The sequence below is a fragment of the Streptomyces sp. NPDC058678 genome (genome assembly GCF_042714835.1).
Lineage (GTDB): Bacteria > Actinomycetota > Actinomycetes > Streptomycetales > Streptomycetaceae > Streptomyces.
Window position 1 is genome coordinate 1 of the sequence record NZ_JBHXSG010000017.1, and the last position, 55,465, is coordinate 55,465.

Consider the following 55,465-nt stretch of genomic DNA (forward strand, 5'->3'; position numbering starts at 1 on the left):
TCCTGCACACCTACAACCACCACCGCTGCCACACCGCACTCGGAGGCAAGCCACCCATCAGCCGTGTGAACAACGCTGCGGGTCAATACACCTAGGGCAGGCACACCAGAGAGGAAGGCCGGCTCCGAATGCCAAACGGCCTGAAGATGTTCTGGTACAGCACAAGGGCAAACAGCGGACGACGACAAAGCGCCTACGCCGAGCGCTCAACGAGGTGGGCATAGCCGAAGAGTGTGCCCGGTGCGGCACTGGCCCGGAATGGCTCGGCAAGCCCATGACCCTGGAGATCGATCACATCAACGGGGACTGGAGAGACGACCGGCGCGAGAATCTGCGGTTGCTCTGCCCCAACTGTCACGCGATCACCAGCACCTGGTGCCGAGGAGGCCGACGACGCACCCAGCTACGCCCAGTAGAGTAAGCAGCGCTGCGGGCCCGTACCCCAGCTGGCAAGAGGGCGCCGGTTTAGGTCCGGTGTGTCGTGGGTTCGAATCCCACCGGGCCCACAGGAAAACAAAGCTCCGCACCTTCGATTCAAAGGTGCGGAGCCTTTCTGCAAACTCAGCCCAACAGCTCCCGCACCACCGGCACCAACCCCCTGAACGCCTGCCCCCGATGGCTGATCGCGTTCTTCTCCTCCGCGGTCAGTTCGGCGCACGTCCGGGTCTCGCCCTCCGGCTGGAGGATCGGGTCGTAGCCGAAGCCGTTCGTGCCCACTGGCGTATGCCGCAGCATCCCCCGCAGTCGACCCTCGACCACCCTTTCCGTGCCGTCCGGCAACGCGAGCGCCGCCGCGCAGGCGAAGTGGGCGCCCCGGTGTTCGTCGGCGATGTCGGAGAGCTGGGCCAGGAGGAGGTCCAGGTTGGCCTTGTCGTCGCCGTGCCGGCCGGCCCAGCGGGCGGAGAAGATGCCGGGGGCGCCGTTGAGGACGTCCACGCAGAGGCCGGAGTCGTCGGCCACGGCGGGCAGGCCGGTTGCCTGGGCGAGGGCGTGGGCCTTGAGCAGGGCGTTCTCCGCGAAGGTGACGCCGGTTTCCTTGACGTCGGGGATGTCGGGGTAGGCCTCCGCGCCAACGAGGTCGTGGGGGAGGTCTGCGGCGGCGAGGATCGCGCGGAGTTCGGTGATCTTTCCGGCGTTGCGGGTGGCGAGGATCAGGCGGGTCATGGGGTTCAGTATCCCGGCCCCATGGCCCTCGCTGCTTCCCGGTTTCCCGGCTGACCTACGGGGTGCAGACCTTCGTCAGTTCGCCCGCCGCGTCGGTGATCGGGCTGAGGTCGGGGGTGTTGTCGCCGTTCTTGACGGAGGTGCGGACGTTGGTGACGGCGTCGCCCAGGTTGTCCACGGCCTTGTTGACGTCGGCGTTGTCGGTCTTGTCGCCTATTTCGTCGAGGTTCTTGTCGATGGAGTCGAGGGACTCCTCGAGCTGCGTCGGGTCGTTCGACGCGTTCTCCACGGCCTGCTGGAGGTCGGTGACGCTGTCGGCGATGGCGTCGGCGGTCTGGACGCAGTCCAGTGCCTTGCTGACGGCGTCGCAGCCGGTGGTGAGGCCGGTCGTCAGTCCGACGGCGGCCACCGCGGCGACGATGGCGATTCGGCGACTTGGGCGGCGTCGGCTCGCGGCCATGGATCTGTTCCCTCCGTTGGCAGGGCCCCAGGTCGTGTCCTGGCCGGCCCTCGTGCTGGCCGGGCGTACAGCGGTGAGCCGTACGCCCGTACCCGTAGTGACGCGAGGACGGTCGGCGGGGTTGCGGCCGGCGGTCGTCCTTCTTGGTGCGCCCTTTACTTTTCGAGGACCGTATCAAGTGCCTTGTGCTGCAGGGCGGCCAGGTCGGTGCAGCCGGCGACGGCGAGGTCGAGGAGGGCGTTGAGTTCGTCGCGGGCGAAGGGTTCGGCCTCGGCGGTGCCCTGGACCTCGACGAAGCGTCCGTCGCCGGTGCAGACGACGTTCATGTCGGTCTCGGCGCGGACGTCTTCCTCGTAGCAGAGGTCCAGCAGGGGGACGCCTCCCACGATGCCGACCGAGACCGCGCTGACGGTTCCGGTCAGGGGCTGGCGGCCGGCCTTGATGAGCTTCTTGCCCTGGGCCCAGGTGATGGCGTCGGCGAGGGCGACGTAGGCGCCGGTGATCGCGGCGGTGCGGGTGCCGCCGTCGGCCTGGAGTACGTCGCAGTCGAGGACGATGGTGTTCTCGCCGAGGGCCTTGTAGTCGATGACCGCGCGCAGGGAGCGGCCGATGAGGCGGCTGATCTCGTGGGTGCGGCCGCCGATCTTGCCGCGGACGGATTCGCGGTCGCCGCGGGTGTTGGTGGCGCGGGGGAGCATCGAGTATTCGGCGGTGACCCAGCCTTCGCCGCTGCCCTTGCGCCAGCGGGGGACGCCTTCGGTGACGGAGGCGGTGCAGAAGACCTTGGTGTCGCCGAAGGAGACGAGGACGGAGCCTTCGGCGTGCTTGCTCCAGCCGCGTTCGATGGTGACCGGGCGGAGTTGTTCGGGGGTGCGGCCGTCGATTCGAGACATGGCGTTGAGCCTAGCCGTACATGGGGAAGGGGCCCGTCCCGCGGTGGGAATGGGCCCCTGCCGGGTGAGTGCGCGGCCCTTGGCGGGCGCGCGGGCTCACATGAGGTCTTCGATCTCCGCGGCGATGGGGTCGGCGTCGGTGCCGATGACGACCTGGATGGCGGTGCCCATCTTGACGACGCCGTGGGCGCCGGCGGCCTTCAGGGCGGCTTCGTCGACCTTGCTCGCGTCGACGACTTCGGTGCGGAGGCGGGTGATGCAGCCTTCGACCTCTTCGATGTTGTCGATGCCGCCGAGCCCGGCAACGATCTTCTCAGCCTTGCTGGCCATGTTCTTTCTCCCTGGTCCGAGCTGCTTTGTCGCAGTGACTCACGGTAGCTTTCCCGTAACGGGAATCGCGGGTTCCTTATGCGTCCTTCATCGTGCTACAACAGGTCTACACCACTGAGTGGTGTAGACCACCACCCGATGGAGGAAGTATGAGTTCCGCCACCGCAACGGCGACTCCCGCGAAGAAGCGAGGATCCGGCCTGTTCCAGGGCCTGCAGAAGGTCGGCCGCAGCCTACAGCTCCCGATCGCCGTGCTGCCGGCGGCGGGTCTGCTGCTGCGCCTGGGGCAGGCGGACGTGCAGGAGAAGCTGCACCTGCCCGCCGATGTCGCGAAGGTGTTCGCCGGAGCCGGCGGCGCCATCCTGGACAGCTCGTTCGGGCTGCCCCTGCTGTTCTGCATAGGCGTGGCCATCGGCTTCGCGAAGAAGGCGGACGGCTCGACGGCGCTCGCCGCCGTGGTCGGCTTCCTCACCTATTACGCGGTGATCCACCAGTTCCCGATCAAGGACGGCCACGAGGGCGCCACGTACACGGCGACCGGACTCGGCGGCGGCTTCTGGCAGAAGGGCAACGAGGCCGCGCAGGCCGCGTCCTTCCAGAACCCGGGCGTGCTCGGCGGCATCATCCTCGGCCTGCTGACGGCGGTGCTGTGGCAGCGCTACCACCGCAAGCGGCTCGTCGACTGGCTCGGCTTCTTCAACGGCCGCCGGCTCGTCCCGATCATCACGGCCGCCGTCGGCACCCTCCTGGGTGTCCTGGTCGTCCTGGGCTGGCAGCCCATCGGTGACGTCATCACCAACTTCGGTGAGTGGATGACCGGTCTCGGTTCCTTCGGTGCGGCGCTCTTCGGTCTGATCAACCGCGCGCTGATCCCGATCGGCATGCACCAGTTCGTCAACTCCGTGGCGTGGTTCCAGATCGGCGACTTCACCAACTCCGCCGGCACCGTCTTCCACGGCGATCTGCCCCGCTTCTTCGCCGGTGACCCGAACGCCGGCCTGTTCATGACCGGCTTCTTCCCGATCATGATGTTCGGTCTGCCTGCCGCCGCCCTCGCCATCGCGCACACGGCCCGCCCAGAGCGCCGCAAGGCTGTGATGGGCATGATGATGTCGCTGGCGCTGACCTCGTTCGTCACCGGCGTGACCGAGCCGATCGAGTTCTCGTTCATGTTCATCGCCCCGCTGCTGTACGCGATCCACGCCGTGCTGACCGCGATCTCGATGGCTGTGACCTGGGCGCTGGGCATGCACATGGGCTTCAGCTTCTCGGCCGGTCTGACGGATGTCTTCATCAACTGGGGCATCTCCACCAAGCCCTGGTTGCTGCTCCCCGTCGGCCTGGTCTTCGGCGCGATCTACTACGCGGTCTTCCGCTTCGCCATCACCAAGTTCGATCTCCCCACCCCGGGCCGCGAGCCCGAGGAGGAGGTCGAGGACCTCACCAAGGCGTGAGAGCCCGGCCGGAGACGCCGTACGGCGGCACGAAGGCCCCGGAACCGAGCACAGGTTCCGGGGCCTTCGTGCACGTGCAAAGCTTCAGATCTCGTACGACTTCCTCGGCGCCGCCAGTTCCACCGGGCCGTCGTACGTCGCGCGCGCGTCGGCCAGGTTGGTCTGGGGGTCGGTCCACGGGGGGATGTGGGTGAGGACCAGGCGGCGGGCTCCTGCCCTGCTCGCGGTCTCGCCCGCCTCGCGGCCGTTGAGGTGGAGGTCGGGGATGCTCTCCTTGCCGTGCGTGAAGGCGGCCTCGCACAGGAACAGGTCGGTGTCGCGGGCGAGTTCGTCCAGGGCCGGGCTGATACCGGTGTCGCCGGAGTAGGTGAGGGACTTCCCGGCGTGCTCGACGCGGATGCCGTACGCCTCCACGGGGTGGGCCACGCGTTCGGTGTGGACCGTGAACGGGCCGATGTCGAAGGTGGACGGCTTGACCGTGTGGAAGTCGAAGACCTCGCTCATGGAGGAGGCGGTGGGGGTGTCGGCGTAGGCCGTGGTGAGGCGGTGTTCGGTGCCTTCGGGGCCGTAGACCGGGAGCGGGTCGCAGCGGCCGCCGTCGTGGCGGTAGTAGCGCGCGACGAAGTAGGCGCACATGTCGATGCAGTGGTCGGCGTGCAGGTGGCTGAGGAAGATCGCGTCGAGGTCGTAGAGACCGCAGTGGCGCTGCAGCTCGCCAAGGGCACCGTTGCCCATGTCGAGAAGCAGCCGGAAGCCGTCGGCCTCGACGAGGTAGCTCGAGCAGGCCGATTCCGCGGACGGGAACGACCCCGAGCAGCCGACGACGGTGAGCTTCATAAAGCAGAAACCTCCGCTGGCGGGAACTTTTCTGGGAAGGAGACGGGGGTCGTGCGGTGCGTCGAGCGTAAGGCGCAAAACTCATGGTCGCTCCTCCACCAGGGGCTGTTGTGGGCGAACTCACCTGTGGTGTCACCGGTTCGGCTGGACCCGGGGGGCGTGCAAAGTGAGGAAGGGCGCGCAGGGATGATCGTGCGCCGGTAACGTCGTGCGCATGGATACGTCCTGGTGGCTGGCGCTCGCGGCGGTGGTACTGCTCGCGATGGTCGCCACGCTCGTCGACGGCTGGGGGCGCGGCCGACGGCCCGCGGGGCGGCGGACGCGGCCGCCGGGGCGTCCTACGGGGCCGCGGGGGCGGGGAAGGGCGCGGCCGCGGCCTGCGGAGATCTGGTGGGCGAACGTGCCGTACGAGGACGGGCCCGGGGGTAAGGACCGGCCTTGTCTGGTGCTGGTGGTGCACGGTGAGCGGGCGACCGTCGCGAAGATCACCAGCAAGAACCACGAGGAGCGGGCCGGGGTGATCCCGTTGCCGCCGGGGGCGGTGGGCGACGCTCGCGGGCGCGCGAGCTACCTGGAGACGGACGAGCTGCGCGAGGTGCCGGTGTCGGAGTTCCGGCGGAGGGCGGGGGTGGTGGACCCGGTCCTGTGGGACCAGGTCCGTCACCTGGCTGCATAAGGGCCGCTCACAAGGGGCTCACGCCCAGAGCTGGCCCTGGAGGGTCTCGATGGCCTCTTCCGTGGTGGCGGCCGTGTAGACACCCGTGGACAGGTACTTCCAGCCGCCGTCGGCGACGACGAACACGATGTCCGCGCTCTCGCCCGCCTTGACGGCCTTGTTGCCGACGCCGATCGCCGCGTGCAGGGCGGCGCCGGTGGAGACGCCCGCGAAGATGCCCTCCTGCTGGAGGAGCTCGCGGGTGCGGGTGACCGCGTCGGCGGAGCCGACGGAGAAGCGGGTGGTCAGGACGGAGGCGTCGTACAGCTCGGGTACGAAGCCCTCGTCGAGGTTGCGCAGGCCGTAGACCAGGTCGTCGTAGCGCGGCTCGGCGGCGACGATCTTGACGTCCGGCTTGTGCTCCCGCAGGTAGCGGCCGACGCCCATCAGGGTGCCGGTGGTGCCGAGGCCGGCGACGAAGTGGGTGACCGAGGGGAGGTCCGCCAGGATCTCCGGGCCGGTCGTCGCGTAGTGGGCGCCCGCGTTGTCGGGGTTGCCGTACTGGTAGAGCATCACCCAGTCGGGGTGCTCGGCGGAGAGCTCCTTGGCGACCCGTACGGCGGTGTTGGAGCCGCCGGCGGCGGGCGACGGGATGATCTCGGCGCCCCACATGCCGAGCAGTTCGCGGCGTTCCTGCGAGGTGTTCTCGGGCATCACGCAGACCATGCGGTAGCCCTTGAGCTTGGCGGCCATGGCGAGGGAGATGCCGGTGTTGCCCGAGGTGGGCTCGAGGATGGTGCAGCCGGGGGTCAGGCGGCCGTCCTTCTCCGCCTGCTCGATCATGTGCAGGGCGGGGCGGTCCTTGACGGAGCCGGTCGGGTTGCGGTCCTCCAGCTTCGCCCAGATACGGACGTCGGCGGACGGCGAGAGCCGCGGCAGGCGCACCAGGGGGGTGTTGCCCACCGCGGCCAGCGGGGAGTCGTAGCGCATGGGGGCAGCGGGCCTTAGACCATGCCGCCGGCCACGGCCGGCAGGATCGTGATGCTGTCGCCGTCGGTGAGCTTGGTGGTGATGCCGTCGAGGAAGCGGACGTCCTCGTCGTTCAGGTAGACGTTGACGAAGCGGCGCAGTTCCCCGCCGTCCACGATGCGGGCCTGGATGCCCGTATGCCGGGTCTCGAGGTCGTTGAAGAGCTCGGCGAGGGTGTCCCCGGTGCCCTCCACGGCCTTCTGGCCGTCGGTGTACGTGCGGAGGATGGTCGGGATGCGGACCTCGATGGCCATGGCTCAGGGCTCCTGTCGGAAGGTGTCTGGTCGGTGGGCGCGCGGCAGCGCAGTACAGCAAGGGGTGGTGCGTCAGGCGCCGCGGCTCACGGCCGTACGGCGGCAGGGCAGCGTCAACAGATGGCGCTGGCGAGCCTGCACAGGTCGACGTGCAGCCGCGCCACGAGCAGCGTGCCCGGCGTCTTTTCGCTCACGTCGTGGGAAACCATGGGCTCATCGTATCGATTCCCGGTCGGGGTCCCGGAATGTGATCCCACATTTCGGACGGATTGCGGCCGGAGAGTGAGACCGCACTGTTCAGGCGGCACTGTTCAGGCGGACCCGCGCAGGACCAGGCGGGTCGGTACGACGACGGTGGAGGGCGCCTCGATCCGCTCGGTGCGGTCGGACAGCAGCCGGGCCATCAGGCGGCCCATGCCGTCGACGTCCTGGTGGACCGTGGTCAGAGGCGGGTCGGTGGACTCGGCGATGTCGGTCAGGTCGTCGAAGCCGACGACGGCCACGTCCTCGGGAACCCGGCGCCCGTGTGCCCGCAGGGTCTGCAGGGCGCCGGAGGCCATCAGGTCCGAGGCGACGAACACGGCGTCCAGGTCGGGTCGCCGGTCGAGGAGGGCGGCCATGGCGTCGACGCCGCCCTGACGGGTGTAGTCGGCCCGTTCGGTCAGGTCGGGCGGGGCGCCCGGGAGGACGTCTCGGTAGCCGGCGAGCCGGTCGGCGGCGGAGGTCTCCTGGTCGTAGGGGCCGGTGACGGTCGCGATGCGTGTCCTGCCGAGCGAGACCAGGTGCTGGACGGCCTGCCGGGCTCCCCCGCGGTTGTCGCCGTCGACGTACGCGTGGCGGTGCACGGTGTCGCCGTCGCGCAGCAGCGGCCGGCCGCCGAACACGGCGGGCAGGCCGATCCGGTCGATCATCTCGGGCAGCCGGTCGCCGGGGCGCAGTGAGAAGAGGATGGCGCCGTCGACGTGGCCGCCGCCGAGGTAGTCGGCCACGCGCGGGTAGTCGTCCGGTTCGTCCAGGAAGAGCAGGACGGCCTGGGCGCCGTGCTCGGCGAGTTCTCTGCGGATGCCGCGCAGGAGGCGGTCGAAGAAGGGGTCGATGAAGAGCCGGTTGTCGGGCTCGGTCGCCACGACCGCGATGGCGTGGGTGCGGTGGGTGACCAGCTGTCGGGCGGCCTGGTTCGGGACGTAGCCGAGCTCGGTGATCACTTCCCGGACGCGGTCGACGACCTCGGCGCGCACCTTGGGTTCGTCGTTGATGACTCGTGACACCGTGGACTTGGAAACGCCCGACCGGCGGGCGACGTCCTGCAGGGTGGGGCGCCGTAAGTTCGGCCGCTGCGTCAACACCATCTCCGATACGGCGAGTTGTTCGCGGGCATACGGCGGTCAGTATGCCTCGACGACCTTGATGTCCTCCTCGGTCACCTCGCCCTCCACGATGCGGAACGAGCGGAACTGGAAGGGGCCCGCCTCGTCGGTGTCCGCCGTGGAGACCAGGACGTAGTGCGCGCCCGGCTCGTTGGCGTAGGAGATGTCGGTGCGGGAGGGGTAGGCCTCGGTCGCGGTGTGGGAGTGGTAGATGACCACCGGCTCCTCGTCGCGGTCGTCCATCTCGCGGTAGAGCTTGAGCAGGTCCTGCGAGTCGAACTCGTAGAAGGTGGGCGAGCGGGCGGCGTTCAGCATCGGGATGAAGCGCTCGGGGCGGCCCGTGCCCTCCGGTCCCGCGACCACGCCGCACGCCTCGTCGGGGTGGTCCGCGCGCGCGTGGGCGACGATCTGGTCGAACAGGGCCTGGGTGATGGTCAGCATGCTGGTCAGGATAGACAGAAGGGCCGCCCCGTACCGGAGGGTGGTACGGGGCGGTCCACATCGTGGGCGGAGGGGTCAGCCGACCTTCTCGAACTCCGGCTCAGCCGACCTTCTCGAACTCCGGCTCGCCGCCGCGTTCGCCGCCGCGCTCCGCGATCCGCGGGTCACGGCTCTTCAGGATCCGCCAGCCGATGGCCAGGGCGGTGAACCAGCCGGCCATGACGTAGAGGCAGACGCGGGCGTCGGCGTCGTACGCGATCAGGCCGGTGACGAAGAGCAGGAAGGCGATCGCGACGTAACTGCACTTGGAGCCGCCCGGCGCCGGGAAGGGCGAGGCGGGCAGGCGGCCGGCCACGACCGCGCGGCGGTACAGGACGTGGCTGATCAGGATCATGAGCCAGGTCCAGATGCCTGCCGCGGTGGCGACGGAGACGACGTAGCCGAAGGCCTTCTCCGGGACGATGTAGTTCAGGATCACGCCGATGCCCATGAAGAGCACGGAGACGGTGATGCCGAAGGCCGGGGTCTTCGTTGAGGACAGCTTCTTGAAGGCCGCGGGGGCCTCTCCGCTCTCGGCCAGGTTCCTCAGCATGCGGCCCGTGGAGTACATGCCGGAGTTGCAGGACGACAGGGCCGCGGTGAGCACGACGAAGTTCACGATGCCGGCGCCCGCCGGGATGCCGATCTTCGCGAAGGCCTCGACGAAGGGGCTCACGCCCGGTGCGAACTCGGTCCACTTGACCACGCACAGGATGACGGTGAGGGCACCGACGTAGAAGAGCGCGATGCGCCAGGGCAGGGTGTTGATCGCCTTGGGGAGGGTCTTCTCCGGGTCCTCGGACTCGCCGGCCGTGACGCCGACCAGTTCGACGGCGAGGTAGGCGAACATGACGCCCTGCAGGGTCATCAGGGACGAGCCGACGCCCTTGGGGAAGAAGCCGTCGAAGGCCCAGAGGTTGGAGACGGCCGCGGTGTCGCCGGCGCTGCTGAAGCCGAAGGTGAGGACGCCCAGGCCGATCACGATCATGCCGATGAGGGCGGTGACCTTGACCATCGAGAACCAGAACTCGAGCTCGCCGAAGACCTTCACGGAGATCAGGTTGACCCCGAAGAGGATCACCAGGAAGACCAGGGCCGTCACCCAGCGCGGGATGTCGGGGAACCAGTAGTTGACGTAGATCGCGGCGGCCGTCAGCTCGGCCATGCCGGTGACCACCCACATCAGCCAGTACGTCCAGCCGGTGAAGTAGCCGAAGAACGGGCCGAGGAACTCGCGCGAGTACTCCGCGAAGGAGCCCGAGACCGGGCGGTAGAGCAGGAGCTCGCCGAGCGCCCGCATGATGAAGAAGATGATCACGCCCGCGAGGGCGTACATGAAGATGAGGCTGGGTCCGGCCTTGGCGATGTTCGCCCCGGCTCCCAGGAAGAGGCCGACGCCGATGGCGCCGCCGATGGCGATCATCTGGACCTGGCGGCTGCCGAGCCCGCGTTCGTACCCCTCTCCCTCGGGGTTCTTCTCCGTGTCGACCTGCGCTGAGGTCATGTGTGGTGCGCCTTCCTCCATGCCGACCCGGGCCTCTCGTCGGCCTCGGATCGGGTTCCGATCCCCCCGGATTGATGGAGCTGAGCGGGCCTCGCGGCCCGCTCGTGCCTGGCCGGCGATCCGCCGGCTCGGTGGCGCACCCGGCCGAACATACGGGTGGTGTTCGCCGGGCGGTCGTGAAGATTTATCACGGCCGCCATACTGATCGCCTGAGCGACGTGTGGCGCAGCACACAGGGAGAGTTGGACAAAAGCCACCCTGGAGGGGCATAGGTGTCCGTCAGGGTGACGCGATCGTTATCCGGATTTGAGCGTCCTCTGAGCGAACACAGAACCGTCACAAGTCAGGGCATGAGGGTCGAAACGAGGGTCTCCTGGAGCCCTCCCAGCCACAGATACGCCATGACCATCGGCTTGCGCGGGTCCTCGTCCGGCAGCCGGTAGAGGAGATCGGTGTCCTCCTCGGCCGCGATGTCCAGCCGGGAGCCGATCGCCAGCCGCAGGTCGTTGAGGGCCCCGAGCCACTGCCGGGACTGCTCCGGCGACAGCTTCAGGACCGCCCCGCCCTCGCCCGCACCGCTGAGCTCGTCCAGCGCGCGGATCACCGCGAGGGCGTTCTCGCGCTTGCCGGCCCGCAGGTCGTTCTCCGTGTAGCGGCGGAACTCGGAGGAGTACGCCCGCCGCTCCTCGGCTTCCTTGTGCCCCGGGGTGCCCTCGGGGTCGCTGTAGGCGTCCGGGAAGAGGCGCAGCAGGACCGGGTCGGCGGGCGGTTCGCTCGGGCCGTCGGCGAAGAGCTCGGCGAGCGGGTCGTCGGGCGCGTCCTCGGCGGGGCCGGGGCCGATGAGCTCCAGGAGCTGGACGGCCAGCGACCGGATGATGGAGATCTCGACGTCGTCGAGGGCGACGGCCGCGCCGCCGTCGGGGAGCGGTTCGAATTGTCCTGGCATCAGGGGATATCGCTACTTCCGGTCCTGTTGGAGAGTGGCCCACAGGCCGTAGCCGTGCATCGCCTGCACGTCGCGCTCCATCTCCTCGCGGCTACCGCTGGAGACGACGGCCCGGCCCTTGTGGTGGACGTCGAGCATGAGCTTGGTGGCCTTGTCCTTGGAGTAGCCGAAGTACGACTGGAAGACGTACGTCACATAGCTCATGAGGTTGACGGGGTCGTTGTGGACGATGGTGACCCAGGGGACGTCCGGCTCGGGGACGGCGAAGACCTCTTCCGCCGACTCGGTGCGTTCGATCTCTACGGGAGCGGGTGACGTCACATGGCCATGCTGCCACGCACGCCACAAATCGTCACACTGACGCAAATGGGGGTAGCATCTGTTGCCATGAACACAGCGGACCTTGGGCTGCCGGTGGACGTTCCCTCGACAGCGCTCTTCACGGACCAGTACGAGCTCACGATGCTTCAGGGCGCCCTGAAGGCGGGTACCGCCGAACGGCGCAGCGTGTTCGAGGTCTTCACCCGGCGGCTGCCGGAGGGGCGCCGCTACGGCGTCGTCGCGGGCACCGGACGGGTGTTGGACGCGGTCGAGAACTTCCGTTTCGACGCGGACGTCCTCGGCTTCCTGCGCGACGGCGGCATCGTCGACGACGAGACCCTGGACTGGCTCGCCGCCTACCGCTTCTCGGGTGACATCTGGGGCTACCCCGAGGGCGAGGTGTACTTCCCGGGCTCGCCGATCATGCGGGTCGAGGGCTCCTTCGCCGAGTGCGTGCTCCTGGAGACCGTGATCCTGTCGATCCTCAACCACGACTCGGCGATCGCCGCGGCCGCCTCCCGCATGTCCTCCGCCGCGGGTGAGCGCCCCCTGATCGAGATGGGCGCCCGCCGCACCCACGAGCTCGCCGCGGTCGCCGCCGCGCGCGCCGCCTACGTCGGCGGCTTCACCACCACGTCCGACCTGGCGGCCGGCTTCCGGTACGGCATCCCCACGGTCGGCACGTCCGCCCACGCCTTCACTCTCCTGCACGACCAGGAGCGGGACGCCTTCCAGGCCCAGGTGAACTCGCTCGGCCGGGGCACCACGCTGCTCGTGGACACCTACGACGTCACCGAGGCCGTCCGGACGGCCGTCGAGGTCGCCGGGCCCGAGCTGGGCGCGGTGCGCATCGACTCCGGCGACCTGCTGCTCGTCGCCCACCGGGTGCGGCAGCAGCTGGACGAGCTGGGCGCCACGAACACGCGGATCATCGTGACCTCGGACCTCGACGAGTACGCGATCGCCTCGCTGGCGGTGGCGCCCGTGGACGCGTACGGCGTCGGCACCCAGTTGGTGACCGGCTCCGGGCACCCGACGGCCGCGATGGTCTACAAGCTGGTCGCGCGCGCCGAGTCCGCCGACCCCAAGGCCCCGCTGGTGCCGGTGGCGAAGAAGTCGTCCGGCGGCAAGACGTCCGTCGGCGGCCGCAAGTGGGCCGCCCGGCGCCTCGACGAGCACGGGGTCGCGGAGGCCGAGGTCGTCGGCACCGGCCCGGTGCCTGTCGAACTCGTCGACCGGCAGCTCCTCGTCGAGCTCGTCAAGGGCGGCGAGGTCGTCGCGCGGGAGCCGCTGGACGTCGTACGCGACCGGCACGCGGCCGCCCGGGCGGGCCTGCCGCTGTCGGCGACGCAGTTGTCGCGCGGAGAACCGGTCATCCCGACGGAGTACGCGCACGGGCGCTCGGGTAGCTAGAGCGGGTGGCCCGCTTCACGCACACCCGTACCGCTCGCGCCCACCCGCCGTACCGTTCCCGCCCACTCACCCTGTCGTGCGCCCCCTCCCGCCCCGGCCCACAAGTCCGTAGGCTCGGAGGTTCACCGGCCGGGCACGCACCCCTTCCCGACCCCATAGTCGAAGGACACCGACCATGCGCCGCGCCTTGATCGTCGTTGACGTGCAGAACGACTTCTGTGAGGGGGGCAGCCTCGCGGTGGCCGGGGGTGCCGATGTGGCCGCCGCCGTGACCGAGCTGATCGGACAGGCGGCCGGCTCCGGCTACCAGCACGTGGTGGCCACCCGTGACCACCACATCGCCCCCGGTGGCCACTTCGCCGACAACCCCGACTACACCCACTCCTGGCCCGCGCACTGCGTCGCCGGCACCGAGGGTGTCGGCTTCCACCCGAACTTCGCCCCGGCCGTCGCCTCCGGCGCCATCGACGCCGTCTTCGACAAGGGGGCGTACGCCGCTGCCTACAGCGGCTTCGAGGGCGCCGACGAGAACGGCGTGACGCTCGCCGACTGGCTGCGCGCCCGGCAGGTCGAGGAGGTCGACGTCGTGGGCATCGCCACCGACCACTGCGTCCGCGCCACCGCCCTGGACGCGGCCCGCGAGGGCTTCCGCACACAGGTGCTGCTCGACCTCACGGCCGGGGTGGCCGAGCAGACCACCGACCGGGCGCTGGAGGAGCTGCGCGCGGCGGGCGTGGAGCTGACCGGGAAGCCGATCGTCTAGCGAGCCGCCCGGCGCGGAGCCGGGAGCCCGGCGGGGTCACGCCGGTGCCGCGGGGCGCCTCAGCAGGGCTCGGATCGGGTGCCAGAGCTCCTGGACCAGTTCCGCACCGACACCGTTGTCAGGTGCCGTGCGCCATATGAGGCCGTCCGGATGGTGCAGGACCGCGGTGATCTCGTCCGGCGTCGGCGGGGCGGCGTTGCCGCGCAGGTAGACCGCGCGCATGCCCAGGTTGCGCAGCCTGGTCAGGGCGCGCGCCCGGTTCTGGGCGTGCACGAGTACGCGCACGCAGCCCGTGCCGTGAGTGGAGGGGCTGGGCAGGTTCAGCGCCACCACCACGCTGCCGGTCGGCAGCTTGCAGAAACCTCCTACGGCCATGCGGTCACACCCCCGTGCGAGTCGACGTCAACATCAGTGTCAATAAGACAGCCACAGGACGCACCTAAACACGATCGGCGGCAACCCGCCAGGGGGTCACCGCCGATCATCGCCTGACCTGCGAAAATGCTGTCTACTTCGCGGACGGTCCGACCTGGAGCGTGATCGTCGAGCCGCTCAGCGGCTCCTTGACGATCTTGATCCTGGTGTTGGTGTCAGTGACCCTGACCCCCGCGAGCGGGGTCGACGCGTCGTAGTACGTCGACTTGCCGTCGTCGAAGACCGGGACCCCGGCCCGCGACTTGATCTTCGTCGCGACGTCCGCGTTGTGGAGCGTGAGCGCGTCCGTCGGGTACCAGCTGAAGGTCGAGTCGAAGGCCTGGATGCGGTTGCGCATCAGCGAGCCGTCGGACCACTTCAGCGGCGTCGGGTGCGAGTCGACCGGAAGGATCAGGCCCTCACCGGGGTGCTGGCTGGTGTTGTCGTCGGCCTGGGAGGTGTCCCACTTCCAGATCAACAGGCCGTTCTGGTACGCGTAGTGCTCGACCCAGTCCGGACGGGTCGTCGAGAAGCCGTAGTTGTACGGGCCGACCTTGAGGGTCTTGTCGTACGACACGTACTGGCGGTTCTCGGCGATGTAGTACTGCGCGTAGTCGTCCGAGATGGACGCGCCGATGCGGGAGAAGCCGTTCGCCGTCCAGGCCGCGTCCGCCGACTCGGCGTTGTCGGAGAAGAGGGCCGCGCCGTCGGCGGTCACCGTGATCTCGTCGGCCGCGAAGCCCATCTGGGCCACACCGCCGTCGGTGGCGTACCGGAAGCGCACGTCGACCTTCTTGCCCGCGTAGGCGTCGAGCGGGTAGGTCAGCTTCTGGTAGGCGTCCACGGTGCCGGTGAGGGCGGGCTTGCCGCTGCCGTCGCGGGTGATCGCGGTGCCGTCGGCGAGTGTGCCGTCGATCGGCGTCCAGTTGGTGCCGCCGTCGGTGGAGACCTCGGTGTAGAGGTAGTCGTAGTCGGTCTCGATGTCCCACCAGCCGTCGAGGGTCAGCGACGCCGACGACCTGCCGGTCAGATCGACCGTGCGGGCCAGGGTGTTGCGGAGGTTGTCGCCGCTGCCGCTCCACCACTGGGTGGCGCCCTGCGCCGGGGTGACCACGTCGGTGGTGACCGCCTTGTCGGGCAGTTCGACGACAAGGGCCTGCGGGTTCTTCGTGTTGTACTCCGCGACGCCCAGCGTGTGGCTGGACCTGGTGCCCGCCTTGGCCACGTCGTAGTCGAGCCAGCCCAGTTGCAGCTTGTCCCAGGCGTTCATGTCGCCGGGCAGGTCTCCGATGGAGTCCTTGCCGGTGCCGAGCCAGGAGCCGGACGACATCAGGGTCCAGAAGCCGGTGGAGTTCTCGCCGCCGCCGGAGGTGTCGTACTCGTCGGGCAGGCCGAGGTCGTGGCCGTACTCGTGGGCGAAGACGCCGAGTCCGCCGTTCTCCGGCTGGATGGTGTAGTCGCCGACCCAGATGCCGGTGTCGCCGATCTGGGCGCCGCCGAGCTTGTTGGTGTCGGGGCCGGTGGAGCCGGCGTCGGTGCCGAAGGCGTACCAGCGGTGGGCCCAGATCGCGTCCGCGCCCTGCGCGCCGCCGCCGGCGGACTCGTCCTCACCGGCGTGCACGATCTGGAAGTGGTCGATGTAGCCGTCGGCCTCGTTGAAGTCGCCGTCGCCGTCGAAGTCGTAGCGGTCCCACTGGTCGAACTCGGCGAGCTCCGCCTTGATCTCGGCGGCCGTGTCACCGGCCGCCTCGCGCTCGGCGACCCAGGCGTCGACGCCGTCCTGCACCGCGTACCAGGCGCCGGTGGCGGCGTCGTTGGAGCCGTAGCGGGCCTCGTTGTAGGGGACCTTGACCCAGTCGGTCACTTCGCCCTCGACCGAGTAGCGGCCCGAGGACTGCTTCTCGTAGTACTTCTTCAGCGACTCGGTGTTCTTGCCGGTGCCGAAGTACAGGTCCTGGAAGTGCGCCCGGTTGTAGTCCGCCTGCCAGGCCGTGCTGTTGTTCACCGCGCGGTCCGGCTGGGCTATCTCGTTGTGGAGCGGGCCGACCGTGCCGCCGTAGCGGCTGTCGATCTGGTCGCCGAACTCGACCAGGATCGTGAAGATCTTGTCGGTCTTCTCGCGGCCGAGCTCGACGTACTTGCCCTTGCCCTTGGAGCCCTTGAGCTGGACGACCTTCGAGCCGTCCCGGTCCTTGACCGTGGCGGCGCCGGATATGACCTGGTCGAGCGCCTCCTCGCGCTGCGCCTCCCGGGTCTTCGACAGCGGCCCGTCGAGGTCGTGCTCCCTGCTCTTCGCCGGTTGCGGGTCGTGCCCGTCGACGGCTGCGGGTGCGTCGGCCGGATCGGCCTGCGCCACCGCGAAGGTGGAGAAGGTGGCGGTCGCCGCCGCGAGTGCGACGGCGGTGGCCGCCACTCTGAACTGCCAGGGTCTGCTGGTCACTTGAGATCCTCCCCCGCGTCCGGGCACACGGAAGGAGGGGGGCCTGCCTGGGGGGTCCGCGTGCGCCTGATCAACGCGTGTAGTCAAGTGACGTCATTTGACTAGACGTTGAGGATAAAAGACAGACCTTGACTTGAGCACGCCAAGTACGTTATGCGGAAGTGGCGTTCACTTTGCGGACACATGACGGTCGACCGAACAGGCGCGCGGATCCGTCCGCCTGGTGGACGTCATGACTCCGTGCGCCCCCCATGCTCCGGCACTGTTGGTCAGGTCACGCTTACCGTTCGTTCCACTCGGGCATGCAGGCGATTAGAGTCGATTGGCGGAACGCCCGAAATACGGCGGAAAGCCAGGCCGACACCCCCCGTGGACCCCACTTCCGAGGACACGATTGACATGCCTCGTCCGACTGTCACGCCTCGCCCGACGGCCGCACAGCTCGCCTACGGTTCGTGCACCGTGATTTTCTCGACGCTCGCCATGCTGCTGCTGTCACAGACGAGTTCGGGCGTGGCGATCGCGATCATCGCCGTCTCGGCGCTCGCCCTCGGGCTGCTGGTGGCCATGACCGTTCCGAAGCCGAAGTCCCGCGTGATCGCGATGCACCGCCCCGTCGCGGAAAGGGCACAGTCGCCCGTGCCGGCCTCGGTCGCCTCGGTGGCGTCCGAGCAGCCCGTGCACGAGCGCGCTGCGTCCTGACCTCCGTACGTCCGTCGTGGCTGTCGGTACCGGCGTGGGTGGTCAGTTGGTCCTGACCACCACCGTCTTCGCCGCCTTGTCGTGCAGGCCCTGCTTGTAGGGCTTGTCGAAGAAGCTCCAGCCGCCCGAGATCGCGGTCCAGATGCAGGCGCAGCAGAACGCGAACGGAATCCACAGCACCGCCGAGCGGATCAGCATGCTCTGCGCCGACGGCGTGGCCCCGTTGTCGAGGTTGGCCACCCGCAGGCCCAGCCACTTCTTGCCGAGCGTCTGCCCCGACCTGGCCATCATGAAGGTGTCGTAGCCGATGTAGAGCAGGGCCGCGACCAGCGACTGCCCGAGTGACTTGCCGTACTCGATGTCGTCGCCGTTCACGTCGTACTCGTTGACGCTGAAGGCCAACGTGATCAGCCAGACGACGATGCCCACGAGGATCATGTCGATGATCCGGGCGAGCGTGCGCCGGCCGCCTTCCGCGAGCGGGGGCATGCCGGCCAGCGGATCGCCGGGGTACCCGCCGCCACCGCCGTACGGGGCGCCGCCACCGCCGTACGGACCGCCACCGCCGCCGTACGGACCGCCACCGCCGCCGTAGGGGTCACCGCCGCCCTGGTGGGGCGGTGGCTGGCCGCCGTACGGGGGCTGACCGTACGGCGATCCCGAGCCCTCGGCCGGCGGGGGCTGCTTCCTGAACGGGTCGTCTTCCGGTGGCTGCTGACCGGAGCCGGGAGGCGGTTCGCTGCTCATGGCCCGAGTCGACCGCTAACCTTCCCGTCCCGCATCCGGCGAGCGGCCGTCCGGGCTACGGAATCGTGTACGACGTCCGCCGTACGCCGTCAGCCCGCTACGAACGTATGTGCCGCCTTGTCGTGCCAGCACTGGTGCCACGGCCGGTCGAACAGGCCCCACGCGACTCCCACGACACCGATGCCGAGCAGACCGGGCACGCTGTAGACGAGCCAGCGGCGCAGGGCCCCGCCGAAGGTCGGCGGCTCGCCGCCCTCGATGTCCCGCACCTCCAGGCCGAACAGCTTCTTGCCGAGGGTGCGGCCCCACTTGGCGGTGGGCAGCGCCTCGTAGAGGACGCCGAAGAGCAGCAGGACGGCGAGGATGATGCCGAGGTAGACCGACGTGGTGCCGTCCAGCAGCCAGACCGTGACGGTCTCGCCGGACAGCTTGGCGGCGTCGATCTTCTCGTTGACGTGGTCCATCGCCCTGGTGCCGAGCGGTACGGCGGCTCCGGCGGTGACCGCTCCGAGGACCAGGGTGTCCACCAGGCGGGCGGCCAGCCGCTTGCCGAGGTTCGCGGGGCGGGCCGACGCCTGGCGCCGGGCGGCCGCCTGGAAGATGTCCTCCACCGGCGGCTTCCAGGGCGTGACCGGCTGTTCCTCCTCGGACGGGCCCGCGAGCCGGTGCACCTGCTGCGCCCAGGAGGGCTGGCCACCACCCGAGCCACTCGTCATCGGAGTGCCGGAGGAAGCCGCGGAGGCGGCGGGCTGGGGCGCGCCGGACTGCTGGGGCACACTCGCGGCGGCCGACTGCTGCGGACCGCCGGCCGGCGGCGCCTGCTGAGGGCCGGAGAGCGCGGCGGGAGCGGCCGCCTGAGCGGCACCCGGACCCGACGCGGCCCGCGCCGCGGCGGCCTTTCCGGCACCGAAGCCGGGCGCTCCGGAGGCGTCACCGGACGCGTCGGGCCCGGCGGCCGCGGAGTGCGGACCGTAGCCCTGCGCGGAGCCTGCGGCGGCGGACTGGGCACCGGCTCCGGGCGCTCCCGCACCACCGGCCGCTCCCGGCCCTCCCGGCGTGGATGACTGAGGACCGTAGCCCTGTGCGGGGGATCCGGGCGAGGGCTGGGGGCGGAGGCCTGCCGCCTCCGCGTCGGCCGCTGTCGCACCCGTGCTCCCCCGCTGCGCCCCGGCCGCCCCGGCCTGCTGCGCCGTGCGCGGGGAGAGCGCGCGGAAGGTCATGGTGCCGTCGTCGTCGCGGGGGCCCCCGGGGCCCGGGACGCCGGGAGTTGTCGGGGCCGTACGGCCTGTCGCGCCCTGGCCGGAGCCGTCGGCCGCCGGTCCCCCGGGCCCCGCCGTGGCCCGGCGGAAGACGAACGTGTTGCCGGAGGCGACGTCGCCCTGGTCCGGCTCGGCGGGCGGGATCGTCGCCGTGCCGTCCGTGCCCACGGAGCGGCCGTCCGGCCGGGCCGGGCCGTCGCCGGGCTGCGCGGCGTGCGGCAGCCTCGGGTCGGCACCCTGCGCGCCCTGCGGAGCGCTCTGCGGCGAGCCCCACGAGACGCGGCGGTCCTGGTCGCCGCCGAAGCCCGACTGGCGGGAACGGTCGGCACCCCAGGCGGACGCGGGCTCGGGCCGGCTGCCGTGCTGGGCCTCGGCCGCCGAGGACGGGCCGGGCTCGCCGGAGCCGCCGGACGGGTCCTCGTCGAAGAAGTGCGGGCCCGTCTCCTCGACCGGGGCCGGGCCGGGGCCGGATGCGGGCTGGGCGCCCTGCGGTGCCGCGAGCGGCTCGCCGTCCGCGGGAGCCGGGCGGCTGGTGCCCGGAACCCAGGCGGCACCGTTCCAGTACCGGACATATCCAGGAATGGACGGGTCCGGGTAATACCCATCGCGGGGCCTGTCGTCACCGGGGGCCGGGGTTGGGGCGCTCATGTCCGTCGTCCCGTATCTGCTCGGGGGTCAAATGGGGGCCTCCACATCTATCAGACCGGCGCAACCCCCACCGCCAGTCCCACCGGACCCACTCCTTTTGAGCACCCTCGTGACGCTGCTGGGAAAAAAGTTCCGCGAACCCGCGTAATGCTTCCGGCGCCGCCCCCTCTCCACTCGTACGGGCCCACCGCAGGGCCCCCGCAAGAGGCTTGAGAGAGGAAACACGTCATGGAGCACACCGTGGTGGAGCGCGAACTCGAGCTCAGGCTCATCCTGTCGCCGGAGCGCAGTATCCCGGTCCCGGCCCTGCTGAGCTACCACACCGACGACCCGTACGCCATCCACATCACCTTCCACATCAACTCCGACCACCCGGTGGACTGGACGTTCGCCCGCGAACTCCTCGTGGAGGGGGTGTTCCGGGCGTGCGGGCACGGGGACGTGCGGGTGTGGCCGACCAAGGTGGGAAGCCGCAGCGTCGTCCTGATGGCGCTGAGTTCACCTGATGGTGACGCCCTCCTGGAGGCCCCGACCCCCCAGGTGTCCGCCTGGCTGGAGCGGACGCTGAGGGCGGTGCCCCCGGGGGCCGAGGGCGGGCAACTCGGTATCGACGAGGCGCTCGACCAGTTGCTCGCCCGGTGACCGTGCCGAGGGAACGCCGAGGGGAACGAGGGGAACGCCGAGGGGCTGGCCGAGGGGCTGGCCGAGGGAACGAGGTTCAGAACAGCTTGCCCGGGTTCAGGATGCCCAGCGGGTCGAACGCCGCCTTGATCGCCCGCTGCATCTCCACGCCCACCGGGCCGATCTCGCGGGCCAGCCACTCCTTCTTCAGGACGCCCACGCCGTGCTCCCCGGTGATCGTGCCGCCGAGTTCCAGGCCGAGGGCCATGATCTCGTCGAAGGACTCGCGGGCCCGCCGGGACTCGTCGGGGTCCTGGGCGTCGAAGCAGACGGTCGGGTGGGTGTTGCCGTCGCCGGCGTGGGCGACGACGCCGATGGTGAGCTGGTACTTCTCGGCGATCCGCTCGGTCCCCTCCAGCATCTCGCCGAGCCGCGACCGGGGCACGCACACGTCGTCGATCATCGTGGTGCCCTTGACCGCCTCCAGCGCGGTGAGGGACAACCGCCGAGCCTGGAGGAGCAGTTCGGACTCGGCCGCGTCGTCGGCCGGGACGACCTGGGTGGCACCCGCGGCCTCGCACAGCGCGCCGAGGGCGGCGAGGTCGGCGGCCGGGTCGGCCGTGTCGAAGGCGGCCAGCAACAGGGCTTCGGTGCTCTCCGGGAGCCCCATGTTCGCGAGCTCGTTGACGGCCTTGACCGTCGTACGGTCCATCAGTTCGAGGAGGGACGGCACGTGGCCGCCCGCCATGATCCGGCACACGGCGTCGCAGGCGGCGGCCCCGGACGCGAACTCGGCCGCCAGCACCAGCTGCTCGGGCGGCTGCGGCCGCAGCGCCAGGATCGCCCGTACGACGATGCCGAGGGAGCCCTCGGAGCCGACGAAGAGGCGGGTCAGGTCGTACCCGGCGACGCCCTTCGCCGTGCGGCGGCCGGTGGACATCAGGCGCCCGTCGGCGAGGACGACGTCGAGCCCGAGGACGTACTCCGCCGTCACCCCGTACTTCACGCAGCACAGCCCGCCGGAGGCGGTGCCGATGTTGCCGCCGATCGTGCACATCTCCCAGCTGGAGGGGTCCGGCGGGTAGGAGAGGCCGTGTTCACCCACCGCGCGGGAGAGCGTGGCGTTGACGACCCCCGGTTCGACGACGGCGACGCGGTCGACCGGGTTGATCTCCAGGATCCGGTCCATCTTGGTCAGGGACAGCACGATGCAGCCGTCCGAGGCGTTGGCCGCGCCCGACAGGCCCGTGCGGGCGCCCTGCGGGACCACCGGGACGCGCAGCTCGGTGGCGGTGCGCATGACGTGCTGGACCTGTTCGACCGTGCGCGGCAGCACGACCACCGCCGGGGCGCCGGAGGGGCAGAAGCTGGCCATGTCGTTGGCGTAGGAGGCCGTGACGTCCGGGTCGGTGAGGACCGTCTCGGCGGGCAGACCGCTCAGCAGACGGTCGACGAGGTTGCCGGTCGCTTCGTCACGCGGCGCTTCGATACGGCTCATGATCACAGCTTCGCACCGGGGGCCATCGGTGTGAACCCCGTGCACGGCAGCCGCCGCATCGCGGGGTGTGGTCGTCGTATTGACGCACAGTGAGCGCCATGGAGAACCAGCAGGAGGCTCCCGAGGGGGCCCCGGAGGAAGCGGCTGTACGGCGCTCGTGGCTCGACCGGCGGGTGCTGATCGCCTCGGTCGCCGGGTGTGCCGTGCTCGGCGCGGTGCTGATGCTGCTGCCCGGGGAGCGGACGGCGACGCGGGCTCCCGCGCCGGCCCCGGGCGCACAGGCGCTGACGGCGGTCTCGGCCGGGGTGCCGGCCGCGCTGCCCGACCTGGCGGAGCTGATCGACGAGCGCGAGACCCGTCTGCGGGCGCATCCCCGGGACGCGCGGTCGTGGGCGGTGCTCGGGTCGGCTTATGTGGAGCAGGGGCGGCGGACCGCGGACCCCGGGTACTACCCGAGGGCCGAGCAGGCGCTGCGGACCTCGCTCAAGGTCGCCGCGAGGGGGAACCTCGAGGCCCTCGGCGGTCTCGCGGCCCTCGCGAACGCGCGCCGGGACTTCCGGGCGGCGCGGACCTGGGCGGAGGCCGCACGGAAGCTGGCGCCCGGGCGGTGGACGACGTATCCGCTGCTGATCGACGCCCACACCGGCCTCGGCGACTACAAAGCCGCCCATGCCGCCCTCGAGCGGCTGCTGGAGCTGCAGTCCGGGCCGGCCGTGATGGCGCGGGCCGCGGCCGTCTACCGCGACCGGGGCTGGCGTGAGGACGCCGCTGCCCAGCTCGCGGACGCGGCGGCGGGGGCTCGGGCGCCGGCCGAGCAGGCGGCGTACCTGGAGCGGTCCGGGCAGCTGGCCTGGGAGCGCGGCGACCGCGAGGTCGCGCTGCGGCACTTCCAGGAGGCGGTGCGCATGGACCCCGACCAGCGGGCCGCGCAGGCCGGGCAGGGGCGGGCGCTGGCGGCACTGGGCCGGCCGACGGAGGCGCTGAACGCGTACCGGGCGGCCCTCGCCACGCAGCCGTGCCCTCAGTACGCCCTGGAGCTCGGCGAGTTGTACGAGTCGCTGGGGCTGGGGCAGGCCGCGCGCGTGCAGTACGACCTGCTGCGGGCGCGGGTGCGCAGCGCGGCCGCCGGCGGGGCCGACGAGGAGCTGGTGCTCGGGCAGTTCGAGGCGGACCACGGCGATCCCCGGGCGGCGGTACGGCGGTTGCGGGCCGAGTGGGCCCGCCAGCCGGGGATCGCGGTGGCCGACGCGCTGGGGTGGGCTTTGCACCGGGCCGGGGAGGACGAGGAGGCGCTGCAGTTCGCCGTGACGGCGACGGACAAGGCGAAGGGGGGCGGCGTACGCAGTGCGCTGTACGCCTACCACCGGGGCATGATCGAGCGGGAGTTGAAGCGTGAGGGGCCCGCGCGGCGGCATCTGGAGGAGGCGCTGCGGATCAATCCGTACTTCTCGCCGGTGCGGGCGCGGGCGGCCCGGGCGGCGTTGGCGGAGCTGGGTGAGCCATCGGCGGATGAGCTGCCGGTGATGGACGCGAAGGCCGAGTGAGCCGTCAGGTCAGGGGCTTGTAGTAGATCGAGAACTTGCGGGCGCCGGCCTCGCCCGAGGCGAGTCCCAGGCACAGCCGCGGCTCGGGGGTCGGCCGGATCGCGAGGCCCTCCGGCTCCCGGTAGTCGAGGGAGTGGCCGGCTCCCGTGCGCTGTCGCTGGACCAGCTTGCCGGTGCGGACGTCGACGCAGGACAGGTACGCGTTGCCGCGTTCGGCGGGCGGGTTGGTGGCGTCGTCGTAGGCCGTGCCGGCGAGTTGGTAGACGTGGTCGCCGTGCAGGGCCCACCCCTGGAACGCGATCGCGGGGTCGGGGTGCGCGCCGGGCTGGGCGATGTCGGCGATCGGTTCGGAGTAGTCGCGGGCGGCGAAGGCGTCGAGGTCCCAGACGCGGTAGCGGGGCTTGCCGCCCATGCGGTGGCGCACGGCGATGCGGTTCGAGACCGTGCAGACCGAGGGCTGGTTGCTGGTGGAACCGGGTATCGGCTTGCGTATCTTGACGTCCTCGCCGGTGCGCACGGCCCCGTCGACGAAGCGGAAGCGGGTGACGCCGCGGCCGTAGCCGCCGTGGGATTCGGCCTCGGTCCAGATCCAGACGGTGCCGTCGGTGGCGTGTTGCACGCCCATGCTCACGCCGTGTCCGAATCCGTGCAGGTACATGTGGCCGAGGCGGTTGCCGTCGTAGTCGAGCTTGTTCAGGCACAGGTTGCCGGCCGCGGCGCCGCCCCGTCTGACCTGGAGGACGTACAGCCGCTTGTGCACTTCGTCGAAGGCGAAGGACTGCAGGACCGTGGACTCGCGTAACGATCCCTTCTTCCACAGCCAGCGGACGGCCGGCGCGGCCAGGTCGATGCGTTCGTCCACGGTCCCCCCTGATACCGGCGGGGTCCAGGTCCGTCCCTAGAGGTTGCCCCGCTTCGCCTGCTCACGTTCGATCGCCTCGAAGAGCGCCTTGAAGTTGCCCTTGCCGAAGCCCATCGAGCCGTGTCGTTCGATCAGTTCGAAGAATACGGTCGGCCGGTCCTGGACCGGCTTGGTGAAGATCTGCAGAAGATAGCCGTCCTCGTCACGGTCCGCCAGGATCTTCAGCTCGCGCAGGGTCTCGACGGGGACGCGGGTGTCACCGGCCCACTCGCCGAGGGTGTCGTAGTACGAGTCGGGGGTGTCGAGGAACTGCACCCCGGCCGCGCGCATCGTCCGTACCGTCGCGACGATGTCGTTCGTGTTGAGCGCGATGTGCTGGACGCCGGCCCCGCCGTAGAACTCCAGGTACTCGTCGATCTGGGACTTCTTCTTGGCGATCGCGGGCTCGTTGATCGGGAACTTGACCTTGAGGGTGCCGTCGGCGACGACCTTCGACATCAGGGCGCTGTACTCGGTCGCGATGTCGTCGCCCACGAACTCCTTCATGTTCGTGAAGCCCATGACCTTGTTGTAGAAGCCGACCCATTCGTTCATCCGGCCGAGCTCGACGTTGCCGACGCAGTGGTCGATCGCCTGGAAGGTGCGCTGGGCGGGCGGTTCGACGATGGGGGCGGCCGTGACGTATCCGGGCAGGTAGGGGCCGTCGTAGCCGGTCCGCTCGACGAGCGTGTGGCGGGTCTCGCCGTAGGTGGCGATCGCGGCGAGGACGACCGTGCCGTGCTCGTCCTTCAGCTGGTACGGCTCGGTGATCGGGCGGGCGCCGTGCTCGATCGCGTAGGTGAACGCGGCGCGCGCGTCCGGGACCTCGATGGCGAGGTCGACCACGCCGTCGCCGTGCTCGGCCACGTGCTGGGCGAGGAAGTGGCCCCAGGGGGTGGCGGGTTTGATGACGGAGGTGAGGACGAAGCGGGCGGAGCCGTTCTCGAGCACGTACGAAGCGGTCTCGCGGCTGCCGTTCTCCGGTCCGGAGTACGCGACCAGCCGCATGCCGAAGGCGGTGGAGTAGTAGTGCGCCGCCTGCTTGGCGTTGCCCACGGCGAAGACGACCGCGTCCATTCCCTTGACCGGGAAGGGGTCGGCCTGCCGGGCGGTGTCGGGAGTGTGGTGTGTGGTCTGCGTCATGCCGGAAGCGTCGCTCGCCGAGGCAAGGTGCGCAATAGTTTGCGAATGTGCTGGGCAATGTGCTCAGTACGTTGCCCGTTGCTGCGGGCCTTGTGTACAGGATGACCAGCGCCGGGAGGCTGCCGTGGCGACGACCGACGGGATCGACGGGCTCGACGGACGGATCATCGTGCTGCTGGCGCGGGAACCGCGGATCGGGGTGCTGGAGATGTCCCGGCGGCTCGGGGTGGCGCGCGGGACCGTGCAGGCGCGCCTCGACCGCCTTCAGTCGAATGGCGTCATCCGCGGGTTCGGTCCGCAGGTGGACCCGGCGGCGCTCGGCTACCCGGTCACCGCCTTCGCCACCCTGCAGATCCGGCAGGGACAAGGGGCCGATGTACGAGCACACTTGGCGACCGTGCCGGAGGTACTGGAGTTGCACACCACCACCGGCAGCGGGGACATGCTGTGCCGACTGGTGGCCCGCTCCAACGCCGATCTTCAGCGGGTCATCGACCGGGTTGTCGGTTTTGATGGGATCGTCCGGGCCTCCACCGCGATCGTCATGGAGAACCCCGTTCCGCTGCGGATCATCCCGCTGGTGGAGCAGGCGGCGGAGGACCGGGAGCGATCATGACGGCGACCTGAGGTGAGCGCTGGTGAACTTCTGGGAGTACCTCGGCAACCGGCACCAGCAGCTGCTCACGGACGCCTACCAGCACGCGAGCGCCGTCTTCCAGTGCATGGTCGTGGCGACGCTCCTCGGGGTCCTGATCGGCGTCGTCACCTACCGGAGCGAGTGGGCGGGCGCCCTCGCGACGACCACCACCTCGGGCATTCTGACCGTCCCGTCGCTCGCGATGATCGGTCTGCTGATCCCGATCGTCGGCCTGGGCGTTCCGCCCACGGTGATCGCCCTGACGCTGTACGGGCTGCTGCCGATCGTGCGCAACTCGATCGTCGGCCTGCGCGGGGTCGACCCCTCGCTGGTGGACGCGGCGAAGGGCATCGGCATGTCCCGGCCGATGCGGCTGGTGCGGGTCGAGCTGCCGCTGGCCTGGCCCCCGATCCTGACCGGGATCCGGGTCTCGACGCAGATGCTGATGGGCATCGCGGCGATCGCCGCCTACGCCTCCGGACCCGGCCTCGGCAACGTGATCTTCCGTGGTCTCGGTTCCCTCGGCAGCAAGAACGCGCTCAACCAGGTGCTCGCGGGCACGCTGGGGATCATCATCCTGGCCCTGCTCTTCGACGCCGCGTACGTCCTGGTCGGACGGCTGACCATTTCCAGGGGGATCCGTGTCTGAGACATCCACGAGCGGGGCGACGACCGGCGCCACCATCGAGCTGGAGAACCTCACCAAGCGGTATCCCGGCAACCCCAGCCCTGCCGTCGACAACGTCAACATGGAGATCAAGGCGGGCGAGATCGTCGTCTTCGTCGGCCCGTCGGGATGCGGCAAGTCCACGACCCTCAAGATGATCAACAGATTGATCGAGCCGACCGGCGGCCGGATCCGCATCAACGGCGAGGACGTCACCGACATGGACCCGGTGAAGCTGCGCCGGAAGGTCGGGTACGCGATCCAGGCCTCCGGCCTCTTCCCGCACATGACCGTCGCCCAGAACATCGCGCTCGTACCGAGGATGATCGGCTGGCCGAAGGCACGGATCCGGAACCGGGTCGAGGAGATGCTCGACCTGGTCGGACTCGACCCCGGCGAGTTCCACGGCCGCTACCCCCGACAGCTCTCCGGCGGTCAGCAGCAACGCGTGGGCGTGGCGCGGGCGCTCGCCGCCGATCCGCCCGTGCTGCTGATGGACGAACCGTTCGGCGCGGTCGACCCGATCACCCGCGACCACCTCCAGGACGAGCTGATCCGGCTCCAGCACGAACTGCACAAGACGATCGTCTTCGTCACGCACGACTTCGACGAGGCGATCAAGATCGGTGACCGAATCGCCGTGTTGCGCGAACGCTCGCACATCGCCCAGTTCGACACCCCGGAAGCGATCCTGACCAACCCGGCGGACGACTTCGTCTCCGGGTTCGTGGGCGCGGGGGCGGCCCTCAAGCGGCTCAACCTCACCCGCGTACGGAACGTGGAGATCACCGACTACCCGACGGTGGCCGTCGACGACCCGCTCCAGGAGATCTTCGGCAGACTCCGCTCCAGCGTCACGAGCGAGATCCTGCTGCTCGACAAGCGGGGCCGGCCCTACAAGTGGCTCAGGCGCGGCGACCTGATGCGTGCCAAGGGCTCGCTGGCCCGGGCCGGGACGCTGGTGAGCGACACGGTGACCAGGGACGCCACCCTGCGGGACGCGCTGGAGGCGGTGCTCACCGACAGCTCGGGGCGGGTCGCGGTCACCGGGCGGCGCGGCGAGTACACGGGCGTGGTCGACGTGGAGACGCTGATGAACTCCGTGCACGACCTGCTGGAGGCGGACCGGCTGGAGGCGATGGAACACCGGCACGCCCTGGAGGAGCTGCGGGCCGCCCAGACCCACGCCGAGCAGGAGGGCGCCGGAGGGGGGGCCAAGGCGTGACCACCCCCGAGCTGGACGAAGACGGCCGGGAAGAGGTCGAAGCCGAAGCCCCTCCGCCGGCGCCCGGCCCCCTGAAGCCCCGCGTCACCTGGCAGAAGCTGACGTTCCTGCCCGCCGTCCTCGTCGCCGTGCTGCTGGCGACCTGGCTGTGGTTCCGGCAGGCGGACCTCGACCCGATCTCCGAGAACGCGCTGTCGGGCGGCCAGGTGTCGAAGGCGCTGTGGCAGCAGATCGAACTCACGGCGATCTCGACGTTCTTCGTGCTGATCATCGCTATCCCGCTGGGGATCCTCCTGACCCGCAGGACGTTCCGGAAGGCGGCCCCGGTGGCGATGGCGTTCGCCAACATGGGCCAGGCGACCCCGGCGATCGGCCTGCTCGCCCTGCTGGTCATCTGGCTCGGCACGGGCCAGAAGGCCGCCCTGATCGGCATCACCGTCTACGCCCTGCTCCCGGTGCTGTCGAACACGATCGCCGGACTGAAGGCGAACGACCCGACACTGCTGGAGGCGGCCCGCGGCATCGGCATGTCCCCCACGGGGGTGCTCGCGAAGGTGGAGCTGCCGCTCGCCGTCCCGCTGATCCTCGCGGGCGTCCGCACGGCCCTGGTCCTCAACGTCGGTACGGCGACCCTGGCGACCTTCGGCGGAGGCGGCGGCCTGGGCGTCCTGATCACCACCGGCATCACCAACCAGCGGATGCCGGTGCTGGTCCTGGGTTCGATCCTCACCGTCGCCCTCGCCCTGCTGGTCGACTGGCTGGCGTCGCTGGCCGAACTGCTCCTGCGGCCGCGCGGGTTGGAGGTGGGGACATGAGAGGCCGTACCTGTCTGCTGCTGGCCGGGATACTGGTGTCGGCGAGTGCCTGCGGCCTGACCAGCGGTTCCCCGATGGTCGACGACGTGCGGCCGGGCTCGATCGGCCAGGGACTGCCGCTCGAGGGCGCCGATCTCACCGTGACGTCGAAGGAGTTCACCGAGCAGCTCATCCTCGGCGCGATCATGGGCATCGCCTTCGAGGCGGCCGGCGCGGAGGTGCTCGACCGCACCGGCATCCAGGGTTCCATCGGCGCCCGGGAGGCGGTCAAGGCCGGTGACGCGGACGGTATGTACGAGTACACGGGCACCGCCTGGATCACGTACCTCGGCAACAGCGACCCCGTCACCGACCCGCAGGAGCAGTGGCGAGCGGTCCGCGACGCCGACCTGGAGAACGGCCTGACCTGGCTGACCCCGGCGTCCCTCAACAACACCTACGCCCTCGCGATGAACCAGGCCAACCACAGGAAGTACGGCACGAGGACCCTCTCGGACGTGGCCGCCCTGTCCAAGAAGGACCCCGGCGCGGTGACCCTGTGCGTGGAGAGCGAGTTCGCCAACCGCGCGGACGGGCTGCCGGGCATGCGCAAGGCGTACGGAATGAACGTCCCCGCCGGGAACATCACGCAGATGGACACCGGGATCATCTACACCCAGGCCGCCGAGGGCGGTTGCGTCTACGGCGAGGTCTTCACCACCGACGGCCGCATCAGGTCCATGAACCTCGCGGTGATGCGGGACGACAAGAGGTTCTTCCCCAACTACAACGCGGCCCCCGAGATCAACACGAAGTCCCTGAAGAAGTGGCCCGCCATCGCCGAGGTCCTCGACCCGATCACGAAGAAGCTGGACAACGCCGTGGCCCAGGAGCTGAACGCGAAGGTGGACGTCGGCGGGGAGGACCCCCACCAGGTGGCGTTGGACTGGCTGACGAAGGAGGGGTTCGTCAAGGAGGGGTGAGCGGGTACGCCCTCGTCAAGGAGGGGTAAGCGGGTACGCCCCCCGATCAGCAGCTCGGTACGGAGCCCTTCCCGCTCTCCAGTGCCGTCAGCGCGTTCACCGCGCCCTTCAGGGTGGTCACGGGGATCAGGCGGAGGCCCTTGGGCAGTTCGGACTTCGCGTCCGAGCACTCGTCCTTCGGCACCAGGAACACCGTCGCCCCGTCCCGTCGCGCGGCCTGCGTCTTCAGGGCCACTCCCCCGACCGCGCCGACCTCGCCGTTCGCGTCGATCGTGCCCGTACCCGCGATGGTGCGGCCGCCCGTGAGGTCGCCCCCGCCGCCGTCGCCGTCCAGCTTGTCGATGACGCCGAGGCTGAACAGCAGACCGGCGCTGGGGCCGCCGACGTCGGCGAGCCTCAGGGTGACCTTGATGTCCCTGTCGGCCAGATCCAGGTAGTTCAGGGCGGCCTCGGTCGCGGCGTCCTGGGACTCCTTCATCTGCTCGGTGTTGTGCTGCTCGATCTCCTTGACGCTCTGGCCGCTCGGATAGACCGCGTCGCGCGGCATGACGGCCCGGTCCGTGGCGAACCAGGCGTCGAGCACGTCACCGAGGGAGACGTCGGTGTCCGGATTGGTCGCCTCGATGGTCGTCATGCGGAGCTGACCGGACGTGTCGCGGATCGGGGCGCCGGAGATCGTGATCACCGGGGTGCCCTCGTTCTCACCGAGGACGTTCGCCGTCATCCCGGGCTGCGTCAGCGAGAACGGCAGCGGCGCGAAGGCCGCCGTGGCGAGCAGGGCCACGACGGGCAGGGCGCAGACGGCGACGGCCCGGGGGCGCGTGAGGCGAGAGAGCACGGAGTCAATCTAACGCGACGGCCATTTCCGGCCCGGGGCCGGTCAGCTCCCCCGACCCGGCGCCCGCGTAGCTGCGGGCACTCGTACCGCCGGGACGGCACAGGTGAGCGCAGGCAGCCGCCCGCGTAGCTGTGGGCACTCGTACCGCCGGGACGGCACAGGTGAGCGCAGGCAGCCGCCTGCGTAGCTGCGGGCAGTCGTGCCGCTGGGGCGGCACGGGTGGGCGCAGCGGCACCCCGCAAGCGCCGGCGAGCGAACCCACCCACCGCCAGCACCAGCACCCGCACCCGCACCCGCACCCGCACGTCACCGCACGTCAGCGCAAAGCCTCCGCAACCTCCCGCGCCGCATCCACCACCCGCGGCCCCACCCGTTCCGGCACCGCGTCGGCCAGCATCACCACTCCGACGCTGCCCTCCACCCCCGTGACCCCGATCAAAGGCGCGGCAGCCCCACTGGCTCCCGCCTCCAACTCCCCGTGGGTCAAGGTGTATCCGGCGTCGTCCACGGCCTGCTGCCGCGCGGCGAGGATCGCCCGCCCGGCAGCCCCCCGGTCCAGCGGATGCCGGAACCCGGCCCGGTACGCCACGTGGTAGTCCGTCCACGTCGGCTCGACCACGGCGACGGCCAACGCCTCCGCCCCGTCCACCAGCGTGAGATGCGCGGTCGCTCCTATGTCCTCCGCCAGCGATCGCAAGGCCGGCAGCGCCGCCTCACGTACCAGCGGATGCACCTGGCGGCCCAGCCGCAGCACGCCGAGCCCGACCCGGGCGCGACCGCCCAGGTCACGCCGTACGAGCGCGTGCTGCTCCAGCGTGGCGAGCAACCGGTACACAACGGTCCGGTTCACGCCCAGTTTGTTGGATAGCTCGGTGACGGTCAGCCCGTGGTCCGTATCGGCCAGCAGCTTGAGGACCCGCAGTCCCCGGTCGAGCGTCTGAGAGGTCTCCGCGGTCACGACGCCCACTCCTCCAAGTGGTGAGGTCGGCAGCCCCCTGGCTGGTCAGATGCGTCACCGAGTCCCGTCGGCGACGCGCTTCAGAGGCCGCCGATCGGCCGGCGGCCCGGCCAGTTGCCGGACCGCGTCGCTTCACGGCTGCGCTCCGCGGCGGCGCTGCCACGGGGCGTGTGCGTAGCCGGACAGTAGCGAAGGCGGTTCGCTGAGCGGAAGGCTACGTCCAGAATCCGGGCACCGGTCGATGGGGACTGCTTCCTTTTGCCCGCATACGTCCGGCGCGCAACACCCGGCGTGCACCACACCCGCACAGAGCGCACACGCCGCAGCTCACGCCCGCACCGAGCGAGTGCGTCCGATCTGCCCGAGGCGAGCGGCAACGGCCGGCCCGAGGTGAGCACGCCGACGTGCCGAGGAGGCAGCACGTCCGGCCTCACCGCATCCGCGTGGCCCACTCCTGCACCTTGGCGATCCGCTGCCGCAGCTGCCCGGCCGTGGCCTCGGCGCTGGGCGGCCCGCCGCACACCCGCCGCAGCTCGGTGTGGATCACTCCATGAGGCTTGCCGCTCTGATGGACGTACGCGCCGACCATCGTGTTGAGCTGCTTGCGCAGCTCCATCATCTCCTTGTGCGAGACCACCGGACGCCGCTCCGCGGGCAGCTCCAGCAGGTCGGCCTCCTCGTCCGGCTTCTTGCGGCTGTGCGCGATCTGCCGGGCCTGCCGCTTCTGGAGGAGGAGCTGCACCTGGTCGGGCTCCAGCAGTCCCGGAATCCCGAGGTAGTCCTGCTCCTCGGCGCTTCCCGGGTGGGCCTGCATGCCGAACTCGGCGCCGTCGTAGAGGACGCGGTCGAAGACGGCCTCGGACTCCAACGCCTCGAAGGCGAACTGTTCCTGCTCGCCGGTGTCCTCGTCCTGCTCCTTGTTCGCCTCCTCCATCTCCTTCTCGGACTCGGCGTACGGGTCCTCCTCGCCCTCCTTCTTGGGCTTGTCGAGGGCGTGGTCCCGCTCCACCTCCATCTCGTTGGCGAAGGTGAGGAGGTCGGGGACGGTCGGGAGGAAGACGGAGGCGGTCTCGCCGCGCCGACGGGACCGCACGAAACGCCCGACGGCCTGCGCGAAGAAGAGGGGGGTCGAGATGGTGGTGGCGTACACACCGACGGCGAGGCGCGGGACGTCGACGCCCTCGGACACCATCCGTACCGCGACCATCCACCGGTCGTTGCTGCTGCTGAACTCGTCGATCCTGCTGGACGCCCCGGCGTCGTCGGACAGCACGAGCGTCGCCTTGTCGCCCGTGATCTCCCGGATCAGCTTGGCGTAGGCCCGGGCGGAGTCCTGGTCGGAGGCGATGACGAGGGCACCGGCGTCCGGGATGGCCTTCCTGACCTCGGTCAGCCGCTGGTCGGCGGCCCGCAGCACGCTGGGCATCCACTCGCCGCGCGGATCCAGGGCCGTACGCCATGCCTGGCTGATCGCATCCTTGGTCATGGGCTCGCCGAGCCGGGCGGCGATCTCGTCACCGGCCTTGGTGCGCCACCGCATGTTGCCGCTGTAGGACAGGAAGATGACGGGCCGCACGACCCCGTCGGACAGAGCCGAGCCGTACCCGTACGTGTAGTCCGCCGCGGACCGCCGAATCCCGTCGTTCCCCTCCTCGTACGCCACGAAGGGAATGGGATTGGTGTCCGACCGGAAGGGCGTACCGGTGAGCGCGAGCCGCCGCGTCGCCGGTTCGAAGGCCTCCAGACACGCCTCGCCCCACGACTTGGAGTCACCGGCGTGGTGGATCTCGTCGAGGATGACGAGGGTCTTGCGCTGCTCGACCCGGTTGCGGTGCAGCATGGGCCGCACGCCGACACCGGCGTACGTGACCGCGACACCCTGGTAGTCCTTGCCGAGCGGGCCCGCGCTGTACTCCGGGTCCAGCTTGATCCCGATCCGGGCGGCCGCCTCGGCCCACTGCTTCTTCAGGTGCTCGGTCGGCGCGACCACGGTTATCTGCTGCACGACGTGGTGGTGCAGCAGCCAGGACGCCAGCGTCAGCGCGAACGTCGTCTTACCGGCGCCGGGCGTCGCGACGGCCAGGAAGTCACGCGGCTGCTCCTGGACGTATCTCTCCATCGCACCCTGCTGCCAGGCGCGCAGCTTGCCGGCGGTGCCCCAGGGGGCGCGGCCGGGGAAGGCGGGGGAAAGGTGGTGGGAGGAGGCGGCGGTGGTAGTCACGGTCTCCGTTTTGTGGGTCGGGCGGCTCGGCGAAAATCCGGTCGGACGGCTCGGCTGCGTATGACAACCGGGCCACCCTACCGGCGGCCCGGTGGTGTCAACGCGCGGACAAGCCCGGGTGGCCCATGGGTGGGACCCACGTCACAGCAGTCGCAGCCGCCCCGCGATCACGGAGACCTCGCTCTCGTCCCCGGAGGCGACATCGATGACCAGGTCGTACGCGGTGGCCTGGTCGCAGTCCTCGAGATCGACTCCGTTGACCGCGAGGAAGGTCGCGGCGGCGAGCCAGGCGGTGCGCTTGTTGCCGTCGACGAGGGGATGGTTGGTGGTGATCGCGTGGAGGAGGGCGGCGGCCTGCTCGTACAGGTCGTCGTACGCCGCCGTACCGAACATGCGGGCGCGTGGCCGGTGCACGGCGGAGGCGAGCAGCCCGGACTCCCTGGCCTCGGGCGTCCGCCCGCCGAACGCGACCTCGGCGAGTGCGGTGACCTCCGCGACGGTGAGGTGCCGCGTCATTCGCCGAGCCTCTTCAGCAGATCGGCGTGCGCCGAGGCGAGCCGCTCCCCGGCGGCGCGCACGCGCCGGGCCTCGTCGTCCAGATATCGCCGTACGGCCTCCCGCGCGATGTCCTCGGGGAGGCGCCCGGTGGCGTCCGCGAGGTCGTCGAGGTCCTGCCGTACGTCGGGCGGGAGGGGGAGGGGGAACTCGTGCATGCCGGCCAGGATAGGAGTGCGCCCGGGAACCGGCGAGCGCATTACGGCTCAGCGCTCCCGCACCCGCGTGGTCACCCAGGCCCCCACCAACGCCACCCCCGCCATCGGCAGGAACACCGCGGCGAAGGCCGCCGGGTGGGACCCGGACGCCTCCGTGGCCGCGTGGCTCACCGTCCCTCCCCCCAGGGCCGCGAACGCCGCGCCGCCGATCGCCAGCAGGATCACGTTGGACAGGCCGTCGGACATCTGGAGGGCTGCGGAGTTGGTGCCGGCCTCCTCGGGGGCGGAGAGGTGGAGCAGGAGCACGCTGGTGGAGGAGATCACCAGCCCCATCCCGAAGCAGCCGAAAGCCCAGGCCACGGCGACGGTCCAGGCGGGCACAGCCGGGATCAGCACGCTCGGCGCGGCGGCGATCGCGGCAGCGACCAGCACCATCCCCGCCGTCATCAGACACTCCCGGTACGGCTCCAACCGCTGCCGCGACTGCACCCACGACCCCAACGCCCAGGTCCCCCCGCCCGCCGCGAGCGAGAACCCGGCCATCGTCGGCGACAAGCCGCGCTGCGTGACCAGCATCAGCGGCACGAACGACTCGGCGGCGATGAAGGACCCCGCCGCGACGCCCCGCAACAGCACGACGGAGGGCAGCCCGCGCGCCGCCCGGTACGTGCCGCGCGGAAACAGCCCGAGAACGGCCGGCACGAGCAGCGCGACGCCGGCGGCAGCAGGGAGGAGGGAGAGGGGCCGCAGATCCTGGGCCGCGTACTGGAGCAGTCCGGCGCCGAACGAGATCCCGAGGGCGAGCCGAATGCGACGCCGATCGACCGAACCGCTCCCCGCGCCCCTCTCCACCGCCCCGGAGGCCCGCCGCCGTATCTGCGGCAGCGCGAGCGCCAACGGAAACACCACCAGGACCGGAACCCCGACGAACACCCACCGCCACCCCAGATGCTCGGTCACCGCCCCCGAGGCGAGCGGGCCCACGATCGACGGCACCACCCAGCTGGCCGCGAACGCCGCCATGATCGCGGGTCGCAACCGCTCGGGATAGGCCCGCCCCACCACGACGTACAACGCGACGATCACCAGCCCGCCGCCGAGCCCCTGCACCGCCCGGCCGAGGATGAACAGCCACATCACCCCCGCCGTCCCGGACAGCAGCAGCCCCGCGGCGAAGGCCCCGATGCCGGCGGTCAACGGACCGACCGGCCCTCTCCGGTCGGACCACTGCCCGGAGAGCACCATCCCGAACAGAGAGGTCGTGAAGTACCCGGAGAACGCGAACGCGTACAACGACACCCCGTCCAGCTCCCGTGCGGCAACGGGCATCGCCGTACCGACCGCGGTCGCCTCGAAGGCGATGAGCAGCACGACGGAGACGATCCCGACACTGAGCGCCCGGTAGGGCCGACTCAGCACCGTCTCGTCGACGGAGGGCAGGTCAGGGCTGTCCACGACGTCGTTGTCACGTGGCTCCAAAACGGTCATGGTCGCCAGCGTAAGGGCCACAGAGGCGTTTGACCCCTGTCGGGAGAAGGGCCGGACCCGAGACCTTGGTCGTACGACCACCGCCACGCACCGCTCTTTCATGAACGGCGTGTGGCAGTCCCGTTGCAGCGCCCGCGATTCCCTTGAGACCCCTCCCCACCCCGCCGTACGGTCGTCTCACAAGTCCGGAACGGAGCACCACGCTCCACCGACACGGCCGTATGCCCGAGTGGTTGAGGGGCTCGCCTGCAAAGCGAGTTACGTGGGTTCGAATCCCGCTACGGCCTCTGGCGCGGTATCGCGCGGGGCGCGAAGTCGGTCACAGCGCCCCGCCCGCCTCGCCCCGGAACCGCTCCGTCCAGTAGTGCCGGCCCGGCTGCGTCGTCGTACCCGTCGGGTCGACGGTCGACAGGACCTGGATCATCGTCGCGGCCAGTTGGTCGCGGGTCTCCGCGGTCAGGCCGTGGGAGGGGTCCTCGTCGATGGCTCGCTCGCGGTGGAGCAGCCAGAGGGTGAAGCCCAGGGTGGAGATGTCCGTGTTGAGAGGGTGGAGCGTCGCCTCGGGCTCGCTCCAGTTCAGGACCGCGCCCGTCTCGCCGTCGATCACGAGGCTGTTGTCCTCGACGAGGTCGCCCAGGCGTATCAAGTGGGCGGCCCTGTCCGGGAGTTCCACGGAGGGGTCCTCGGCGTAGTGCTCGGCCAGTGTCGCCAGCGGCATGTCCGTGTCGAGGTGGAAGAGGAAGGCGTCCTCGGGCAGGCCCGTCTCGCGCAGGAAGCGGCGGGTCGGTTCGTGGGTGAGGGTCGCGGGGAAGTCGACGTCCTCGAAGCGGGCGACCTTGCCGCGGCCGAACTCCTGGTCGAGGAGGCGGGCCGGGAGATCCAGGGCGAGCCCGGACAGTGTGCCCGGTCCCGCGACCAGGGACAGGGGCCGGATCAGGGCGGCCAGTTTCCAGAACGGCGGCACCTCGCCGCCCGTCCCCTCCTTGAACACGGCCAGCAGCTGACGCGACGCCTCCGCCACGGTCTTCGGCCCGAAGCGACCGGCGTACGACGCGAACTGTCCCCGCAGCGCGGCCAGTTCGTCCGTCGCCGTCGCGAACCTCACCAGCCGCTCCAGCGAGGGCGCGAGCGGGCGACGGCCCATCAGGCCGGGGCGGTCGTGGAGGAAGTGCGTCGTGGAGATCTCACCGGTCACGCCGTCCAGCAGGACCGACTCCGTCTCCAGGCCACCGGGGCCCAACAGCCCGCCTATCACCAGCTGGTCGCACAGGTCCGACGCCGGACGGTCCATGTCGCCGGTCGAGTCCCCCACCGTCCGCAGCCCCTCCCGGCGCAGTTCCGCGAAGGTGAACAGGGCGCTGTCACCCGGCAGTCCGGGCCCCGTCAGCCAGCGGCGCGTCGACGCGTGTGTGACGTACGGATCCAGCTCGGCCTCGGTCAGCGTGATCGTCGCCGGGCCGGCGTCGGTCGTGCTCATGTGTTCCCCCGCATGTGCATCTCTCAACAGTCCCCGCGCAGGGCACGCACAGCCGACCGATTCCGGTGGCCGTCCCAGCCGTCCCCCACTGCTCAGAACACTACGCGCCGCCACTGACAACGCCCCCGGACCGAACACCCCCCGACTCAGGAGACGTCAGACCACCCTCGCCCGTTCCCATCCGGTCAGGATCTCCGCCACGGTCTCCCCCACCGTCAGCCCCGAGGAGTCCACCCACAGGCCGATGCGCGGCGTCTCCGCCCGCAGCACCCCGTCCAGCTCCCCGACCGTCCAGGCCCCGTAACCCGTCTTCGCCCGGCCCGCCTCCCGGGCCGCGACGGCCCCCGGGCTCGGCGCCAGGACGATCACGTGCAACGGACGGGTGCGCACCAGCCGGACATACGCCGCAAGGTCCGCGCCCAGCACCACGTCCTGCACCACAGCCGTGAACCCGGCTTCCGCGTACGCGTCCGCGGTCGCCGCCGACAGCCGGTACCGCAGCCGGAGTTGGGCCTCACCCTCGCCGCCGACGCCGGGCTCGTACTCCGCACGCCCGGACACGATCATCCGCCGGAACGCATCACCCCGGACATGGGCCGCCCTCGGCAGTCTCTCCGCCAGTGCCTGCGCGACCGTCGACTTCCCGGCCGCCATCACCCCGGTGATCAGTACGACCCCGCGCATCACACGAGGTAGACGCCGCCCAGCACCACGACGATCGCCGCGAGCACGAAGAGCAGGACCCACATCGCCAGCTTGCCCACACTCGGCGTCGGTTCGTAGCGCGGCTGCTCGCCGGCCCCCGGCCGCGGTGTGCTCACTGTGCCGTCACCACCGCGGCCTGCGGCCGGATGGGGAGTCGGTTGACCGGGCGGCCCGTCGCGGCGCGGACCGCGGAGGCGATCGCGGCGGGGGACGTCACCACCGGCACCGCGCTGACCGCCTTCGCCCCGAAGGGGGCGACCACGTCACGTTCCTCGACCAGCTTCACGATCCGGATCTCCGGCGCGTCCAAAGCCGTCGGCAGGGCGTACCCGGTGAGGTCGGGGTGGCGGATCAGCCCGCGCGCGCTGCGCAGGTTCTCCGTGAGGGCGATGCCCACGCCCTGCGTGACGCCCCCCTCGATCCGGGCCACCAGCTGGGTCGGGTTCAGGATCCGGCCGACGTCCTGGGCGAGCGCCAGTTCCACCACGCGTACCGAGCCGAGTTCGATGTCGACGTCCACCACCGCGCGGATCGCGCAGAACGCGAGGCCCACGAAGGCATCGCCCTGTCCCGCCTCGTCCAGCGGCTCGGTGGGATGCGGGCGGCACTGGGCGGTCGCCCACAGTTCCTTGCCGTCCATCGCCTCGGTGACGGTGGTCGACAGGACGCCGTCGTACGACGTGATCTTGCCGTCGGTGATCTGGAGCAGCTCGGTGGACATGCCGAACTTGTGCGCCAGGGGCTGCAGAAGCTGGGTGCGGACCATCTTCGCCGCCCGCTCCACCGCGCCGCCCGACACCCAGGTGTGGCGGCCGCGGCAGCCCGGACCGGCCGGCGGCTGGTCGGTGTCGACCGGGGCGACATGGACCTCGTCGATACCGAGGGTCTCCTGGACGATCTGCCGGGCCAGGGTGGTGAAGCCCTGCCCCGTCTCGACCGCCGCGCACAACACCGTCGCCACGCCGTCCTGGACCCGGACCGTGGCCGTGGAGACCTCGTCCGCGCCCTCCGCGCCCAGCATGTGCACCATGCCCAGGCCGTAGCCGACGCCGCGGCGCACGGCGCCCGGTTCGCCCGCGCCCTCGAAGCCGCCGGGCAGCAGCCACTCGTCCTCGGGGGTGTCCTTGGGGAGCGTGGGCAGGGGGAAGTCCCGTACGGCCTGCAGCAGTTCGGCGACCGGCGCCGGGCAGGTGACCGTCTGGCCCGTCGGAAGGACGTCTCCCGTGGCCATCGCGTTCTGCAGGCGCAGCTCCGCCGGGTCCACGCCCAGCTTCTTCGCGAGCTTGTCCATCTGCGCCTCGTAGGCGGCGCACACCTGCATGGCGCCCTCACCGCGTACGTGGCCGGAGGGCGGGTTGTTGGTGCGAACGGCCCAGCCCTCGATGAAGGCGTTCGGGACGACGTACGGCCCGCAGGCGAACGAGACCGCGGCGGCCAGCGCCTCCGACGAGGTGTCCGCGTAGGCGCCCGCGTCCAGGAGGATCTGCGCCTCGACCTTCACCAGTCTGCCCTCGGCATCGGCGTGGTGCCGGTATCTCAGCAGGGTGGGGTGCCGGTGGGTGTGCCCGAGGAAGGACTCCTCGCGCGTCGCGGTGAGTTTCACCGGGCAGCCGGTCGTCAACGCCAGGAGGCCGAGCGGCAGTTGGAAGCCCTGGTCCTCGCGGTCGGCGGTGGCACCGGGCACGCCGGTGACGACGACCTTCACGCGCTCCGGCTCCAGGCCGTAGCAGGCGGCGGCCGTGTCGCGGTCCGTGTGCGGGTCCGTGGAGGCCACGTACAGCTCGACGCCGCCGTCCGGGCGCGGCACGGCGAGGCCGGCCTCGGCGCCGATCGGGGCGGGGTCCTGGCGGCCGATGCGGTACAGGCCCTCCACGACGATGTCGCCGACCGCGTCCGGGTCGCCGTGGCGCAGCGGGATGTGCCGGATCAGGTTGCCGTCGGGGTGCAGGGGCTCGGCCTCGAAGGCCCGCTCGGGGTCGGTGACCGGGTCGAGGACCTCGTACTCGACGATGACGGCGGCCGCCGCCATGCGCGCGGTGTCGGGGTGGTCGGCGGCGACGGCGGCGATGGGCTCGCCGTGGTGGCGTACGACCTCGGAGGCGAACACCGGGCGGTCGGCCTTGCCGCGGCCGTGGACCGGGCTGCCGGGCACGTCCTCGTGGGTGACCACGGCTCGTACGCCGGGCATCTCGCGCGCGTGGGTGGTGTCGATGGACACGATGCGCGCGTGCGGGTGCGGTGAACGCAGTACGGCCGCCCACAGCAGGCCCTCGGCCCACAGGTCGGCCGCGTAGGGGAAGGTGCCCTCGGTCTTCGCACGGGCGTCGGCGGCGCGCAGTGCGGCTCCGAGGCCGTGCGGGATCGGCTCGGGGGCGGGGGCTGCCTCCGCGGCGGTGGTCGCGGTGGCGGCTTCGTTGCTCACGCCTGGCCTCCGTCCTGTCCCTGTCCGTTGCCGTACGAATGGTCATGCCGTTCGGCCGGTTCGAACGCCGACGGGTTGACGCCGCCGGCTCCCGGACCCGCCTGGTGCGGAATACGTGCTTCGCCCGCGTCCGTCTCAGCGTCCGCGGCGGAATGCGACTCGCGTTCCGCGACGACCTCCTTGACGGCTTCCACGACACCCCGGTAGCCGGAGCACCGGCACAGGTTGCCGCACAGCGCCTGGCGGGTCTCCATCTCGTTCGGCGCCGGGTTGCCCTCCAGGAGGTCGTGCAGGGTCATCGCCATGCCCGGCACGCAGAAACCGCACTGCACCGCGCCGCACCTGGCGAGCGCCCGCTGCACGTCCGAGGGCTGTCCGTCGACGGCCAGGCCCTCGACCGTACGGACCTCGCTGCCGGCCGCGGTGACGGCGGGCACCAGGCAGGAGGCGACGAGCCGTCCGTCGACCTGGACGTTGCAGGCCCCGCACTCGCCCTGCGAGCAGCCGTCCTTGGCTCCCGCGAGACCGAGCCGCTCGCGCAGCACGTAGAGCAGGGACTCGCCGATCCACGCGTCGGTGACGGGGCGGTCCACGCCGTTGACGCGCAGGACGTAGGAGGCGAGGGGGTGTTCCTCGCCGGAGGGCGGGCGCGTGATCTCGTCGTCAGGAGTCTCCGCGGCCACGGCGGACTCCTCGCCGGCGTCCGCCTCGGCGGGCGGCTCCGCGGCCCCCTCAACGACCTCAGCGGCCCCCTGGGCCTCCTCGGGCGCCTCGGCGGCCGACGCCTCGCCGCCCTCGTGAGCGGTCTGTGAGGCGGCTGGGGCGAGTTCGGCGAGCGGCTCGGCGTACGGCGGCTCCGCGGGCGGCTCGGGCGCGTGCGAGCGGGGCCGCTCGTGGTCGTGTCCGGCCGGTCCGGGCTCGGCGGGGGCGGGCGCGTCCGGCGCGAACCCCTCCGACGCGTGCGCGTCCGGCGCGCGGCCGCCTTCGTGGGGGGCGTGCGCGGCGGGCGGCAAGGGGTACGCGGCGGGCTGCTCGTGCGCGTGCCCCGCCTCCGCCGGCGGTTCGGCCGCCGCGGGCGGCTGCTGGTCCCAGGGCTGACCCGCGGCCTCCGTCGCCCAGGGCGCGGACGCGCCGCCCGGCAGGGTGGCCGGCGGTGTTCCACCCCACTGCTCGACCAGGGACGACGTGGTGAACTCGCCCGATTCGTCCGGGATATCCCCGCCGGCGACGGGAATCGACCACTGCCCGGTCACGTCGTGACCCGGCGCCGGAGCTGCCGTCTCGTCGAAGTTCCACTGCCCCGTGGCGCCCTGCTCGTAGGTGAACCGGTCGTTCCCGGCGTCCTGGGACACGGCGTTCGGGTCCGGCCACCGGACACCCTCGGCGGGCATCGCCCACGAGCCCGTCGACGCCGGGTCGGTGCCCGCGGTGGTGGCCGGCGTGACCGTTATCTGCGGCGGCACGTAGCCGTGACCGGGCGCGGCGAGCGGGTCGGCGGAGGCCAGGAGGGCGTCGACGCCGCCTTCGGGGAGTTTCACGAAGGCGGTGGCGCTGTCGTCGTAGTCGCCCTGGGGCAGCGGGTCCCAGCGGCCCGCGCCCCGGGGCATGCCCTCTCCGTGCTGGTCGTCGGTCACGACAGTGCCCTCCCCAGTGCTCGTCGAGCCAGCGTGGCGACGGTGCGCCGCAGGTGCTGGACGGCGGGCGGAAGCTGTTGTGCGGAGCCGTCCTCGGCCGGGCCCGGTTCGGGGATGCAGGCCGCGGCGACGTACTCGCCGAAGGCGCTGAGCGCCTCCGGGACGATCGCGCGGTTGTTGTCCCAGTCGATCAGCCGGGCAACCCACTGCTCGGCGTCCAGGGGCCTGAGCGGCATCGGCGCTATGGCGCCCACCGCGCACCTGACGCCGCGCCGGGCGGGGTCGAGGACCAGGGCGACGGACGCGAGGGCCCGGCCCGGGCCGGTGCGGCCGGTCGCCTTCAGGAAGACCTGGGGGGCGTGCAGCAGGGGCACGCGCACGAAGCCGATGAGCTCACCGGCGCGCAGCATCTCCATGCCCGCCAGCAGGTGCGACACCGGGATCTCCCGGCGGGCTCCACCCTGGCCCGCGATGATCAGCGTCGCCTCCAGGGCGGCCAGCACCGGAAGCGCGTCCCCGGTGGGGGACGCCGAGGCGATGTTGCCGCCCAGGGTGCCCGCGTTGCGGATCTGCGGTGGGCCGGCGGCGCGCGCGGAGGCCGCGAGCGCCGGGATGAGGGCGGCGAAGTCGGGGCGGCCCATGCGTGCGTGCGTGAGGCCGGCGCCGAGCAGGGCGTGGCCGTCCTGGTACTGCCAGCCACGGATCTCGCTGATCCGGCCGAGTCCCACCAGTGCGGCGGGCCTGAGCTGCCCGGAGTTGACGGCGGCCATCAGATCGGTGCCGCCCGCCACGGGCACGGCGGCGGGCATGGCGGCCAGGGCCGCCACGGCCTCGTCCAGCGTCGTGGGCAGCGTCACGGCCTGCGCCGCCTGCGGTGCGTGCGTGGTCAAAACCGGCTGCCCCTTCCCGCTGCCCCACCTGGTCCCACCTGTGTTGCCGTACGGTACGTGCTGACAGGGCGGACGTGGCAACTCTGGCACATCTTCGCAGGACCCGAACGCGGGGGTCCGCTAGGAGGCATTCGCCCACCTCACCAGGGAGATGGTCCGTTTTCGCACGGCATCACCGGTGCGCACGGATTGACACTCTTCGGTGACTCTTGCGGGTTTTCCCCCTTACCTGTTCGGGGGCGGCCCGTCGACAGGGCGGCCGAGCACTCCGGGCCGCCGCTGCCACGGCAGGGGCCCCGTCGGCGGCCGGTAGGCGACTCCCAGGGCGTCGAGGCGCCGGTAGTGGACGGCCATCCGACGCTCGAAGTCGGCGAAGTCCCGTTCCGCCGGGGCGGGCAGGGCGCTCCAGGCGACCTCGGCGAAGGCCGCGAGGCGGGGGAACGTCTGATAGTCCACGCGGGCGTGGTCCTCCATCACCTCGGTCCACACGTTGGCCTGCGCGCCGAGCACGTGCCCGGCCTCCTCGGGCGTCAACTCCGGTGGAACGGGCTCGAACCGATAGACGTCCTCCAGGGTGCGGACGTAGCCGATGGGGACCGGCTCGTCCGCACCCGCGTCCTGCCGGTGGTCCAGGTACACCTGCTGTTCGGGGCACATGACGACGTCGTGGCCCGCGCGGGCCGCCGCGATGCCGCCCTCGTAGCCCCGCCAGGACGAGACCGCCGCCCCTTCGGCCAGCCCGCCCTCGAGGATCTCGTCCCAGCCGATGAGCCGGCGCCCGCGCGCGGAGAGCCACTTGTCGAAGTGCCCGATGAACCAGGACTGCAACTCGTCCTCGTCCGCGAGGCCTAGTTCCTCGATACGGGCCTGTGCGACGGGCGAGCGCCGCCACTGGTCCTTGAGGCATTCGTCGCCGCCGACGTGGACGAACTCGGACGGGAAGAGATCGAGGAGTTCCTCGAACACCCCCTCGTAGAAGCGCAGGGTGTTGTCAGTGGGGGCGAGTACGTTCTCGGAGATGCCCCAGCTGTCCCAGACCGTGAGGGAGGTCGTGTCGATGACGTCGGTGTTGCCGAGTTCCGGGTATGCGGCGATGGCGGCCTGCGAGTGGCCGGGTACGTCGATTTCGGGGACGACGGAGATATGCCGCTCGGCGGCGTAGGCGACGATCTCCCGGATGTCGTCCTGGGTGTAGTAGCCACCGTGCGGCTTCTCCTCCCACAGCGGTGAGGCCCGGTGACCGAATTTCGTGCGCGCCCGCCAGGATCCGGTCCCGGTCAGCTTCGGGTACCGCTTGATCTCGACGCGCCATCCCTGGTCGTCCGTCAAGTGGAAGTGGAAGACGTTGAGTTTGTGCGCCGCCATCAGATCGAGGTAGCGCAGGACACCGTCCTTGGGCATGAAGTGCCGGGCCACGTCGAGCATGAGGCCGCGCCAACGGAAACGGGGGGCGTCCTCGATCACGACCGCCGGCACGAGCCACTCCCGGCGTGCCGCCTCGATCGGTGCCCGCCGGTAGGCGTCCGGGCCCATCAGCTGGCGGAAGGTCTGCGCACCCCAGAAGACGCCGGCCGCGCTTCCGCCGTCGATGCGGATCGCGTATCCGTCGACGACGAGGCGGTACGCCTCCGGCGCCATCCGCGCATCCACGCGCAGCACGATGCCGTTGTCGCCCCGGCCCTCGGCGAACGGCAGGCCGGTGGCGGCGCCCAGCGTGCCGCGCAGCCAGTGCGCGACCCGCTCCGTGCCGGGCTCCGCGTGCAGCACGGTCTCCGCGTCCAGCGGAAACGCCCCCTGGGTCGGCGGCACCCACCAGCCCCGGCCGGGAGCCGGAATCAGATCCTCGAAGCCCATGTCGTCAGTCCTTAACCGCTCCGCCCAGCCCGGAGACCAGCCGTCGCTGTACGAGTACGAAGAAGATCAGTACCGGAATGGTCATCACCGTGGAGGCGGCCATCACACCACCCCAGTCGGGGTCGTCCGGCTTGTAGAAGACGAGCAACGCCATCGGCAGGGTCGACTGCGAGGTGTCGCTGATGATGAAGGACTTGGCGAACAGGAAGTCGTTCCAGGCCGAGATGAAGGAAAACACGCTCGTGGCCACGAGACCGGGGAAGACCAGCGGAAAAAGGATCTGCCACAGGAATCGCGCGCGGCTCGCCCCGTCGATGTACGCGGCCTCCTCCAGCGCCTCCGGTACGGCTTTCACAAAACCGCGCAGCATCCAGATCGCGAAGGGCAGCGAGAAGGCGATGTGCGGCAGGATCAGCGAACCCAGCGTGTTCAGCTGGCCGAAGTCCCGCATGAGGAAGAACAAGGGGATCGTCAGGGCCTCCACGGGCACCATCTGAGCCACCAGAAACATGATCAGCAAGGTGGTCCGGAAGCGGAACCGGAATCGGGTCACGGCGGTCGCCGCGAGAAACGCGATCAGTGCCGAGATGATCACGACACTGCACGCGACGACAAGGCTGTTGAGGAAGTAACGGCCGAATTCCTGCTGTTGGAAGACGCGCCGGAACGAGTCGAGGGAGGGCGCGAGCGTCCAGGGCCTGGGCTCGGTCGACTCGATCTCCCCGGCCGGTTTGAAGGCGCTGAGCACCATCCAGTAGAGGGGGAAGGCGACGACGACCGCGATCAGCAACGCCGACGCCTCGGCGGCCAGCCGCCACGGGCGCCGCACCCGAAGACGAAGAAGACTCACAGTTCCTCCCCCTGCCGGCGCAGCAGCCGCAGGTACACGAGCGTGACGGCGAGCAGGATCAGCAGCATCACCACGCCGATCGCGGAGCCGAGGCCGTACTGCGAGGACGCGAAGGCCTGCTGGTAGGCGTACACGTTCAGGACGAGGTTCTGACCGGCGATGCCGCCGCCGTTCGTCATGACGTAGATCTGGGTGAAGACCTTGAAGTCCCAGATGACCGACTGGATGGTGACGACGGTCAGGATCGGCCGGAGCATCGGGGCGAGGACGGACCGCCAGACGCGCCACTGCGAGGCGCCGTCCAGGGCGGCGGCCTCCAGCACCTCGCCCGGGACGGCGCGGATGCCGGCGTACACCGTGACCATCACGAACGGGAAGGAACACCACACCACTTCGAGCAGGACGAGGAAGAAGGCGCTGTAGCGCCCGTACGTCCATGAGTGGTCGCCGAGCCCCAGGACCCGGTTCACGGGCCCGAAGTCCGGGTCGAACAGGAGCAGCCACACCGTGGAGCCGGTGACGGCCGGGGTCGCCCACGCGCCCAGCGCGGCCATCATCAGGACGAGCCGGGGCAGGGCACGTACGCGCGTGAGGAGTACGGCGAGCGCGCAGCCGACCGCCAGCGTCGACACCACGCAGGCCGCAGCGAAGAGGACCGTCGTCAGCAGCACCTGCCAGAACTGGCTGTCGGAGAACAGCTCCGTGTAGTTCCCGAACCCCTTGAAGGTGGTCGGCTCACCACCGCTGACCTGAGCCTGCGTGTACTGGAAGAACGAGAGCAGCCCGAGCTGGTAGATCGGATAGACGAGCAGCCCACCGAGGACGACGAGAGCGGGGGCGAGGTACAGCCAAGGTGCACTCCCACCCCCCAAGGGGCGCGGGGCACTGCGCGACCAGCCGCGAACGGCCCGCACCCGCCAGTGCTCCGCGCCCCCCGAGCCAGTGGAGGCCGTCACCCGGCGGAGCCGAACGCGTCGTTCATCTTGGCCGCCGCGTCCTTCGAGGCCGCCGCCACGTCCTTCTTGCCGCTGATGACCTCCTGGAACATGGTCGGCAGCACCAGCGACGAGTCGATCTGGGACCAGGCCGGTGAGGCGGGGACGAACTTGGTGCCGGCGGACAGGGTCTGCACGAACGGCTTCACGAACGGTTCCTTCGCGGCGACCTGCTGCCGTACGTCCCCGAAGGTCGGCAGGAAGCCCATGGCGTCGAAGAGTTCGGTCTGCGTCTTCTTCGAGGCGAGCTGTTCCATCAGGTCGACGGCGAGGGTGCGGTGCGAAGTGCTCTTCAGTACGCCGATGTTGTTGCCGCCGGCGAACGCCGGGGCGATCGAGCCGGAGGTGACACCGGGCAGCGGCACCACCGCGTACTTGCCCTTCACCTTCCCGGCCTCGACCGCGGTGTGGCTGAAGTCGCCGCCGATCGCCATGGCCGCCTTGCCCGCGGCGAAGGCGGTGATCGTGTCGTTGCCGCCCATGCCCGCGCACTTGGCGGCGGGACAGTTGTCGTCGCCGAAGAGGGACGTGTACGCCTTGATGCCCTTCTGCGCGGCGGCGCTGTCGATGGCGGAGGCGTACGACCCTCCCTTGCCGGCGGCGAGTTCGCCGCCGTTGGCCCAGACGAAGGGCATCGCGCCGTACATGTAGGCGCCGCCGACGACGAGGCCGTACAGGTCGGGTCTGGCCGCGCGGATCTCGCGGGCCGTGGACGCCAGTTCGGCCATGGTCGTCGGGAGCTTCAGCCCCAGTTCCTCGAAGACGTCGGTGCGGTAGTACAGGGCGCGGACGCCGACGTAGAAGGGCGCGCCGTAGAGCTTGCCGTCCACGGTGACCGACTGCTTCGCGGTGGGGTCGGTGTCCTTGGCCTCGCTCCAGTCGCCGAACTCCTCGGTGATGTCGAGGAGTCCGCCGTCCTTCACATAGCCGGCCGTGTCGGTGTTGCCGTACTCCATGACGTCTGGAGCGGACTTCGGGTCGTTGAAGGCGGCCTTGACGCGCTGGGCGCGGGTGTCGATCGGGATGTACTCGACGTCGACCTCGGTGCCCTTGTGGGCCTTCTCGAAGGCTGTGACGACGGAGTCGACGACCTTTTCCTTCGGCTTGTTGCCCACCTCCTGGAAGAGCCAGACGCGCAGGGTGCCCGTGTCCTCGTCCTTGTCGGAGGAGGCGTTGTCGGACGTCTGGGGGGTGCAGGCCGTGAGGACGAGAGCGGCGAGGAGAAGAGCGGGGAGTCGGGGGGCGAGCTTCATGGAGTGATCCTCCGAGCGTTGCAGCATATGCAATGACGGTTTCGCTCTGCACAACACCACGGAGGCTAGGTACTACATGAACACGCCGACAAGAGGTCTCAACCACTCTGTGACCAGCCGACGCACCCCGTGCAACGACAAAGGACGACAAAGGCCCTCGAGGCGCGCAAAACGCGCCCCGAGGGCCTCATCAACCTCAGCCGGGAAGGACTACTTGTCGCCGCCGCCCTTGCCCTTGTCGTCGCCACCGCCGGCGCCCATGGACTCGTAGATCTCCTTGCACATGGGGCACACCGGGTACTTCTTCGGGTCGCGGCCCGGCACCCAGACCTTGCCGCACAGCGCCACGACGGGAGTGCCGTCGAGGGCGCTCGCCATGATCTTGTCCTTCTGGACGTAGTGGGCGAAGCGCTCGTGGTCACCGTCGCCGTGGGACACCTGCGGCGTCGGCTCTACGAGGGTCCCCGTACCAGTCCCGCGCTGCGGCTGGGTCTCAGGCTCAAGAGTGCTCATAACAGCCAAGGGTACTGAAGCTCACACCCATCAGTTGAGCGAAGGGTCGTCCGGATAGGTGGCCACCATCGCGAGCTCGTTGCGCTGGCGGCGCAGAACCTCGCGCCAGAGTCTTTCCGGGGACGGCGAGGACACGTCACCGGGTTCCGACTCGACGACGTACCAGGCGCCCTCCCCCAGCTCGTCCTCCAGCTGGCCCGGGCCCCAGCCGGCGTAACCGGCGAAGATCCGCAGACTGCCCAGGGCCGAGGCCAGCAGTTCCGGCGGGGCCTCCAGGTCGACCAGGCCGATCGCGCCGTGCACCCGGCGCCAGCCCAGCGGGGCCCCGTTCACGGACGCGCCGCCCGGGATGACGGCGACCCCGAGGGCCGAGTCCAGGGAGACCGGGCCGCCCTGGAAGACGACACCGGGCTCACCAGCGAGGTCCCCCCAGCCCTCCAGGATGTCGCCCACGTCCACCGGGGTCGGACGGTTGAGGACGACACCGAGGGAGCCCTCCTCGTCGTGGTCGAGGAGAAGCACCACCGCACGGTCGAAGTTCGGGTCCGCCAGGGCGGGCGTTGCCACGAGCAACCGCCCTGTGAGCGAGGACACCTCGGTCATGCCAGACATGATCCCGCATCTTCCCCCCGAGCGGGGAGCCAATGCGCCTACGGCAGTGAATGCAGCTCAGGGCGCAACGGTGCGCCCCACGCGCACGCCTGCGCCGGTGACCCCATGTGGCCGATGGGGAACGGTTCGTGTTGTGACACAGCTATGACGGAGCTGGGCGGCCCTTGGGCTTACAGAAGGGGGGTGGGCGGCGATTACCCTTTCCCTTCTGGCCCCTGCCCCACTCATCGGAACGCGAGATACATGACCGTCAACGGCAATGACGACGTACTGCTTGTCCACGGCGGGACCCCGCTCGAGGGCGAGATCCGTGTCCGTGGTGCGAAGAACCTCGTACCGAAGGCCATGGTCGCCGCCCTGCTGGGCAGTGAGCCGAGTCGACTGCGCAACGTTCCGGACATCCGTGACGTGCGTGTCGTACGCGGTCTGCTGCAACTGCACGGCGTGACGGTCCGCCCAGGTGAGGAACCGGGCGAGTTGGTGATGGACCCGACCCATGTGGAGAGCGCGAACGTCGCTGACATCGATGCCCACGCGGGTTCGAGCCGGATCCCGATCCTCCTCTGCGGTCCGCTGCTGCACCGCCTGGGGCACGCCTTCATCCCCGGCCTCGGCGGCTGCGACATCGGCGGCCGGCCCATCGACTTCCACTTCGAGGTGCTGCGCCAGTTCGGCGCGACCATCGAGAAGCGGGCGGACGGGCAGTTCCTGGAGGCGCCGCGGCGGCTTCGGGGTACGAAGATCACGCTGCCGTACCCGTCCGTCGGCGCGACCGAGCAGGTACTGCTCACCGCGGTGCTCGCCGAGGGCGTCACGGAGCTCTCGAACGCGGCCGTGGAGCCGGAGATCGAGGACCTCATCTGCGTCCTGCAGAAAATGGGTGCCATCATCGCGATGGACACCGACCGCACCATCCGCGTCACCGGTGTGGACCGGCTCGGCGGCTACAACCATGCCGCCCTCCCGGACCGCCTGGAGGCCGCCTCCTGGGCGTCCGCGGCGCTGGCGACCGAGGGCAACATCTACGTCCGCGGCGCCCAGCAGCGCTCGATGATGACGTTCCTGAACACCTACCGGAAGGTCGGCGGCGCCTTCGAGATCGACGACGAGGGCATCCGCTTCTGGCACCCGGGCGGACAGCTGAAGTCCATCGCCCTCGAAACGGACGTGCACCCCGGCTTCCAGACGGACTGGCAGCAGCCGCTGGTGGTGGCCCTGACGCAGGCCACGGGCCTGTCCATCATCCACGAGACGGTCTACGAGTCCCGGCTCGGCTTCACCTCCGCGCTGAACCAGATGGGTGCGCACATCCAGCTGTACCGCGAGTGCCTGGGCGCCTCGAACTGCCGCTTCGGCCAGCGCAACTTCCTCCACTCGGCGGTCGTCTCCGGCCCCACCCGGCTCCAGGGCGCCGACCTGGTCATCCCCGACCTCCGAGGCGGCTTCTCGTACCTCATCGCGGCCCTGGCCGCCCAGGGCACGTCCCGCGTCCACGGCATCGACCTCATCAACCGTGGCTACGAGAACTTCATGGAGAAGCTGGTGGCGCTGGGAGCGAAGGTGGAACTGCCCGGCAAGGCGCTCGGCTGACCGCACACCTGCCACTCCGGCCCGGGGCGACTGCCGCCCCGGGCACGACGATGGGGCGGCCACCCTGACCGGGTGGTCGCCCCATTCGCGTTACTGAGCCTCGTACGCAAGTTCCGTCGCGTACGCGAAGGCTTACTTGCCCTTGGCGGCTTCCTTGAGCTTGCTGCCAGCGGAGACCTTCACGCTGTAGCCGGCCGGGATCTGGATCGGGTCGCCGGTCTGCGGGTTGCGCGCGGTGCGAGCGGCACGGTGGGTGCGCTCGAAGGTCAGGAAGCCGGGGATGGTGACCTTCTCGTCGCCCTTGGCGACGATCTCGCCGACGGTCTCGGCGAACGCGGCCAGAACGGCGTCGGCGTCCTTGCGGGTGACCTCGGCGCGGTCGGCCAGCGCGGCCACCAGCTCACTGCGGTTCATGTTGTTACTCCCGTGTTCTTCTTGCTGTTGAGGCGTGCCACGCGGCGGAGCCGCATATTGGGCACAGCGAAGTCGATGCTGCCAGGGCCCTCGGACAGTCCCAGGACCCGGGTCCGTCGCCGGACCCTCGCGCCCAGAGACGCATCCTGCCCCTACCTGCGGCGGGAAAGCCAATCCGGCACCCCTAGGAGTCGTGAGAACACCCTTGGGAGTCACACGAAAAGAGGGCTAAGCCTGGCCGACACGATAAACGTCGGCCGAGAGGGCCGGGTTCCACGACGCGCCGGTGTCAGGCCTACCGTGGCGATCCTCACAGCCCGCGCGGGCCGCCGGCGGCTAGGAGGCCGCGGCCGCCGCCTTCGCGGCTTCCCGCACCGCCCCGGCCACCGCGCCCGCGACCTTGTCGTTGAAGACGCTGGGGACGATGTAGTTCGGGTTCAGCTCGTCCTCGGTCACCACGTCCGCGAGGGCCTTCGCCGCCGCGATCATCATGTCGGTGTTCACCGTGCGGGACTGGGCGTCCAGCAGACCGCGGAAGACGCCGGGGAAGACCAGCACGTTGTTGATCTGGTTCGGGAAGTCGGAGCGGCCGGTGGCGACGACGGCGGCCGTCTGACGGGCGATCGCCGGGTCGACCTCGGGGTCCGGATTCGCCAGCGCGAACACGATCGCACCCTCGGCCATCGCGGCCACGTCGTCGCCGTCGAGCACGTTGGGCGCCGACACCCCGATGAAGACGTCCGCGCCCCGCACGGCTTCCTTCAGCGTGCCCGTCAGGCCCTCGGGGTTGGTGTTGTCGGCGATCCAGCGCAGCGCCGAGCCCGGGGCGGCGTCGACGAGGTCCTCGCGGCCCGCGTGCACGACGCCGTGGATGTCGGCGACGACGGCGTTCTTGAGGCCCGCGGCGATCAGCAGCTTGAGGATGGCCGTACCGGCCGCGCCGGCACCGGACATGACGACCCGGATGTTCTCGATGGCCTTGCTGGTCACGCGCAGTGCGTTCGTCAGCGCCGCCAGCACCACGATCGCCGTGCCGTGCTGGTCGTCGTGGAAGACGGGGATGTCGAGGGCCTCACGCAGCCGGGCCTCGATCTCGAAGCAGCGCGGCGCGGAGATGTCCTCGAGGTTGATGCCGGCGAACCCGGGGGCGATCGCCTTGACGATCGCGACGATCTCGTCGGTGTCCTGGGTGTCCAGGCACAGCGGCCAGGCGTCGATGTCTGCGAAGCGCTTGAAGAGGGCCGCCTTGCCCTCCATGACCGGCATGGCGGCCATCGGGCCGATGTTGCCGAGGCCCAGGACCGCCGAGCCGTCGGTCACGACCGCAACGGTGTTGCGCTTGATGGTGAGGCGGCGGGCGTCCTCGGGGTTCTCGGCGATGGCCATGCAGACGCGGGCGACACCCGGCGTGTAGATCATCGAGAGGTCGTCACGGTTGCGGATCGGGTGCTTGGACTGCATCTCGATCTTGCCACCGAGGTGCATGAGGAACGTACGGTCCGAGACCTTGCCGAGCGTGACGCCCTCGATGCCGCGCAGCTGCTCGACGATCTCTTCGGCGTGCGCGGTGGAGGTGGCCGCGATGGTGACGTCGATCCGGAGCTTCTCGTGCCCGGAAGCAGTGACGTCGAGGCCGGTGACCGAGCCTCCGTGGGACTCGACGGCTCCGGTGAGCAGGGAGACCGCGGTTCCGCTCGCGGGCACCTCCAGCCGGACCGTCATCGAGTAGGAGACGCTGGGCGCCGTTGCCATGGCCGACTTCCTCTGCTTTCACCTGTGCCGCTGGATGCGGTCCGATCGTCGCACCTACCGCCGAGTAGGCGGTAGCCGGGTGGGATTGCGAACGTTGTGTTCGCAGCGAAAGGACAGCGAAAGAGGCCCACGTCACATTCGACGTGGACCTCTTCGACGTTCAGTGGCACCGACCCGCCATGCTCGCCTCGCGGCAAGTGGTCGCTCGTAGCGACGAAGGTTGGGCCCGGGGGCTTGGATCGGGCCGGTGCCACACCCAGGCTAACAAACGGATCCCGTAAGGCCATTCCCGTACCGAGAGTTCATCCGGATCAATCTCTCAGCAGGTCCGGAACGCCGTCGGCATCGGGCGCGTCCCGCTCCGCCGACACCACCGTGAGCTGCTGCGTCGCCCGGGTCAGCGCCACGTACAGCACCCGCAGACCGGCTGGTGACTCGTCCGCGATCTCCGCCGGGGAGACGACGACCGTGGCGTCGTACTCCAGGCCCTTCGCCTCCAGGCTGCCGAGCGCCACGACCCTCCCCCAGTCTCGGCTTCGCTCGTCCGGGGGGACCCCCATGCCGAGCCCGGCGAGCCAGCGCCGGGCCTCCTCGCGGCGGTTCATGGCGACGACGACGCCGATGGTGCCGTCGACGAGGTCCAGGAGCCGGGCGGCCTCGGCCCGGACGGCCTGGCCGAGCGATTCCCGTACGACGGCGAACCGTGGCTGTACGCCGGTGGAGCGCACCGCCGACGGGGACTCGGCGCCCGGCATCGCCAGTGCCAGCACCTTCGCGGCCAGCTCGGCGATCTCGGCCGGGTTGCGGTAGTTCACGGTCAGCTCGAAGCGGCGGCGCGGGCGGCTGCCGAGGGCCTCGTCGCGGGCCTGGGCCGCCTCGTCGGGGTCGGACCAGGACGACTGGGCGGGGTCGCCGACGACCGTCCAGGTGGCGTGCCGGCCCCGGCGGCCGACCATCCGCCACTGCATCGGCGTGAGGTCCTGGGCCTCGTCGACGATGACGTGGGCGTACTCGACGCGCTCCTGGGCGAGCCGCTCGGCCCGCTCGCGCTGCGTCTCCTCGCGGACCGGCATCAGCTCCTCCAGGCCGGTGAGCTGGTCCAGCGGGTCGGCCTCGCGACGGCGGCGGGGGCGGGCCGGGGTGCCGAGGATGGACTGGAGTTCGTCGAGCATCGCGATGTCGTGGACGGAGAGGCCGTCGCGTCTGAGCGAGCGGGCGACCCTGCGCACCTCGCCGGGGTTGAGGATCCGCCGGGCCCAGCGGCCCAGGCGCCGCTCGTCGGTCATGGCGCCGAGCACGGCCGCGGGGGTCAGCTCCGGCCACCAGGCGTCGAGGAACTCGATGAAGCTGTCCTCGGAGCTGACGTCCTCGTCGAAGCCGGAGCGCAGCTCGGCGGCCAGCTCCGGGTCGGTGTGCCGGCCGGCCGCGCCGGAGCGCGACCACAGGGCGTCCAGGAGCAGCTTGCGGGCGCGGGGGCGCAGCATGTTCACGGGTGCCGTGCCGCTGAGCGCGTTGTTGCGGACGCGGTCCAGCTCGGCGGCCTCCAGCTCCAGGCGGCGCCCGAAGGCGACCACGCGGAGCCGGGTGGGCGGGCCGGCGGGAGCCTGCGGCTGCGGATCGGTGTCGTCGAGGGTGAGCTGTCCGGCGGGGGCACCGGCGCGCGCGGCGGTGCCCGAGCCGGCCTCCAGGGCGCCCCGCGCCGCCTTCCGCAGGACCTTGAGCATGCGGTACGAGCCCTTCGCCCGCGCCACCGCCGGCGAGTCGTACAGCGTGGCCTCGGCCCCGTCGACGAGCGAGCCGATCGCCCGGATGGCGACCTGGCCCTCCTCGCCGAGGGAGGGGAGGACGCCCTCGGTGTACGCCACGAGCAGCGGGGTCGGGGAGACGATGAGGATGCCGCCCGCGTACCGCCGCCGGTCCTGGTACAGCAGGTAGGCGGCCCGGTGCAGGGCGACGGCCGTCTTGCCCGTGCCCGGGCCGCCCTCGACGTACGTCACGGAGGCGGCGGGGGCGCGGATCACCAGGTCCTGCTCGGCCTGGATGGACGCCACGATGTCCCGCATGGTGTGGGTCCGGGCCTGGCCGAGCGCGGCCATCAGGGCGCCGTCGCCGATCACGGCCAGTTCGCGGCCGCCGAGGGAGGCCTTCAGCTCGGGGCGCATCAGGTCGTCCTCGACGCCGAGCACCTTGCGC

General features: G+C 70.7%; 54 protein-coding genes, 2 tRNA genes and 1 pseudogene (1 of these 57 cut by a window edge). 16 read left to right on the plus strand and 41 right to left on the minus strand.

Annotation, left to right across the window (positions count from 1 at the left end; all coding sequences use genetic code 11):
* Positions 1-91 precede the first annotated feature (91 nt).
* Positions 92-421, plus strand: a pseudogene (locus ACFWWR_RS17550) (HNH endonuclease); the annotation flags it as partial.
* 10 nt (positions 422-431) lie between these two features.
* A tRNA-Leu gene (locus tag ACFWWR_RS17555) sits at positions 432-506 on the plus strand.
* A 55-nt stretch (positions 507-561) separates the two neighbouring features.
* Here the strand turns inward: ACFWWR_RS17555 and rdgB are convergent.
* The 4 genes from rdgB to ACFWWR_RS17575 form a co-directional block, all read right to left on the minus strand.
* On the minus strand, positions 562-1,164 hold the full coding sequence (gene rdgB, locus ACFWWR_RS17560) for an RdgB/HAM1 family non-canonical purine NTP pyrophosphatase (protein ID WP_383859382.1): 603 nt from the start codon (positions 1,162-1,164) through the stop codon (positions 562-564).
* A gap of 55 nt (positions 1,165-1,219) precedes the next feature.
* Positions 1,220-1,624 carry a hypothetical protein gene (locus ACFWWR_RS17565; protein WP_383859385.1) on the minus strand — a complete coding sequence of 135 codons (405 nt, stop codon included), beginning with the start codon at positions 1,622-1,624 and terminating at the stop codon, positions 1,220-1,222.
* A gap of 155 nt (positions 1,625-1,779) precedes the next feature.
* Positions 1,780-2,517, minus strand: a complete 738-nt coding sequence (gene rph / locus ACFWWR_RS17570; RefSeq protein ID WP_383859388.1) for a ribonuclease PH — start codon at positions 2,515-2,517, stop codon at positions 1,780-1,782.
* Between the two features lie 96 nt (positions 2,518-2,613).
* Entirely contained in the window at positions 2,614-2,847 is a 234-nt protein-coding gene (locus tag ACFWWR_RS17575) for a glucose PTS transporter subunit EIIB (RefSeq protein ID WP_030042553.1), read from the minus strand.
* A 149-nt stretch (positions 2,848-2,996) separates the two neighbouring features.
* Here ACFWWR_RS17575 and ACFWWR_RS17580 point away from each other — a divergent pair, with 149 nt between their 5' ends.
* A complete protein-coding gene (locus ACFWWR_RS17580) occupies positions 2,997-4,301 on the plus strand; it encodes a PTS transporter subunit EIIC (RefSeq protein ID WP_383859392.1) in 1,305 nt (434 codons plus the stop codon).
* Between the two features lie 84 nt (positions 4,302-4,385).
* On the opposite strand, the gene ACFWWR_RS17585 is transcribed toward ACFWWR_RS17580, so the two are convergent.
* Positions 4,386-5,138 carry an MBL fold metallo-hydrolase gene (locus ACFWWR_RS17585; protein ID WP_383859394.1) on the minus strand — a complete coding sequence of 251 codons (753 nt, stop codon included), beginning with the start codon at positions 5,136-5,138 and terminating at the stop codon, positions 4,386-4,388.
* 214 nt (positions 5,139-5,352) lie between these two features.
* Here ACFWWR_RS17585 and ACFWWR_RS17590 point away from each other — a divergent pair, with 214 nt between their 5' ends.
* Positions 5,353-5,814, plus strand: a complete 462-nt coding sequence (locus tag ACFWWR_RS17590; protein ID WP_383859397.1) for a type II toxin-antitoxin system PemK/MazF family toxin — start codon at positions 5,353-5,355, stop codon at positions 5,812-5,814.
* 18 nt (positions 5,815-5,832) lie between these two features.
* Here the strand turns inward: ACFWWR_RS17590 and ACFWWR_RS17595 are convergent, their stop codons facing one another.
* From ACFWWR_RS17595 to clpS, 8 genes are all read right to left on the minus strand, one after another.
* Complete coding sequence (locus tag ACFWWR_RS17595) at positions 5,833-6,783, minus strand: PLP-dependent cysteine synthase family protein (protein WP_383859399.1); 951 nt, start codon at positions 6,781-6,783, stop codon at positions 5,833-5,835.
* A gap of 14 nt (positions 6,784-6,797) precedes the next feature.
* Positions 6,798-7,076 (minus strand): MoaD/ThiS family protein, encoded by a 279-nt coding sequence (locus ACFWWR_RS17600; RefSeq protein ID WP_383859401.1) that lies wholly within the window; start codon positions 7,074-7,076, stop codon positions 6,798-6,800.
* Between the two features lie 113 nt (positions 7,077-7,189).
* Positions 7,190-7,285, minus strand: a complete 96-nt coding sequence (locus tag ACFWWR_RS17605) for a putative leader peptide (protein ID WP_324612360.1) — start codon at positions 7,283-7,285, stop codon at positions 7,190-7,192.
* Between the two features lie 102 nt (positions 7,286-7,387).
* On the minus strand, positions 7,388-8,425 hold the full coding sequence (locus ACFWWR_RS17610; protein ID WP_383859404.1) for a LacI family DNA-binding transcriptional regulator: 1,038 nt from the start codon (positions 8,423-8,425) through the stop codon (positions 7,388-7,390).
* 36 nt (positions 8,426-8,461) lie between these two features.
* Positions 8,462-8,884, minus strand: a complete 423-nt coding sequence (locus ACFWWR_RS17615) for a Mov34/MPN/PAD-1 family protein (protein ID WP_383859407.1) — start codon at positions 8,882-8,884, stop codon at positions 8,462-8,464.
* A 100-nt stretch (positions 8,885-8,984) separates the two neighbouring features.
* Positions 8,985-10,427 carry an amino acid permease gene (locus ACFWWR_RS17620; RefSeq protein WP_383859409.1) on the minus strand — a complete coding sequence of 481 codons (1,443 nt, stop codon included), beginning with the start codon at positions 10,425-10,427 and terminating at the stop codon, positions 8,985-8,987.
* A gap of 343 nt (positions 10,428-10,770) precedes the next feature.
* Complete coding sequence (locus ACFWWR_RS17625) at positions 10,771-11,373, minus strand: DUF2017 domain-containing protein (protein ID WP_383859412.1); 603 nt, start codon at positions 11,371-11,373, stop codon at positions 10,771-10,773.
* 12 nt (positions 11,374-11,385) lie between these two features.
* Positions 11,386-11,694: an ATP-dependent Clp protease adapter ClpS gene (gene clpS / locus ACFWWR_RS17630; RefSeq protein ID WP_053749283.1), complete on the minus strand. Its 309-nt coding sequence runs from the start codon at positions 11,692-11,694 to the stop codon at positions 11,386-11,388.
* Positions 11,695-11,760: 66 nt separating this feature from the next.
* Between clpS and ACFWWR_RS17635 the strand changes: the two genes are divergently transcribed.
* Positions 11,761-13,107, plus strand: a complete 1,347-nt coding sequence (locus ACFWWR_RS17635; RefSeq protein ID WP_383859415.1) for a nicotinate phosphoribosyltransferase — start codon at positions 11,761-11,763, stop codon at positions 13,105-13,107.
* Between the two features lie 175 nt (positions 13,108-13,282).
* Positions 13,283-13,870, plus strand: a complete 588-nt coding sequence (locus ACFWWR_RS17640) for an isochorismatase family protein (RefSeq protein WP_383859418.1) — start codon at positions 13,283-13,285, stop codon at positions 13,868-13,870.
* A 36-nt stretch (positions 13,871-13,906) separates the two neighbouring features.
* On the opposite strand, the gene ACFWWR_RS17645 is transcribed toward ACFWWR_RS17640, so the two are convergent.
* Positions 13,907-14,245: a hypothetical protein gene (locus ACFWWR_RS17645; protein ID WP_384304107.1), complete on the minus strand. Its 339-nt coding sequence runs from the start codon at positions 14,243-14,245 to the stop codon at positions 13,907-13,909.
* A 133-nt stretch (positions 14,246-14,378) separates the two neighbouring features.
* On the minus strand, positions 14,379-16,724 hold the full coding sequence (locus tag ACFWWR_RS17650) for an immune inhibitor A domain-containing protein (protein WP_384304110.1): 2,346 nt from the start codon (positions 16,722-16,724) through the stop codon (positions 14,379-14,381).
* Positions 16,725-17,123: 399 nt separating this feature from the next.
* Here ACFWWR_RS17650 and ACFWWR_RS17655 point away from each other — a divergent pair, with 399 nt between their 5' ends.
* Entirely contained in the window at positions 17,124-17,426 is a 303-nt protein-coding gene (locus ACFWWR_RS17655) for a hypothetical protein (protein ID WP_383859427.1), read from the plus strand.
* 42 nt (positions 17,427-17,468) lie between these two features.
* Here the strand turns inward: ACFWWR_RS17655 and ACFWWR_RS17660 are convergent, their stop codons facing one another.
* Entirely contained in the window at positions 17,469-18,173 is a 705-nt protein-coding gene (locus ACFWWR_RS17660; RefSeq protein ID WP_383859430.1) for an RDD family protein, read from the minus strand.
* 89 nt (positions 18,174-18,262) lie between these two features.
* Positions 18,263-20,080, minus strand: a complete 1,818-nt coding sequence (locus ACFWWR_RS17665; RefSeq protein WP_383859433.1) for an RDD family protein — start codon at positions 20,078-20,080, stop codon at positions 18,263-18,265.
* A gap of 228 nt (positions 20,081-20,308) precedes the next feature.
* Between ACFWWR_RS17665 and ACFWWR_RS17670 the strand changes: the two genes are divergently transcribed.
* Positions 20,309-20,722, plus strand: coding sequence for an SsgA family sporulation/cell division regulator (locus tag ACFWWR_RS17670; RefSeq protein WP_383859435.1), 414 nt, complete (start codon positions 20,309-20,311; stop codon positions 20,720-20,722).
* 76 nt (positions 20,723-20,798) lie between these two features.
* On the opposite strand, the gene ACFWWR_RS17675 is transcribed toward ACFWWR_RS17670, so the two are convergent.
* Positions 20,799-22,205 (minus strand): FAD-binding oxidoreductase, encoded by a 1,407-nt coding sequence (locus ACFWWR_RS17675; protein ID WP_383859438.1) that lies wholly within the window; start codon positions 22,203-22,205, stop codon positions 20,799-20,801.
* A 92-nt stretch (positions 22,206-22,297) separates the two neighbouring features.
* On the opposite strand from ACFWWR_RS17675, the gene ACFWWR_RS17680 reads away from it, so the two are divergent.
* Positions 22,298-23,743: a tetratricopeptide repeat protein gene (locus ACFWWR_RS17680; protein WP_383859441.1), complete on the plus strand. Its 1,446-nt coding sequence runs from the start codon at positions 22,298-22,300 to the stop codon at positions 23,741-23,743.
* 4 nt (positions 23,744-23,747) lie between these two features.
* On the opposite strand, the gene ACFWWR_RS17685 is transcribed toward ACFWWR_RS17680, so the two are convergent.
* Positions 23,748-24,605 (minus strand): Teichoic acid biosynthesis protein C (Precursor), encoded by an 858-nt coding sequence (locus tag ACFWWR_RS17685; RefSeq protein WP_383859443.1) that lies wholly within the window; start codon positions 24,603-24,605, stop codon positions 23,748-23,750.
* A 36-nt stretch (positions 24,606-24,641) separates the two neighbouring features.
* On the minus strand, positions 24,642-25,787 hold the full coding sequence (hppD, locus tag ACFWWR_RS17690) for a 4-hydroxyphenylpyruvate dioxygenase (protein WP_383859446.1): 1,146 nt from the start codon (positions 25,785-25,787) through the stop codon (positions 24,642-24,644).
* A gap of 124 nt (positions 25,788-25,911) precedes the next feature.
* Here hppD and ACFWWR_RS17695 point away from each other — a divergent pair, with 124 nt between their 5' ends.
* From ACFWWR_RS17695 to ACFWWR_RS17715, 5 genes are read left to right on the plus strand one after another with little or no spacing between them, the layout of a single operon-like run.
* Positions 25,912-26,403 carry an Lrp/AsnC family transcriptional regulator gene (locus ACFWWR_RS17695; RefSeq protein WP_383859449.1) on the plus strand — a complete coding sequence of 164 codons (492 nt, stop codon included), beginning with the start codon at positions 25,912-25,914 and terminating at the stop codon, positions 26,401-26,403.
* Positions 26,404-26,425: 22 nt separating this feature from the next.
* The gene (locus tag ACFWWR_RS17700) at positions 26,426-27,073 is read left to right on the plus strand and encodes an ABC transporter permease (RefSeq protein WP_383859452.1); all 648 of its coding nucleotides are present in this window, start codon (positions 26,426-26,428) and stop codon (positions 27,071-27,073) included.
* A complete protein-coding gene (locus ACFWWR_RS17705) occupies positions 27,066-28,316 on the plus strand; it encodes an ABC transporter ATP-binding protein (protein WP_384304113.1) in 1,251 nt (416 codons plus the stop codon). The genes ACFWWR_RS17700 and ACFWWR_RS17705 overlap by 8 nt, the downstream gene beginning before the upstream one ends.
* Positions 28,313-29,131: an ABC transporter permease gene (locus ACFWWR_RS17710; RefSeq protein WP_383859458.1), complete on the plus strand. Its 819-nt coding sequence runs from the start codon at positions 28,313-28,315 to the stop codon at positions 29,129-29,131. The genes ACFWWR_RS17705 and ACFWWR_RS17710 overlap by 4 nt, the downstream gene beginning before the upstream one ends.
* Positions 29,128-30,093, plus strand: a complete 966-nt coding sequence (locus ACFWWR_RS17715) for a glycine betaine ABC transporter substrate-binding protein (protein WP_383859460.1) — start codon at positions 29,128-29,130, stop codon at positions 30,091-30,093. The genes ACFWWR_RS17710 and ACFWWR_RS17715 overlap by 4 nt, the downstream gene beginning before the upstream one ends.
* A 46-nt stretch (positions 30,094-30,139) precedes the next feature.
* On the opposite strand, the gene ACFWWR_RS17720 is transcribed toward ACFWWR_RS17715, so the two are convergent.
* The 6 genes from ACFWWR_RS17720 to ACFWWR_RS17745 form a co-directional block, all read right to left on the minus strand.
* The gene (locus ACFWWR_RS17720) at positions 30,140-30,931 is read right to left on the minus strand and encodes a S16 family serine protease (RefSeq protein WP_383859463.1); all 792 of its coding nucleotides are present in this window, start codon (positions 30,929-30,931) and stop codon (positions 30,140-30,142) included.
* Between the two features lie 316 nt (positions 30,932-31,247).
* A complete protein-coding gene (locus ACFWWR_RS17725; RefSeq protein WP_266438901.1) occupies positions 31,248-31,889 on the minus strand; it encodes an IclR family transcriptional regulator in 642 nt (213 codons plus the stop codon).
* Positions 31,890-32,319: 430 nt separating this feature from the next.
* On the minus strand, positions 32,320-34,110 hold the full coding sequence (locus ACFWWR_RS17730; protein WP_383859466.1) for a DEAD/DEAH box helicase: 1,791 nt from the start codon (positions 34,108-34,110) through the stop codon (positions 32,320-32,322).
* 141 nt (positions 34,111-34,251) lie between these two features.
* Positions 34,252-34,626, minus strand: a complete 375-nt coding sequence (locus ACFWWR_RS17735) for a type II toxin-antitoxin system death-on-curing family toxin (RefSeq protein WP_383859469.1) — start codon at positions 34,624-34,626, stop codon at positions 34,252-34,254.
* Positions 34,623-34,823 (minus strand): hypothetical protein, encoded by a 201-nt coding sequence (locus ACFWWR_RS17740; protein WP_383859472.1) that lies wholly within the window; start codon positions 34,821-34,823, stop codon positions 34,623-34,625. The genes ACFWWR_RS17735 and ACFWWR_RS17740 overlap by 4 nt, the downstream gene beginning before the upstream one ends.
* Positions 34,824-34,871: 48 nt before the next feature.
* Positions 34,872-36,311: an MFS transporter gene (locus ACFWWR_RS17745; RefSeq protein WP_383859475.1), complete on the minus strand. Its 1,440-nt coding sequence runs from the start codon at positions 36,309-36,311 to the stop codon at positions 34,872-34,874.
* A gap of 215 nt (positions 36,312-36,526) precedes the next feature.
* On the opposite strand from ACFWWR_RS17745, the gene ACFWWR_RS17750 reads away from it, so the two are divergent.
* Positions 36,527-36,598: transfer RNA gene (locus ACFWWR_RS17750), tRNA-Cys, on the plus strand.
* Between the two features lie 32 nt (positions 36,599-36,630).
* On the opposite strand, the gene ACFWWR_RS17755 is transcribed toward ACFWWR_RS17750, so the two are convergent.
* From ACFWWR_RS17755 to ACFWWR_RS17810, 12 genes are all read right to left on the minus strand, one after another.
* Complete coding sequence (locus ACFWWR_RS17755) at positions 36,631-37,788, minus strand: SUKH-4 family immunity protein (RefSeq protein ID WP_384304116.1); 1,158 nt, start codon at positions 37,786-37,788, stop codon at positions 36,631-36,633.
* 156 nt (positions 37,789-37,944) lie between these two features.
* The gene (locus ACFWWR_RS17760) at positions 37,945-38,472 is read right to left on the minus strand and encodes an AAA family ATPase (protein WP_383859480.1); all 528 of its coding nucleotides are present in this window, start codon (positions 38,470-38,472) and stop codon (positions 37,945-37,947) included.
* The gene (locus ACFWWR_RS17765; protein WP_383859482.1) at positions 38,472-38,609 is read right to left on the minus strand and encodes a hypothetical protein; all 138 of its coding nucleotides are present in this window, start codon (positions 38,607-38,609) and stop codon (positions 38,472-38,474) included. Before ACFWWR_RS17765 ends, ACFWWR_RS17760 begins: the two co-directional genes overlap by 1 nt.
* Entirely contained in the window at positions 38,606-40,915 is a 2,310-nt protein-coding gene (locus ACFWWR_RS17770) for a xanthine dehydrogenase family protein molybdopterin-binding subunit (RefSeq protein WP_384304118.1), read from the minus strand. The genes ACFWWR_RS17765 and ACFWWR_RS17770 overlap by 4 nt, the downstream gene beginning before the upstream one ends.
* On the minus strand, positions 40,912-42,549 hold the full coding sequence (locus ACFWWR_RS17775; protein WP_384304121.1) for a (2Fe-2S)-binding protein: 1,638 nt from the start codon (positions 42,547-42,549) through the stop codon (positions 40,912-40,914). Before ACFWWR_RS17775 ends, ACFWWR_RS17770 begins: the two co-directional genes overlap by 4 nt.
* Entirely contained in the window at positions 42,546-43,439 is an 894-nt protein-coding gene (locus ACFWWR_RS17780; protein WP_383859490.1) for an FAD binding domain-containing protein, read from the minus strand. Before ACFWWR_RS17780 ends, ACFWWR_RS17775 begins: the two co-directional genes overlap by 4 nt.
* 225 nt (positions 43,440-43,664) lie before the next feature.
* Complete coding sequence (locus ACFWWR_RS17785) at positions 43,665-45,293, minus strand: beta-N-acetylhexosaminidase (RefSeq protein ID WP_384304124.1); 1,629 nt, start codon at positions 45,291-45,293, stop codon at positions 43,665-43,667.
* A 4-nt stretch (positions 45,294-45,297) separates the two neighbouring features.
* Positions 45,298-46,143 (minus strand): carbohydrate ABC transporter permease, encoded by an 846-nt coding sequence (locus tag ACFWWR_RS17790; protein WP_383859495.1) that lies wholly within the window; start codon positions 46,141-46,143, stop codon positions 45,298-45,300.
* A complete protein-coding gene (locus ACFWWR_RS17795; protein ID WP_384304211.1) occupies positions 46,140-47,057 on the minus strand; it encodes a carbohydrate ABC transporter permease in 918 nt (305 codons plus the stop codon). Before ACFWWR_RS17795 ends, ACFWWR_RS17790 begins: the two co-directional genes overlap by 4 nt.
* Positions 47,058-47,095: 38 nt before the next feature.
* The gene (locus ACFWWR_RS17800; protein ID WP_383859498.1) at positions 47,096-48,391 is read right to left on the minus strand and encodes an extracellular solute-binding protein; all 1,296 of its coding nucleotides are present in this window, start codon (positions 48,389-48,391) and stop codon (positions 47,096-47,098) included.
* Between the two features lie 210 nt (positions 48,392-48,601).
* Positions 48,602-48,904 (minus strand): DUF3039 domain-containing protein, encoded by a 303-nt coding sequence (locus tag ACFWWR_RS17805; RefSeq protein ID WP_383859500.1) that lies wholly within the window; start codon positions 48,902-48,904, stop codon positions 48,602-48,604.
* Between the two features lie 30 nt (positions 48,905-48,934).
* On the minus strand, positions 48,935-49,507 hold the full coding sequence (locus ACFWWR_RS17810) for a YqgE/AlgH family protein (protein ID WP_383859503.1): 573 nt from the start codon (positions 49,505-49,507) through the stop codon (positions 48,935-48,937).
* A 252-nt stretch (positions 49,508-49,759) separates the two neighbouring features.
* On the opposite strand from ACFWWR_RS17810, the gene murA reads away from it, so the two are divergent.
* A complete protein-coding gene (murA, locus tag ACFWWR_RS17815) occupies positions 49,760-51,106 on the plus strand; it encodes a UDP-N-acetylglucosamine 1-carboxyvinyltransferase (protein WP_383859506.1) in 1,347 nt (448 codons plus the stop codon).
* 132 nt (positions 51,107-51,238) lie between these two features.
* Here murA and ACFWWR_RS17820 read toward each other — a convergent pair whose 3' ends face one another.
* From ACFWWR_RS17820 to ACFWWR_RS17830, 3 genes are all read right to left on the minus strand, one after another.
* Positions 51,239-51,520, minus strand: coding sequence for an HU family DNA-binding protein (locus ACFWWR_RS17820; RefSeq protein ID WP_007382399.1), 282 nt, complete (start codon positions 51,518-51,520; stop codon positions 51,239-51,241).
* Between the two features lie 336 nt (positions 51,521-51,856).
* Positions 51,857-53,272, minus strand: a complete 1,416-nt coding sequence (locus ACFWWR_RS17825) for an NAD-dependent malic enzyme (RefSeq protein WP_383859510.1) — start codon at positions 53,270-53,272, stop codon at positions 51,857-51,859.
* Positions 53,273-53,583: 311 nt separating this feature from the next.
* On the minus strand, positions 53,584-55,465 hold the 3' portion of the coding sequence (locus ACFWWR_RS17830) for a HelD family protein (RefSeq protein ID WP_383859513.1). The gene runs 545 nt beyond the window's last position; 1,882 of the gene's 2,427 nt are visible here — the last part of the coding sequence; the start codon falls outside the window, past its right edge; it ends in the stop codon at positions 53,584-53,586.

What these genes read in the sequence shown, in the direction of transcription:
- rdgB (WP_383859382.1), bottom strand. Translation starts at nt 1,164, where the DNA reads ATGACCCGCCTGATCCTCGCCACCCGCAACGCCGGAAAGATCACCGAA.
- ACFWWR_RS17565 (WP_383859385.1), bottom strand. Translation starts at nt 1,624, where the DNA reads ATGGCCGCGAGCCGACGCCGCCCAAGTCGCCGAATCGCCATCGTCGCC.
- rph (WP_383859388.1), bottom strand. Translation starts at nt 2,517, where the DNA reads ATGTCTCGAATCGACGGCCGCACCCCCGAACAACTCCGCCCGGTCACC.
- ACFWWR_RS17575 (WP_030042553.1), bottom strand. Translation starts at nt 2,847, where the DNA reads ATGGCCAGCAAGGCTGAGAAGATCGTTGCCGGGCTCGGCGGCATCGAC.
- ACFWWR_RS17580 (WP_383859392.1), top strand. Translation starts at nt 2,997, where the DNA reads ATGAGTTCCGCCACCGCAACGGCGACTCCCGCGAAGAAGCGAGGATCC.
- ACFWWR_RS17585 (WP_383859394.1), bottom strand. Translation starts at nt 5,138, where the DNA reads ATGAAGCTCACCGTCGTCGGCTGCTCGGGGTCGTTCCCGTCCGCGGAA.
- ACFWWR_RS17590 (WP_383859397.1), top strand. Translation starts at nt 5,353, where the DNA reads ATGGATACGTCCTGGTGGCTGGCGCTCGCGGCGGTGGTACTGCTCGCG.
- ACFWWR_RS17595 (WP_383859399.1), bottom strand. Translation starts at nt 6,783, where the DNA reads ATGCGCTACGACTCCCCGCTGGCCGCGGTGGGCAACACCCCCCTGGTG.
- ACFWWR_RS17600 (WP_383859401.1), bottom strand. Translation starts at nt 7,076, where the DNA reads ATGGCCATCGAGGTCCGCATCCCGACCATCCTCCGCACGTACACCGAC.
- ACFWWR_RS17605 (WP_324612360.1), bottom strand. Translation starts at nt 7,285, where the DNA reads ATGGTTTCCCACGACGTGAGCGAAAAGACGCCGGGCACGCTGCTCGTG.
- ACFWWR_RS17610 (WP_383859404.1), bottom strand. Translation starts at nt 8,425, where the DNA reads ATGGTGTTGACGCAGCGGCCGAACTTACGGCGCCCCACCCTGCAGGAC.
- ACFWWR_RS17615 (WP_383859407.1), bottom strand. Translation starts at nt 8,884, where the DNA reads ATGCTGACCATCACCCAGGCCCTGTTCGACCAGATCGTCGCCCACGCG.
- ACFWWR_RS17620 (WP_383859409.1), bottom strand. Translation starts at nt 10,427, where the DNA reads ATGACCTCAGCGCAGGTCGACACGGAGAAGAACCCCGAGGGAGAGGGG.
- ACFWWR_RS17625 (WP_383859412.1), bottom strand. Translation starts at nt 11,373, where the DNA reads ATGCCAGGACAATTCGAACCGCTCCCCGACGGCGGCGCGGCCGTCGCC.
- ACFWWR_RS17635 (WP_383859415.1), top strand. Translation starts at nt 11,761, where the DNA reads ATGAACACAGCGGACCTTGGGCTGCCGGTGGACGTTCCCTCGACAGCG.
- ACFWWR_RS17640 (WP_383859418.1), top strand. Translation starts at nt 13,283, where the DNA reads ATGCGCCGCGCCTTGATCGTCGTTGACGTGCAGAACGACTTCTGTGAG.
- ACFWWR_RS17645 (WP_384304107.1), bottom strand. Translation starts at nt 14,245, where the DNA reads ATGGCCGTAGGAGGTTTCTGCAAGCTGCCGACCGGCAGCGTGGTGGTG.
- ACFWWR_RS17655 (WP_383859427.1), top strand. Translation starts at nt 17,124, where the DNA reads ATGCCTCGTCCGACTGTCACGCCTCGCCCGACGGCCGCACAGCTCGCC.
- ACFWWR_RS17660 (WP_383859430.1), bottom strand. Translation starts at nt 18,173, where the DNA reads ATGAGCAGCGAACCGCCTCCCGGCTCCGGTCAGCAGCCACCGGAAGAC.
- ACFWWR_RS17665 (WP_383859433.1), bottom strand. Translation starts at nt 20,080, where the DNA reads ATGAGCGCCCCAACCCCGGCCCCCGGTGACGACAGGCCCCGCGATGGG.
- ACFWWR_RS17670 (WP_383859435.1), top strand. Translation starts at nt 20,309, where the DNA reads ATGGAGCACACCGTGGTGGAGCGCGAACTCGAGCTCAGGCTCATCCTG.
- ACFWWR_RS17680 (WP_383859441.1), top strand. Translation starts at nt 22,298, where the DNA reads ATGGAGAACCAGCAGGAGGCTCCCGAGGGGGCCCCGGAGGAAGCGGCT.
- hppD (WP_383859446.1), bottom strand. Translation starts at nt 25,787, where the DNA reads ATGACGCAGACCACACACCACACTCCCGACACCGCCCGGCAGGCCGAC.
- ACFWWR_RS17715 (WP_383859460.1), top strand. Translation starts at nt 29,128, where the DNA reads ATGAGAGGCCGTACCTGTCTGCTGCTGGCCGGGATACTGGTGTCGGCG.
- ACFWWR_RS17735 (WP_383859469.1), bottom strand. Translation starts at nt 34,626, where the DNA reads ATGACGCGGCACCTCACCGTCGCGGAGGTCACCGCACTCGCCGAGGTC.
- ACFWWR_RS17740 (WP_383859472.1), bottom strand. Translation starts at nt 34,823, where the DNA reads ATGCACGAGTTCCCCCTCCCCCTCCCGCCCGACGTACGGCAGGACCTC.
- ACFWWR_RS17745 (WP_383859475.1), bottom strand. Translation starts at nt 36,311, where the DNA reads ATGACCGTTTTGGAGCCACGTGACAACGACGTCGTGGACAGCCCTGAC.
- ACFWWR_RS17755 (WP_384304116.1), bottom strand. Translation starts at nt 37,788, where the DNA reads ATGAGCACGACCGACGCCGGCCCGGCGACGATCACGCTGACCGAGGCC.
- ACFWWR_RS17760 (WP_383859480.1), bottom strand. Translation starts at nt 38,472, where the DNA reads ATGCGCGGGGTCGTACTGATCACCGGGGTGATGGCGGCCGGGAAGTCG.
- ACFWWR_RS17785 (WP_384304124.1), bottom strand. Translation starts at nt 45,293, where the DNA reads ATGGGCTTCGAGGATCTGATTCCGGCTCCCGGCCGGGGCTGGTGGGTG.
- ACFWWR_RS17800 (WP_383859498.1), bottom strand. Translation starts at nt 48,391, where the DNA reads ATGAAGCTCGCCCCCCGACTCCCCGCTCTTCTCCTCGCCGCTCTCGTC.
- ACFWWR_RS17805 (WP_383859500.1), bottom strand. Translation starts at nt 48,904, where the DNA reads ATGAGCACTCTTGAGCCTGAGACCCAGCCGCAGCGCGGGACTGGTACG.
- ACFWWR_RS17810 (WP_383859503.1), bottom strand. Translation starts at nt 49,507, where the DNA reads ATGACCGAGGTGTCCTCGCTCACAGGGCGGTTGCTCGTGGCAACGCCC.
- murA (WP_383859506.1), top strand. Translation starts at nt 49,760, where the DNA reads ATGACCGTCAACGGCAATGACGACGTACTGCTTGTCCACGGCGGGACC.
- ACFWWR_RS17820 (WP_007382399.1), bottom strand. Translation starts at nt 51,520, where the DNA reads ATGAACCGCAGTGAGCTGGTGGCCGCGCTGGCCGACCGCGCCGAGGTC.
- ACFWWR_RS17825 (WP_383859510.1), bottom strand. Translation starts at nt 53,272, where the DNA reads ATGGCAACGGCGCCCAGCGTCTCCTACTCGATGACGGTCCGGCTGGAG.